The organism is Microbacterium sp., from assembly GCF_051860965.1.
Classification (GTDB): Bacteria; Actinomycetota; Actinomycetes; order Actinomycetales; family Microbacteriaceae; genus Microbacterium.
The window spans coordinates 110,430-165,255 of the sequence record NZ_JBIMKU010000006.1 but is presented as its reverse complement, the minus strand read 5'-3'; the positions used below and the strand labels follow the sequence as shown (position 1 = coordinate 165,255).

Below are 54,826 nucleotides of genomic sequence, written 5' to 3'. Positions count from 1 at the left end.
TGGTGGTCGGTGCCCGAGGGCGTGACCGAGTTCGACACGTGGCGCGAGCTCACGACCGTCTACCACGAGGGCGTTCCGGGGCACCACCTCCAGATCGCACAGGCCGTCTACAACCGCGCGCAGCTCAACTCGTGGCGCCGTCTGCTGGGCGGCACATCGGGCCACGCCGAGGGCTGGGCTCTCTATGCGGAACGCCTCATGGAGCAGCTCGGATACCTCGACGACCCGGCGGATCGCCTCGGCATGCTCGACGGCCAGCGCATGCGTGCCGCCCGTGTCGTGCTCGACATCGGCGTCCACCTTGAGAAGCCCCGCCTCGACGGCGCCGGCACGTGGGACCACGACTACGCGCTGGACTTCATGCGCGGCAACGTCAACATGCCCGACGAGTTCGTGCAGTTCGAGGTCAATCGCTACCTCGGCTGGCCGGGTCAGGCGCCGTCGTACAAGGTGGGCCAGCGCATCTGGGAGCAGCTGCGCGATGACGTCGCCGCCCGCGAGGGCGAGGCGTTCGACATCAAGGCGTTCCACAAGCGCGCGCTCGACATCGGAGGCGTCGGTCTCGACACGCTTCGCGCGGCGCTCGCGAACTGACCGCGGGACGGAATAGGTCGGGGCCGAGCGGAGTTCGTATTCACATGAATGAAATCCAGCTCGGCCTCGACACTTTCGGCGACGTCACGATCGACGACGCGGGCAACCGTCTCACCGACGCCGAGACGATCCGCAACGTCGTCGCGCAGGCGGCTCTCGCCGACGAGGTCGGACTCTCGTTCTTCGGCGTGGGGGAGCATCACCGCCCCGAGTTCGCGATCTCGAGCCCCGAGATCGTGCTCGCGGCCGCGGCATCCGTCACCAAGAGCATCCGCCTCGGCACCGCCGTCACCGTCCTCTCGAGCGACGACCCGGTGCGCGTGTACGAGCGGTTCGCGACTCTCGACGCCGTCTCGAACGGGCGCGCCGAGGTGATCCTCGGGCGCGGATCGTTCATCGAGTCGTTCCCGTTGTTCGGCTACGACCTGCGCGACTACGAAGTGCTCTTCGAGGAGAAGCTCGATCTCTTCTCCCAGCTCATGACCGAGCAGCCCGTCACGTGGCAGGGCACGACACGCGCGAGTCTGACCGACGCGGATGTCTTCCCGAAGACCGCGAACGGACTCAAGGCGTGGATCGGCGTCGGCGGCTCGCCCGAATCCGTCGTCCGCGCCGCCCGGTACGGCTACGGACTCATGCTCGCGATCATCGGAGGACCCGCGCACCGCTTCCGGCCGTTCGTCGACCTCTATCACCGGTCGCTGGACTCGTTCGGTCGCGAGACGCTTCCCGTCGGCATCCATTCGCCGGGCCACATCGCCGACACCGACCAGCAGGCCTGGGATGAGGCGTACGCCGGCTTCGAGGCGATGAACAACACGATCGGGCGCGAGCGCGGGTGGCCGCCGTACAACCGCCTGCGCTTCCAGCACGACATCGGTCCGGAGGGCTCGATCTACGCGGGTTCGCCCGAGACCGTCGCCCGCAAGATCGCCGACACCGTCCGCACCCTCGGCGCCGAACGGTTCGACCTGAAGTTCTCGACCGGCACTCTGTCTCACGACAAGCTCATGCGCTCGATCGAGCTCTACGGCACGAAGGTCACGCCCCTCGTGCGCGAGATGCTCGCGTAAAACTTTGATCCTTGCCGCGGTCGCGGCATCCCTACGATGAAACCCATGACGGATGCCTCGACCGCCGCACGCGCCGTCACGACGTCCGAGCGGCTCGACCGCCTCCCGTTCACGAAGCAGCACCTGCGGGTGCTCACCGGGTCGGGCATCGGGTGGGCGCTGGACGCCATGGACGTCGGACTCATCTCGTTCGTCATCGCAGCCCTCGCCGTCCAGTGGCAGCTGCAGCCCGCGGAGGCCGGCTGGATCGCATCCATCGGCTTCCTCGGCATGGCCGTCGGCGCGACTCTGGGCGGCCTGCTCGCAGACCGGTTCGGGCGACGCCAGATCTTCGCCGTCACGCTCGTGGTCTACGGACTCGCCACCGGAGCGAGCGCCCTCGTCGGAGGACTCGCGCTGCTGCTCGTGCTCCGCTTCTTCGTCGGGCTCGGCCTCGGCGCCGAACTGCCCGTGGCGTCCACGTACGTGAGCGAGTTCGCTCCCGCGCGCATGCGCGGCCGCCTGATCGTCATCCTCGAGGCGTTCTGGGCGATCGGATGGACGGCCGCCGCCCTCATCGGCTTCTTCGTCATCCCGGCGTCGGAGAGCGGGTGGCGCTGGGCCTTCGCGATCGGCGCGATCCCCGCCGTGTACGCCCTCATCGTGCGGTGGGGTCTTCCCGAGTCCGCGCGCTGGCTCGATCGGCGCGGGCGGCACGACGAGGCGGATGCCGTCGTGCGCCGGTTCGAGAAGTCGGCCTCGGTCACGTGGGAGGCCAAGCGGCGCCTCACGACGGGACCGATCGAACTCCCGCCCGCCGCGACGACCGCCCGCGACCGACTCTCGGCGCTGTGGTCGCGCGAGTTCCGCCTGCGCACCGCGAGCCTGTGGATCGTGTGGTTCTGCGTCAACTTCGCCTATTACGGCGCCTTCATCTGGCTGCCGTCGATCCTCGTGCAGCAGGGCTACGACCTCGTGCGCTCCTTCGGCTACACGCTCATCATCACGCTCGCGCAGCTGCCCGGGTACGCCCTCGCCGCGTGGCTCATCGAAGTCTGGGGTCGCCGCCTGACGCTGTCGGTGTTCCTCGCGGGCTCCGCCGCGGCCGCCGTCTTCTTCGGCACAGCCTCGACCGAGGCGACCGTGATCGCGGCGGGGATGGCCCTGTCGTTCTTCAACCTCGGCGCGTGGGGCGCCCTGTATGCCGTGAGCCCCGAGCTCTATCCCACATCGCTCCGCGCGACCGGATCCGGGTGGGCCGCCGGTGTCGGTCGCATCGCTTCGATCGTCGCGCCGCTGGTCGTGGCGTCGCTCCTGGTCACCGAGGGATCGACCGTGATCCTCTTCGTCATGTTCGGGGTGTTCTTCGCCGTTGCCGCCGCCGCGACCTGGGGGCTCGTCGACGCGCGCGGACGGACGCTCGACGAACGCTAGGTAGCCTGGAGGCATGAGCTCCATCCGCTACGCCGCCATCGGCGACTCGTTCACCGAGGGCGTCGGCGATGAGCTGCCCGACGGCCGCGTCCGCGGCTGGGCGGATCTCGTCGCGGAGGGATGGGCGGATGCCGCGGGCGAGAGCATCGAGTACGCGAACTTCGCGATCCGAGGCAAGCTCGCCGGGCCCATCGTCGAGCAGCAGCTGGAGCCCGCTCTGGCGCTCAAGCCCACGCACCTGTCGTTCAACGGCGGCGGCAACGACATGCTGCGACCGCGGACGTCGCTCGCGCACATCGCCGATTTCTTCACGCATGTCCTCGAGCGGTGCGATGCGGAGGGCGTGACGCTCATCGTGCTGTCGGGCGCGAACCCGTCCGGTCAGCTCCCGCTCGGCCCCGTGTTCCAGCGGCGGGGCGACCAGCTCTCGGCAGCCGTGGTGGCGCGGCTCGAAGGACGACCGGATGTCGTGCGCGCTCTCAACTGGCCGGATCGAGAACTCTCCAGCCCGCCCTACTGGTCACCGGACCGGCTCCACATGAATGCGCGCGGCCACCACCGCGTCGCGGCCCGCGTGCTCACCGCCCTCGGCATGGAGCCGCCGGCCGGGTGGTGGTCGCTTCCTCCGCTGCCCGATGCCGTGAATCTGCGCGGCGCCCGCTACTACCGCGAACACGTCGGTCCGTGGGTCAAGCGCCGGCTGACCGGTACGTCGTCCGGCGACAACCGCGAGCCGAAACATCCCGCCTGGGTGACGGTCGACCCCTCACACGCCTGAGGCGAGCGCGTACTCCGAGCCCGACACCGTGCGCTCGAGCAGCTCGTGGTCGACCAGATACCGCCGCAGGACCGCGACATCCCCGCGCGGCGCGAAGGGCTCGAGCCGTTCGTTCACCTCGGCCTCGCTGAGCACCTCGCCCGACGAGAACGCGCGCCCCGCCACCCACGCCAGCAGCTCGCGTCGGTCGCCGTGCTGCACGGGATAGCGGTCGATCCGCCCGTCCTTGTCGAGGAATCTGTCGACGCCGGTCCTTCTCACCGGCGGATTCTCGTTCAGGATGCTGCGCACGAAAGCCTCGTCGAACACCCACGCTCCGTCTGCGCGCTGGCTGACGAGCCCGATGTCAGCGAGTCGGGCGAGCGCTCGCTCGCGGCGGTTGTCGGTGAGATCGGCCTGGGACACCTCTGCCAGTACGGCGCGGAGCTCGGGGTTCAGGAGGGCGGCGACCACAGCGCGCCAACGATCGCTCATGCGTGCTTCACCGTGTAGGTCAGTTCGGCGAACGCGCCGGCCTTGTTCACCGCCGTCAGCTCGAGCATGTCTGCCCCGAGCACGCGGGGGAGAAGCGGCTTGCCCGAGGTCAGTGTGGCGGGGGCGATCGAGACGCGGATCTCGTCCAGCAGGCCGGCATCCGCGAACTGCCCCGCGAGATCGCCGCCGCCGACGACCCAGACATCGAGGTCGCCCGCGGCATCGCGGATGGCCGGCCAGGCATCCGTCACCGAACCCTGGACGAATCTCACGTCCGCCCCCTCGACGCCGGGCAGATCGCGTGTCGTGAAGACGTACGTGGGTCGCGCGCCATAGAAGGCGGGCCACTTCTCGGGATGGTCGATGAGATCCTCGTGCGCGAGCACCCACTGATAGGTCGTCGAGCCCTGGACGAGCACACCGATGCCCGCGAGGAAGCGCTGGAAGTCGTCGTCGCCGCCCTCGCCACCGGGCGCTGCGAACAGCCAATCGAGCGAATCGTGGTCGTCGGCGAGGAACCCGTTCAGCGTGGTCGCGGTGTAGAAGATGACCTTCGGCATGGAGGTCAATGTAGCGGTCGGCCGCGACATCTTGTATTCAACCAAGCGGTACTGTACTGTTCAGTTGAATACGGAAGAGGCGCTCATGTCGACCGACCAGCTCAGCAGGACCTTCTCGGCCCTTGCCGACCCGACCAGGCGGGCGATGCTCGCGCGGCTCGCACAGGGCGAGGCGACGGTCGGCGAGCTCGCAGAGCCCTTCGACATGACCTTCGCCGCCGTCTCGAAGCACCTCCGCGTCCTCGAAGCGGCGGGACTCGTCTCTCGGGGGAGGGACGCCCAGTACCGCCCCGCTCGACTCGAGGCGCGCCCGCTCGCCGCGGCATCGCGGTGGATCGGCGACTACGCCGCCTTCTGGCAGGACAGCGTCGACGCCCTCGACGGGTACCTCAACGCCCTCCAGACCGTTCGCACCATCGACAAGGGAGACCACCATGGCTGACTACTTCACGATCACGCGCGAGCTCGCCGCACCGCGCGAACTCGTCTTCGAGGCGCTCACCCGCCCCGAGCACTTCGCCGTCTGGTTCGGCACCGCCGCCGTCGAGGTGCCGCAGGACAGCCTCACGATGGACGTGCGACCCGGCGGCGCATTCCGTGCCGTCATGGTGCTCCCCGACGGCAACCGCATCGACTGGGCGGGGGAGTACATCGAGGTCGACCCGCCCGCACACCTCGCCATGACGCTGACCGACAACCCCGACGAGTACGCGGGACTCCCGGTGCTGTTCGACCTGGAGGACATCGACGGCGCGACACGCCTCACGATCAGTCAGGATCGCGCCGACTTCGGCGACGAGCAGGTCGCCGCCACGATCGCGGGCTACAACGCCTTCATCGACGACATCGAGCGGATCGTCGTCTCGCGCTGACGCGTCAGAGTGCACCTGCTCGATGCAGCGCCGCGCGGGCCAGCTCGACGCCCGCCCGCGCGGCGCTGACGGCATCCGCTCCCTCGAGCATCGCGATCAGGTACCCGGCGGCGAACGCGTCGCCGGCGCCCGTCGAGTCCACGACGTCCGCGCGGACGACCGGCACCTCGACGGTCGCGCCGTCGATCGTGATGAGGACCGGATCCCCGCCCCGCTTGACGACGTAGACGCCGGGTGCCTCGAGCCCGAGTTCCGACACGAGTGCGGCTTCGTCGGCGTTCGCGAACACGATCCCGGGCGCGAGCGCGTCGAGCAGCTCCGCAAGGACCTCGCCGCCGAGGAGGCCCATCGTCGCGGTGCTCGAGAGGTCGAGCGACAGCGGGATGCCGCGGCCGCGCAGCATCGTCGCGGCGCCGAGCAGCGCTCTGCGCGACCCCTCGTCCGCGAACCCGTACAGCGGGAGGTGCACGTGGCGGGCGCCGTCGAGCCAGGTCGGATCGATGGCCTCCAGCTCCGCCGCGGCACCGCGGTCGGTGATCATCGTGCGCTCGCCCTCGTCGTCCACGAGGATCACGATCGCCCCGGTGCGGCCGGCGCGCTGGACCCGGGCATCCACCCCCGCGCCCTCGAGTTCGGCGACGAGGGTCGAGCCGAGGGTGTCTGCGCCGACGCGGCCGATGAACCGGACGACATGCCCGCCATCCGCTGCTCCCGCGGCCGCGACCGCGACGTTCGCGGCGCTGCCGCCGCGCGTCAGGCGCACTTCGGCGGGGTTGTCCGTGCCGCGGGCGAGGTGCGCACCGCCGAGCACGATCAGGTCGGCGACGAGATCGCCGATCACGACGAGCATCAGCCGGCGTCCGCCATCGCACGAGCGATCTCGGCACCGAGCGCGACGTTGCCGCGGTACACCTCGACGTTCACGTCGAGGCTCCGCCCGCCGGTCTCTCGCTGCATGAAGTCGAGCAGGAAGGGGGTCGTGTCGTGACCCGAGACCCCGGCGTCGTCGGCCTCGGCGAGAGCCCGGGCGAGCACGTCGTCGTGGAGGTCGGGGTCGAGCTGGGCGTCCGAGGCGACGGGATTCGCGACGAGCAGCGTCGAGGCGAGCCCCAGCGCGTCGCGCACCACGGCGATGCGCGCGATCTCGGCGGGGGAGTCCACCGCGTACTCGATGTCGTAGCCCGAGTCCGAGATGTAGAACCCGGGGTAGTCGGTCGTACGGTAGCCGACGACGGCGAGATTGAGCGTCTCGAGCCGTTCGAGGGTCAGCGGGATGTCGAGGATCGACTTGACCCCCGCGCTCACGACGACGAGCGGCAGCGCCGCGAGCGTGCCGAGGTCGGCGGACTCGTCGAAGGTCTCCTGCGCGCGGCGGTGGACGCCTCCGAGACCGCCCGTCGAGAACACGCGCACGCCCGCGAGGTGGGCGAGGTGGGCCGTGGCGGCGACCGTCGTGCCCGCGCTCAGGCCCTTGACGGCGGCGACCGGCAGGTCGCGGAGGCTCGCCTTCACGACGCCGTCGCTCGTCGACAGTCGTGCGATCTCCTCGGCCGACAGACCGACGGTCGGGATGCCGTCCACGACGCCGATCGTCGCGGGCACGACGCCCGCGGCCCGCACCCGTTCCTCGGCTTCGGTCGCCACCTGGAGATTGCGAGGGCGGGGCAGTCCGTGGGTGAAGATCGTCGATTCCAGTGCGAGGACCGGGCGCCCGGCATCCACGGCATCCCGCACCTCGTCCGCCACACGCAACGCTGTCATTCCTCGCCCTTCGTCTACGCGCACACCGCGCGCGCTCTCGAGCCTAGGGGCGGGACCCGCGGGGTGCGCGCGGCGGATCCATTCCGAGATGGATGCGGGTCCTGCGTCGCTCGACGACGATGAACGCGCCGCCGACCAGCCACAGCGGCACCTGTGTCAGGAAGGCGACACGGAACGCGTCGAGCGTGTAGGTCGCGGGTGTGCCCGCTCCCTGCAGGTCGAGAGCGAGACCGATGAGGAAGATCGCGACGAGGGCCGCGAGGAACCCGCCTGCGTTCGTGACGCCCGTGGCGGTGCTGAGCCGGTGCGCCGGGTTGTGCGTGCGCGCATGGTCGAACGCGATCATCGACGCGGGGCCGCCCATCGCGAGCGCGACGGCGAGACCGAACAGCAGCCAGAGCGGCGCCGGCCCGGGGTAGGCGATCACGACGAGCCATGTCGCCATCTGGACCGCGACGGCAGGGAGCACGAGCGCGCGGGAGCGCATGTGCGGGATGCGACGCGAGAGGTCGCCCATGATGGGCCCGAGCGCCATGCCGACGATGATGTAGGTCGAGATGATCGCCGCAGCCTCGGCCTTCGTGCGGCCTTCGGCGGCTGTCAGGAACGGCATTCCCCACAGCAGCACGAACGCCGTGCCCGCGAACGGCGCCGTGAAATGAGACCAGAAGGCCAGCCGGGTGCCGGGGTGGGCCCACGCGGCGCGGATGCCCACGCCCGTGTCGATGGCTGACGTCACGACGCGGATCGCCCCCGTGTCGGTGTCGACCGTGACGTCCGCCTCCCGCTCCGGCGGGTGGTTGCGCACGATGACGAAGACGAGGACCGCGAAGAGGATGCCGAGCCCGGCGACGCTTCCGAACGTGATCGTCCAGGTGGTGGCGTGCAGCAGCGCCGCGAGGGGGATCAGCGCGACCAGTTGGCCGGTCTGGCCGACGATCCCGGTGAACTGCACCATCAGCGGACCGCGCTGCGCGGGGAACCACGTCGCGATGAGGCGGAGCACGCCGGGGAAGACCGCCGCGTCGCCCGCGCCGAGCAGCACGCGCGCGACGATCGCGACGCCCACGCTCGGCGACAGCGCCATCGTGAGCTGACCGATCGCCATGAGGATCATGCCGATCGTCATGATCGGCCGAGAGCCGTAGCGATCGAGCAGGACGCCCACCGGGATCTGCATTCCGCCGTACATCGCGAGCTGCACGACCGCGAAGAGCGAGAGGGTCGCGGCATCCGCCTGGAATCTCTCCGCCGCGTCGACGCCCACGGCGCCGAGCGAAGTGCGGTTCGTGACGGCGAGCACGTAGGCGGCGACACCGACGGTCCAGATGAGCCACGCGCGCCACCCGGGCTCCGCCGCGGGGGAGACGGGGGAGTGACGCACCACTCCACGCTACCCACTCGCACGTCGACCGCGAGCCGCAGGGAAGGCGGCATTCCCCGCGCTAATGCACCTCGCGTTCACCTGTCAATGGGGTGCACGCCGGCGTCCCTTCCGAGAGGGTGGATGCCGCGGGCACGAGCGTGCCCCGGAACGGAGCGAATCGTGAGCATCGGCGCAGGCATCGTCTTGTTCGTCATCGGAGCCATCCTGGCGTTCGCGGTGAACGTGCAGGTCGAGTGGGTCAACCTCGATCTGATCGGCTACATCCTCATGGGTGCGGGCTTCCTCGTATTCCTCCTCGGCATCATCATGCTCGCGCGTCGCCGCCAGACCGAGACCGTCACCCGCACGGCGGTCGACCCGGCCGCCGGCGAGCAGGTCACGCGTCGCAGCACGAGCACGAGCGGCGACATCCAGCCCTGATCCTGCCCGACAGACGTCAGTGACGACATCGTCGCCCGTGCCCACTGCGGACGAACCCTTCGATCCAGCCGCGGCACCCGACGAGAGGCGCACACGGGCTCTCATCGCGGGTGTCGCGGCGACGGTCGGATTCGTCGCGCTGCGTGTGATCGTGGCACTGAACGGCCATGCCCCGCTGCCGATCGACGTCTGGTGGAGCGATCTCATGATCGCCGTGCGTACGGACGTCGGCGTCTTCCTCGCGTGGATCCCCGCCATCGTCGGGGGCACGGTCGGCATGATCGTGATCGGCGCCCTGCTCGTCCTCGCGCTCGTGTGGCGTCGGCGGAGATGGGATGCCGCGACCCTCGCCGTCGCGATGGTGATCGTCGTGGCGATCGGCGCTCCGCTCGCGGCGCTGATCGCGCGGACCCGTCCGTCGGACTCGCTCGCGGAGCGGATGGCCACGTCGTTCCCGTCGGGACACACCGCGGTCGCGACCACGGTCGTCGTGGTGCTGGCGCTCGCCCTGCGCCGCTGGTACGTCTGGGTCGCCGGCGCCGCCTGGGTGATCCTGATGATGTGGAGCCGCACCTACCTGCACGCGCACTGGCTCACCGACGTCACGGCGGGGCTGCTCGAAGGCATCGCCGTCGCCGCGCTCGTGTGGAGCGCCGTCGAGGCCCTGCGCGACCGAAGAGCCCGACGGGCGGCATCCACCGCTGACGAACACCTCACCCCCCAGGAGACAGCACGACCATGACCTCTTCGGCCACCTCCGCCGCCCGCGCGGCCCAGGATTCCACCGCATTCCGCATCTTCGCCCGCGTCGGCTACGCCGTCCTGGGCATCCTCCACATCCTGATCGGTGCGATCGCGATCACGATCGCGCTCGGTGGCGGCGGGGAAGCAGATCAGGGCGGGGCGCTCCAACAGGTGCAGCAGACACCCGGGGGAGTGTTCCTGCTCTGGGTCATCGTCATCGGGCTCGCGGCGCTCGCGATCTGGCAGATCACCGAGGCCGTCGTCGAGCGCGATCCCGACGCGAAGAAGCGCTGGGGCTATCGCGTGAAGTACCTCGGCACGGCCGTGGCGTACATCTCGATCGGCGTCACGGCGCTGGTCTACGCGCTGGGCTGCAGCTCGGACTCGTCCGATGCGCCGCAGTCGCTGAGCGCGCAGCTGCTGGCCACTCCGTGGGGTGTCGCGCTGCTCGTGCTGATCGGCCTCATCGTGGCGGCTCTGGGCGTCGTCTTCATCGTGCGCGGCATCACCCGGGCGTTCGAGAAGAACCTCTCCTCGCCGTCGGGAACCGTCGGCAAGGGCATCATCGCCTTCGGCGTCGCCGGTTACGTCGCGAAGGGCATCGCGATCGGCGTCGCGGGCGTGCTGTTCGTCGTCGCGGCGTTCACACACGATCCCGAGAGCGCCGGGGGACTGGATGCCGCGCTGCACACCCTCGCAACGCTGCCCTTCGGGCCCGTGATCCTGTGGGTCGTCGGCGCGGGGCTCATCCTCTACGGCCTGTTCTGCTTCGCCCGCGCGCGCTACGCCCGCATGTGACGCCTCCGGCGACATGACTTTGGAATGATTGCCAGTTTCGAAGCTTTGTTCTAGTGTGGGAGCATGATTAGTGACGCCCCCGCCATAGACGGTGAACGGTTCATCGCTGCTGAGGACGTCCTCGACCTCGACCCGCCCGACGCGGTGGATCGAGTGGTGGAGGTCGCAGGCTTGATGGCGGTGTTCGCGGCAGAGCGCCTGCTGTCGGTCGCACTGCTGCACGCCGACGCACGCCGACGCGCAGCGGGGATGTCGGCCGAGATTCTGGATCGTTCGGTGCGGTTGGAGCTCGCCAGTGCGCTGCGCGTGACGGAGTACGCGGCGGGGGAGTTGCTGGCGATGGCGGATGCCGTGGTGCACCGCTATCCCATGATCTACGACCTGCTGCACGAGGCGCGGATCACCGAGCAGCACGCGCGAGTCCTGGTCGACTGCGTCGACGCGGTCGAGCCCGAGCACCGCGACACAGTCCTCGCGGGCGGGGTCGAACTCGCCGTCGAGCTGCCGGTCGGCTCGTTCCGCCGCGCCATCCGCGCACGGGTCGAGCGCGTGCGATCGACCACCCTCGCTCAGCGGCATGCCGAGGCGGTCATCGGGCGCAGAGTCGTGGTCGAGCAGGTCGCGGACGGGATGTCGTGGCTGCACGCCCTGATCCCCACAGTCGAAGCGCACGCGATCCACGATCGCCTCACCCGCATCGGTGGCGCGATCAGAGGGCGAGCAGCCGGTCCCGCGGCAGAGGGTGCGGAGCCGGAGGCGCGGACGCTCGATCAGGTTCGTGCGGATGCGCTCTGCGACCTGCTCATCGACGGTGACACCCCCTCGCATCCCGACACCGCCCGCGGCATCCGCGCGAGCGTGGTCGTGACCGTTCCGGTCCTGTCGCTCCTCACCGCCGACACGGCCGCCGAACCGGCGACCATCGACGGCGTCGGCCCGATCTCGATGGACCGCGCGCGTGAGCTGTGCGGGGGAGCGGACGGGTGGATGCGGGTCCTCACGCATCCCGAGACGGGCATGGTCCTCTCCGTCGGTCGCGACAGATACACCCCACCGCCCGCACTGCGGAATCTCGCGAAATGGCGATCCGCACGGTGCATGGCGCCCGGCTGCGGCGTGCCCGCGTCACGCTGCCAAATCGACCACACGGTCGCATGGGAGCACGGGGGAGCGACAGCACTGTCGAACAGCGCCCCACTCTGCCAAGGCCATCACACCATCAAGCACCACGGAGACTGGGCCGTGCGCCAATGCGAAAGGTCGGGTGGAGCGCTCGAATGGACGTCGCCCACCGGCAGACGGTACGTCGTCGCACCCGAGAGACCCGTACCCGTCTTCCGGCCGAGCGAACAATCGCCTCCCTTCTGAGGAAAAGCAGGCGGAGCCTGAGGAGAAGGAGGCGGACGGAGGCGGAGCGGCGCCCTGCACGAAACTCGATGAGACGATGACGATATGTCTGTTCCGCAAGACCCGCCGCTTCTGACCGAGCGCCTGAGGCTGCGCCGGCCCGTGCCGTCGGACGCGACGGTGTATCACCGGATGTGGATGGAGCGCGACCCCCGCGTGCCGGCGCACCGACGCCTCGACAGCGATGGGCGGCCCACCGTCGACGACATCTCCCGCGACCTGATCGCGGGGGAGAGCGCCCTCGAGTCGCGGCACACAGGTCTGCTCAGCATCGAGATCGTCGAGACACGCGAGGTCATCGGCTACTGCGGGCTGGTCGGGGAGCGCGCCGCAGGTCACATGCCCGAGCTGGCGTTCGAGCTGCTCGCGCGGTTCCAGGGTCGCGGCTACGCGACCGAGGCGGCCGAGGCGACGATCGCCTGGGCGCGTGCGTGCGGCATCGCGCGCCTGCAGGCAACGGTCTGGGACTGGAACACCGCGTCGCGGCGCGTCCTCGAGAAGCTCGGTTTCCACGACACGGGACGCGTGGACAAGACGCTCGGCGACGCGTCGAGTCTCGTCACGGAACTCGACCTCGAGTCACAGAGAGAGTGATCCCGCGCGAAACGAGGGAGGAGCGGCCATGCGCCCGGCTCACTGGGGCATTCATCCTAACTGACATAATGTGCATTATCGGCGATAGCGTTCTCACGCCCCGCTAGGACTCCAGATCCCAGAGCGCCCGGTAGTAGCGGATGCGCTCCTCGTCTCTCGCGACCCCGTACGCAGCGAAGAACTCGTCCTGATGACCTTCGCCGAAGTTCCAGTCGAGACTCATGGATGCCACCGCCAAGTCCGCCCAGCGATCACCGACCGCGAGGTCGCCGAAGTCGACGTTCCCGATCCATCGGCCCGCGGTCGAGATGAGCGTGTTGGGTGCGCACGCATCGCCGTGCACGAGCACCGGCTCGTCGATCGCCGGCCGTTCGCCCAGCGACACCGGCTGCCGAACGACCCAGGACTCCCACGCGCGCGCCACGTCGTCGACCGGCACCGCGTGGATCGCCCGCAGACCTCGCGCGATCGCGGCGATCGCCTCGGACCGTCGCGCGCGCCACTCATCGCCCACCGCGTGGTCTCCCGGCATCCCCGCCGTGACGAGCCACTCCGCGTCTTCATCCGCGCCGTACGCGAGCACCCGCGGCGCTGGATGCCGGCCCTCGAGCCACCGGAGTCGATCGCGCTCGCGGGCGAGATCGATCCCCGCGGACCGCGGACTCCATTTGATGAAGCGCTCGCCGACACGGTACGTCAAGCCACCGAGCTCGTTGCGCCACACGAGCACGGGGTCCGAACCGAGCGCGCGCACGGCCGCCGGCACCGGATCGTCGCCCTGGTCGTGGAATCGGGCGAGATCGGCGAACTCGGATGCTTCGGGCATCAGACGTCACCCGCTGCAGCGCGGAGGGATGCGGCATCCCGTTCGTACATCTGCGCGTGACGGACGAACTCCTTGCGACCCGTCTCGGAGGCGCGAACGAGCGTGAACGTTCGAAGGTCGTCGAGACGGTCTGCCGCGGCACTCAGCACCTCGTCTCGCGAGAAGGGGATGCCGTACGCCTCGACGAGCGCGGCGAGCCTCGCATCGCGGTCGAGATCGCCCGGGTCGTGCGCATCCTCGACGAACGGCACGATGCGATACGCGAGATAAGCGAGATCCCACAGCCGCGGGCCGGGCGACGCGAAGTCGAAGTCGATCACACCGACCAGGCGGTCGTCCCGCGCGATGAGGTTGTAGATCGCGAAGTCGTTGTGGCAGACGACCTCGGCCGGTTCGCGCAGCACGGAACGCCACACCAGGGACTCGTCGGCTGCCAGCGGGATGCTCGCATCGTGGATGCGACGCAGCAGTAGTCCCGCCGAGACCAGCACCTCCTCGGACCACAGCGAGGGCGACGCCTCAAGCATCTCTCCCTCGATGTAGCTCAGGATCTCGCGGCCGCTGTCGTCGAATCCGAGCGCGCGCGGAACCTCCGCGATCCCCGCTGCTCCGAGCCGATCCAGGAGCGCATGCACGGCGGGCGTCGACTCCCCTGCGACACGCCGGACCGTCGCGCCCACCCGTACGACGGGCTGCATGTTGCCGCCCGTCAGCTCGACCTCTTCCATGACGGCATCCTTCCACGCCGTCCCGCATCGAGCGGCCCGCCGAATATCCTCGAAGAATGCTGGAATCGCTCACGGGCTTCGTCGTCGTGGGCGTCGCGATCCTCGTGGGCTGGATCATCGGGCGCATCGACCTGCTCGGCGAGCACGGCAGGCCGGTGCTGGCGCGCCTCACCTTCTTCGTGCTGTCCCCTTTCCTGCTGTTCGTCGTGCTCGCGCAGGCCGACGTGCGGACGCTGTTCTCCGCGTATCTGCCCATCGCGGCGATCGCCGCCGTCGCGATGTTCGCGATCTACGTCGTGGTGGCCCGGTTCGCGTGGAAGAGATCCGTCGGCGAGACCGTCATCGGCGCGCTGAGCGCCGGGCAGGTGAACTCGAACAACATCGGCATCCCGCTGTCGCTGTACCTGCTCGGCAGCGCGGCGTACCCCGCGCCCGTCATCCTGCTGCAGCTGCTCGTCTTCACGCCGGTGACGATGGCGATCCTGGATGCCGTCGCCTTCGGCCGCGCGTCGTTCGGCAAGGCCGTCACCCGCACGCTCACCAACCCGATCGTGATCGGCTCCGTGCTCGGCACCCTCGTGTCGGTGAGCGGGATCGAGCTTCCGCCGATCGTGTTCCAGCCGGCCGTCCTCATCGCGAACGCCTGCGTGCCCGTGCTGCTCATCAGCTACGGCATCTCGCTGTACGGCCAGCGCGTGCTCTCGCCGTCGGGACGACGCCGCGACATCATCCTCGCCACGAGCCTCAAGCTCATCGCGATGCCGCTCATCGCGTGGGTCGTGGGCCAGTTCGTGTTCGGCCTCGACCGGCACGACGTGCTGGTCGTCGTCGTGCTCGCGGCGCTGCCGACGGCGCAGAACGTCTTCAACTACTCCCAGCGCTATGACGTCGGCGAGAGGATCTCGCGCGATACGGTCTTCCTCACGACGATCGGCTGCCTGCCGGTGCTCCTGGCCGCGACCTTCCTCCTGGGCTAGCCCCGACGCAGTTCCGAGAGCGCCCCGAAGACCACCCGCATGCCCGCGGGGGTGCGGAGCACCGTCAGCAGCGTGTGCGTGCACGACCGGCAGCGCACGATCGCAGCCGCGTCGTCGAGCTCGACGACCGCCTCCGCGAGGAGCGCCTCCGCGCGGCATCCGCCGCACACCCCCGCGAGCATCGTGGCATCGGCCTCGAACATCTCCGACAGCATGCCGGCGAGCACGTTCCCGTCGACGATCGTCGCGTCCATGTCAGGCCCCTCCGAATCGCTCGGTCTTGATTCTGGCTGCGGGATGCCCGAGCCTCACGAGCGCGTCGGCCACGTGCTCGACGAAACCGGTGGGCCCGCACACGTAGACGATCGGCTCGTCGCCGGGCGGCCACACCGCGGCCCGGATCGCGTCGTCGTCGAGGCGCCCGACATCGCCGTCCCATCCTTCGGGGGCAGCACGGGTATACGCCCACGTCACCGCCACTCCCCCGTCGCCCGCGCGCATCACCGGATCATCGCGATATATCGCGTCCGCAGGGCGGCGCGCGGAGTACAGGAGGCGCACGGATGCCGCGGCGCCGGCATCCGTCGCCGCCCGCGCGATCGCCATGAGCGGCACGATCCCCGAGCCGCCCGCGATGAGCTGCACGCGGCCGTCTCCCCCGGGCCGCCACACGAAGTAGCCGCCGAGGGGACCTTTGACCTCGAGCTCGTCGCCCGGCTGCACGTCGCGCACGAGGTAGGGCGACACCTCGCCGTCGGGCACCTCGTCGACGGCCAGCTCGACGCTCGTCGACGACCCGTACGAGCCGAGCGAGTACGACCGCACGGCCTGATAGCCGTCCTCGGCCGTCAGGCGGATGTCGACATGCTGGCCCGCGTCGTTGCCCGGCCAGTCCGGCACCTCGATCTGCAGCACGCGGGCCGTGGGCGTGGCATCCTGCACCGCGACGACCTTCGCGGGTCGCCAGCCGCCGACGATCACCAGTACCGCTCCTCCGTCCACGGATCGCCGTGCATGTTGTAGCCGTTCTGCTCCCAGAACCCCGCTTCGTCGCTCTCCATGAGGGTCAGTCCGTTGACCCACTTCGCGCTCTTCCAGAAGTACAGGTGCGGCACGAGCAGTCGCGCGGGGCCGCCGTGTTCGGGATCCAGCGGCTCGCCCTCGAATTCGAACGCGACCCAGGCCTTGCCGCCGAGCAGGTCCTCGAGGGGCACGTTGGTCGTGTACCCGCCATACGAGTGGGCCATCGCGAAAGCCGCATCGGAGTCGACCTGTGCGTAGAGCGTGTCCAGCGACACCCCGCGCCAGTGCGTGCCGAGTTTCGACCAGCGCGTGACGCAGTGGATGTCCGTGTGCACGTCCTCGATCGGCAGCGCGAGGAACTCCTCCCACGACCAGGACGTCACGGCGCCGGACTCGGTGCGGATGGCGAAGCGCCACTCCCCCGTGTCGATGCGGGGCGTCGGACCGGCCGACAGGACCGGGAAGTCCTCCGTCAGATACTGACCCGGCGGCAGCGCCGGATCGCTCTCACGACGTCGCGCGCCGAACCCCCTGGAGAAGACGGCCATGGTCGATCCCTTCCTGCCTCGCGGATGGAGCCTGAGGATTGCATGCCCACGGTAGTCCCGCTGGCGAGCGGGGCGCGAGAGTCACCCGCGAAATCACCCGTCTCGATACCCCGCAGACCTCGACCTCGGGTCTAGACTTCAGACGCCCCTTTTCAGGAAACTCCCAGGAAGGACAATCACATGTCCACTGAATCCCCCGCAGCGAAGTCTGCGATCAACGGCGTCCGCACCGCGCTCGGCATCGGCGGACTGCTCGCGGTCATCGCAGGAATCATCATCCTCCTGCAGCCCGCGAGTGCCGCCGCGTTCGTCACGATCATCCTCGCGATCTACCTGATCGCCGCCGGTCTCGTGTACGCGGGCCTCGGCATCTTCTCCAAGACCAAGGGCGGATGGGCGCGCGTCGGCCACATCCTGCTGGGCATCTTCTTCATCATCGTCGGCATCGTCGCGCTGGTGAACCTGCAGCCGACGACCGCGTGGCTGGCCGTCATCGTGGCGATCCTCGTCGGAATCGCCTGGATCGTGGAGGGCATCGTCTCGCTGTCGACGCTGAGCAGCTCGGGGTCGAAGGGCTGGACGATCTTCTTCGCGATCGTCAGCATCATCGCGGGCCTCTACCTCGTCTTCTCCCCGCTTCTCGGGGCACTGGCGCTGTGGCTGATCCTGGGCATCGCGCTCGTGGTCATCGGCATCCTGAACATCGTGCGCGCCTTCACCTTCAAGGGCGACTCGCTGTAGACCGGAACGACGAAACGCCCCGGGCGAGCCCGGGGCGTTTCGCGTGTCAGCCGTCTATCGGGAGCTTCCGCTTCCACCAGTCCAGGATCGCCGCGAAGCGCTCCACGCGGTGGCGAGGGCGTCCCGCACGCGAGAGCTCGTGGTTCTCGCCCGGGAAGATGAGCATCTCGGCCTCGGTGCCCTGTCGCTTGAGCGCGGAGTAGTACCGGGTCGCCTGCTCGAGCGGGCACCGGAAGTCCAGTTCGGAATGGATGACGAAGGTCGGCGTCGTGACGCTTCCGACGACCGCGAGCGGGCTCTGCCGCTCCATGGCCTCGGCATCCACCCCCACGTACTCGTCTCCGAAGAACGAGCCGATGTCGCTCGTACCCTGGAACGAGACGGGATCGAGGAATCCGCGCTCGACGATCGCGCCCGCGAACCGGTGGTCGTGCGCGATGACCCACGCCGTGAGGTAGCCGCCGTACGAGCCGCCCTGCACACCGACCCGCGCGCCGTCGAGCCGCGCATCCGACGCGATCGCGCCCTCGAGGAAGTCGATGACGTCGTGGAAGTCGACCGTGCCCATCTGCTGTCGGATGCTCCGCCCGTGCGCGCGTCCGTAGCCCGCCGACCCGCGGGGGTTGCAGTAAACGACGGCGTACCCGGCGTCGACGAGCACCTGCGTCTCGTCGAAGAGATGGATGCCGTACGAGGCATATGGCCCGCCGTGGATCTGCAGGATGGTCGGGAACGGACCGTCGCCGTCGGGCGTCGCGACCCAGCCGTGCACGGGATAGCCGTCACGACCCTCGACGGTGAGCTCGCGCGGGGCGACGATGCCCCGAGCCGCCGCGCCCGCACCGAATGCGGTGACGATCCGGGACTCGGCGCCCTCGAGGACGAGCAGCTCGCCGAACGATTCCGGAGAGGCGATGGATGCCACGACCCGGCCGCGCGCCGCGTCGTGCCCGTTCACCTCGACGTCTCCGCCGAGCACCTCGGTCAACTCCCCCGCCCGCGTCACACGCACGAGTCGCACGCGGCCGCGAGCACGGTCCTGCACGAGCATGTCGTCGCCGTCGAACGTCACGTGCGTGCCGCCTTCGCCGAGGTCGATCGTCTCGGGGTCCGTCAACGCGCGCGGACCGGCGTCCTCGAGCAGCCACAGCCCCACCCCCGGCGCCACGAAATCGATGCCTCCCGGTCCGGTCTCGTGTGCGAGCAGCACGATCGCGCCGTCGGGCGCGACCTCGATGCCGAACGCCGAGAGGTCGGCATCCGTTCCGAGCACCTCGCGCGAGCCGGATCCGTCGAGCTTCACCGCGACGATCCGTGTACGCAGATCGCGACGATCCGGCTCGATCTCATCGGGACTCGTGAGGATCTCGTCGCCGCGGAAGACGACGCCCGAGTGGGACGCCGTGCCCTCGGTGAGCTGCCGCGCCTCCGCGGCGACGACCCTCTTCTTCGGGGCCTCCGCGCCCTCCGGCCGCACGGCGGGTGCCGGCTCGTAGAAGGGCTCGGCGTCGGTGAGCGGCGCCGCGATGACGAAGAGGTGCGCCGGGCGGTCGCCGATGTAGCCGAGACCGTTGGCGTGCCAGCGGATGCCCGTGATGTGCCGCGGAGCCTCGGCTGCGGCATCCAGCCCCTCCACGCTGCCGTACCGGCCCGGCTCGACGACGGACGCCGTGTAGGCGAGCGAGCCGCCGTCGGGCGACCAGTCGAACTCGATCACGCCCTGCGCGGCATCCGTCGCCTGCACGGGCTCACCGCCTCCTGCGTCGACGACGAAGACCTGCGGCTTGCCCTTCGCATCGCCGCGGACGAACGCGACGCGCGCGCCGTCGGGCGAGAGCCGCGGGCCGCCGTCGGCGACCCCACGGGTGAGGCGACGCGGCGTGCCGCTGGGCAGGTCGATACGCCACAGCTGACCGACGTTGCGGTTGGCGTCGAGATCGGGGCGGGAGGTCGCGAAGATCGCGAACGAGGCGTCCGGCGCGATGACGGGGCGGCCGACCGAGATGAGCGTCGAGATGTCCTCAGCGCGCACGGGTCACTCCGCCTCGAACGAGCTGGTGTCGCCGACGAGTCTCGTGTTGTCGCCGGGAATCGGCTCGACCGCGGCCAGCGCGACCTCGGCGGCGAACTCCGAGACGTTGTACAGGCGCCCGGCCGACTCGCGGCGCGACGAGATCGCACCCGGGTTGGCGCGCTCCAGGAGCGTCGCGGTGATGGTGCCCTCGATCATGTCGCCGGACACGACGACGAAGTCGATGCCGCGCTCGGCGAGGTCGGGGATGCGCTCGCGGAGGGCGTCCTCGCCCGCCCGCTTCGACAGGGCGACCGGCACGTACTCGGGCATCGTGGGGGTCGTGCGGATGAAGTGCGCCTGGTGGCTCGTGACGAACACGACCCGCGAACCGCGACCGAGCAGGGGCAGAGCCGTCTCGAGCACGCGCACCTGCGCATCGCGGTTGAGCTGCAGCGCATAGTCCTCGGCCATGCCGGCCTCCATGCCGCCCGAGGCGTTCAGCACGAGGATGTCGAGGCCGCCGAAGACCCGCTCGACCTCGGCGAACATCGCCTGCACCGAGACGCTGTCGGTGAGATCGGCGCCGACGACGAGCGCCTCGACGCCGAGCTCGCGCAGCTGTGCGCCGAGCTTGTCGGCGCGCGGCGCCTTGTTGCGGTAGTTGATGACGACGTTCGCGCCGGCCTCGGCGAAGTAGCGCACGGTGTCGGCGCCGATGCCCCGTGACGAGCCCGTCACGAGTGCGGTCTTGCCGGCGAGAGAGCCGGGCTGGAGGACGGTGGGTGACTCGGTCACGGGATGCTCCCTGTCGTGGCTGGAGATGCTGCGGGCGCTGCGCGGACGATGCGCGGGCCGCGTTCGAGACTACCGCTCGAGAGCCGCGTGGCCAGGCTGTGAGGGGCCTCCGAGCCGGATCCGGCCCAGTACTCGCGTGATAGGTTCGAGACACAGGAGGCACATCGTGGAGCTCATCCAGACGATCGAACAATGGGCGTGGATCGGATGGATCGTGCTGATCCTCGTGTTCCTCGTCATCGAGATGCTGACGCTCGATTTCACCTTCCTCATGCTCGGTGTCGGCGGCCTGGCCGGGCTGGGTGCCGACCTGCTCGGCGCCCCCCTCTGGCTGCAGGTCGTGATCGCCGCCGCGGTCGCCGCCGTGCTTCTCCTCGCGCTCCGTCCCCCGCTCCTTCGCCGGCTCCGGCGCGGCGAGGATCCGACGAAGTCCAACGTGGATGCCCTGATCGAGCAGTCCGGCCGTGTGCTGTCGACCGTGACCAACCACGGCGGTCAGGTCAAGCTCGTCAACGGCGACACGTGGACGGCGCGCACCGACGTCGGCGTCGACCTCGAGCCCGGAGCATCCATCATCGTCGCGCGCATCGACGGCGCGACCGCCGTCGTGCGTCCCGCCATCAGAACCGAGGAGCCCCTCGCATGAATCCCGAGTCCATCGTCCCCGCCGCGATCGGATGGGTTCTCGCCGCGGCGGTCTTCATCTTCGTCCTCGTCGTCATCATCCGCTCGATCCGCATCATCCCGCAGGCCAACGCCGGGGTCGTCGAGCGCCTCGGGCGGTACCACAAGACCCTCCTGCCCGGACTCAACATCCTCGTGCCGTTCATCGACCGCGTGCGCCCGCTGATCGATCTGCGCGAGCAGGTCGTGTCCTTCCCGCCGCAGCCCGTCATCACCGAGGACAACCTCGTCGTCTCGATCGACACCGTCGTGTACTTCCAGGTGACCGATGCGCGAGCCGCCACGTACGAGATCGCGAACTACCTCGGAGCGGTCGAGCAGCTGACGACGACCACGCTGCGCAACGTCGTGGGCGGACTGAACCTCGAAGAGGCGCTCACGAGCCGCGACAACATCAACAACCAGCTGCGCGCCGTTCTCGACGAGGCGACGGGCAAGTGGGGCATCCGCGTCGGACGCGTCGAGCTCAAGGCGATCGATCCGCCCGTCTCGATCCAGGACTCGATGGAGAAGCAGATGCGCGCAGAGCGCGAGCGTCGCGCGACCATCCTGACCGCCGAGGGCTCGAAGCAGTCGCAGATCCTCGAGGCGGAGGGACGCCGCCAGGCTCAGATCCTCGAGGCCGAGGGCGACAAGACGGCGGCGGTCCTGCGGGCGCAGGGCGAGTCGCAGGCGATCCAGATGGTCTTCGACGCCATCCACGCGGGCGACCCCGACGAGAAGCTCCTCGCCTATCAGTACCTTCAGACGCTGCCGAAGATCGCCGAGAGCCCGTCCAGCAAGCTCTGGATCATCCCGAGCGAGCTCACCGAGGCCCTTAAGGGAATCGGAGACGCCTTCGGCGGGCGCACGGTGCCGAGCGGTCCGTCCGACCGACCCCGAAACTCCGCGGCGAGCAGTTCCGCTGCTGACGAGGCGGTCCAGGCCGCCCGCGACGCCGCGACGGCGGCCGACGGCATCGCCGCCGAGGTGAAGGCCGTCACACCGGCCGAGCGCACACCGACGCCAGATGCCTGAACCCCGGCATCCGCTCTTCTCCACTCCCCCGCCGCGCGTTCTCGCCCACCGCGGACTCGTGACGGAGAGGGATGCCGCGCACGGTGTCGCCGAGAACTCCTTCGCCGCGGTGGCCGCCGCTCACGCCGCCGGCGCGTCCATCGTCGAGTCCGACTGCCACCTCACCCGTGACGGCGTCGTCGTGCTCTTCCACGACGAGGACCTCTCCCGTGTGACGGGCGACCCGCGCAGGGTCGCCGACGTGACCGCTGCCGAGCTCGAGGCCGTCATGGCGCCGTACGGCGGACTCATCACCCTCCAGCAGGCGCTCGACGCGTTCCCGACGGTGGCCTTCAATCTCGATGCGAAAGTCGAAGCGGTGTCCGAGCCGATGGGCCGCGTCATCGGTCCTCACGGGGCGCGCGTGCTCGTGTCGAGCTTCTCGGACGAGCGCCGGCGCGCCACGCTGAGGTCGGCCGCGGCGCACGCCAAAGGAGGTGGGCGACCGGCTACCTCGGCCGGCACGAAGACGATGGTGCGCCTGCTCGTCGGTCTGCGGCTGCACCTCGAGCCGCTCGTGCGATCCGCCCTCGCCGGCGTCGACGCGCTGCAGATCCCGGAGCGGCAGGGGGGTGTCCGAGTGCTCTCGCACCGGCTCATCGCCGCGGCGCATCGCCACGGTGTCGAGGTGCACGTGTGGACGATCAACGACCCCGACGACATGCGCCGGTTGATCGAGATGGGGGTCGACGGGATCGTCACCGACCGCGCCGATCTCGCCCTGCAGACCCTTACCTGACCCCGACGCTCGGAACCGCTGAGCATCGACTGTGAATGCCTTCCACAGGAGGCCGTTCGCATCCAGTACCCAGGTCGCCCCGGTATACCTGAAAGGCGACGAGAGGACCACAAAATGGCAGACCGCAGTCTGCGCGGCATCCGGATCGGCGCCCAGAGCCTACAGAGCGAAGAGGGCGTCGTGTTCCATGAACGCGCACAGCACACCTACTCATGCACGTCCTGCGGACGTGACACCACGATGACCTTCGCGGCCGACGCTGAAGTGCCCGAGGCCTGGGAGTGCCGCACGTGCGGCGCCGAGGCGCTCCTGCGCATCGGCGACGGTCACGCCACGGTCGACCACTCGGGCGACAAGGTCCCGCGCTCGCATTGGGACATGCTGCTCGAGCGCCGCACCCTCCCCGAACTCGAGGAACTCCTCGAAGAGCGTCTCGCCTATCTGCGCGCGCGTCGCGGCACGGCCGAGGACGCCTCGCTCGACAAGATCAGCGCCTGACGCATCACCTCTCCGAAGACGCCGGCTCCGATGGGGCCGGCGTCTTCCTTTGCCGTACGCGCACCACGACCCCGAGCGCCACGAGCACGGCGAGGCTCCCCCAGCCGATCAGTCCCTGGATCCATGGGCCGACGATGGATGCCGGGGTCAGACCCGTGCGCAGCGGCACCTCGGTCAGCATGTGACCCGCCTCGCCCTCCGGCAGCGCGTCGATCGTCGACCCGTCGGGGGCGATCACCTGGCTCGTGCCGACCGTCGAGAGATTGACGACCGACCGCCCCGTCTCGATCGCGCGCATGCGCGCGAAGGCGAGCTGCTGCAGGTTCTCGTCGGTGTCGCGGAAGTCGGCGTTGTTGGTCTGGAACATGTACACCTCGGCGCCGCCGCGCGCGGACTCCCAGATGACGTCGTCGTAGATGACGTCGAAGCAGATCGCGAGTCCGACGCCGACATCGCCGGTCGCGGTGGGCAGGTCGAAGAGCGGCGGATTCGTGCCCGGCGTGTACTCGCGCTGGATGAGGCCGACGAGATCGGGGGCGAGCGGCTCGAAGAACCACCGGTCGGGGACGTACTCGCCCATCGGCACGGGGTGCGTCTTGTCGTGCAGCTGCACGGCACCCTCGCCGCCGATCCACAGCATCGAGGTGTTGAAGGTGTCCGCTCCGCGCTCGGTCGCCGCGTTCACGATGAGCGGAGCATCCACCCGCTCCGACAGCGCGTCGAGCACGGACGCTGTGCCGGGGTTGTTGAGCGGGTCGCTGTCGATCCCGCCTTCGGGCCAGAGCAGCACGTCCATGTCCTCGCCGAAGAGCGGGGCGGATGCCTCGAGCTGCGCGTTCAGCACCGCATTGCGCTCCCGCTCGTCGAAGTAGCCCGACGGACCGTTGCCCTGCACCGAACCGACCCGCAGCTCGCCCGCGGGTGTCGTCGGGAAGGCCGGCACGACCAGGAGGACGACGGCCAGCGCCACCGCGGGGATCGCCGTCCGCAGATCGCGCGGCTGCCGCATCCGGATCCACTCGATCACCGCTGCGGTGAACGCGACCATCAGGAACGTGAGTCCCGTGACGCCGAGCCACGACGACAGGTGCGCGAGCGGGCTCTCGGACTGGCTCATGCCGATGCGCGCCCACGGGAACCCCGTGTAGGGCCAGGAGCCCATGAACAGCTCGCGCGCCGTCCAGACGCCCGCCACGAGGAGCGGGAGCAGGACGAGACGCGCCCAGCGACCCGGCAGCACGCGCGGGAGCCAGCGGTACGCGAGGGCGATGGGGATCGACCCGAGGCCCATGAAGATCGTCTCGAGACCAGCGAGGGCGTACCACGGCACTTCGCCCAGATACCGCGTGATCCAGACGATGTGGATGAGATAGAAGGACGCCCCGAAGACGAGGCCGACCAGCAGAGCGGACCACGCGCGGCGGCCGATCAGGGCGATGAGCGACATGCCGACGCCCACGAAGGCGAGGGGCCACCATCCGACCGACGGATACGCGAGGTCGAGGACCGGGCCCGCCGCGGCGCTGACCAGCAGTGCCGCCCACAGCGGCTGGAGCGGGCGCGGGAGCGCTGGGCGCGGTCGGGGGGCGTCTGGCACGGAACGAGCCTAAGCGACCGATCCTGAGGCTAGACCGAGGAGTACGCGACGATGCCGCGCCGCACGGCGTCGAGCGCCTTGCGCGCCGTGGTCCCGAGGTCGCCGTCCGCCACGATCGAGAGCTGATCGAGGAGATCGATCGTCTGCTTCGACCAGCGCACGAAGTCCCCCGCGGCCATATCGGCCTCGACGAGCACGCGTTCGAGAGGCACTCCGCGCGCCCACGAGTACATCGCCTGCGCGAGACCCGCCGAGACCGGCTCGGAGCCCGGCAGACGGTGCTCCCGCTCGAGGTCGTCGAGCCGCTGCCACAGCGTCCGCGTGTCGCTCAGCGCCTGCCGGAACGGTCCACGCGGCAGGCCGCGCTCGCCCGTGTTCGACTCCTCACGACGCGGCTCGTACACGAGGCAGCAGGCGAGCGTGGCGAGGGATGCGGCATCCAGCCCCTTCCACAGGCCCTGACGCAGGGACTCGGCGACGAGCAGATCGCGCTCGCCGTAGATGCGGCGCATCGTGCGGCCCGCCGCGGTGAGCACCGTTCGCCCGTCGCCCTCCACTCGCACGTAGTCCAGCTCTGCGAGCACGTCGACGACGCGGTCGAAGATGCGCGCGACGGCGCCCGTACGGGCGCTGATCTGCTGACGGGTCTTGTCGATCGTGCGCTTGAGCTTCCAGTACCGCTCGGCCCAGCGCGCGTGATCCTCGCGGTCGGGGCACGAGTGGCAGGAGTGCCGCTGCATGCGCTTGCGGAGGCTCTGGATCTCGCGCTGGCGCTGCTCTCGCGTGCCACGACCGGCCGTCACGTCCTTGCGATTGAGCTTCTCGAGGTCGCTCAGGTCGCGACGGATCGCGGAATAGTCGGTGAAGTCCCCCCGGTCGCACGTCATGGCCTTCCGGTAGCCGGCGAGAGACTCCTCCTGATCGCGCACACTCCGCGCCAGGCCGACGACGGCACGGTCGGCCTGGAACTGCGCGAACGACGATTCGAGGATCTCGCGTGCGCGGCCCCTGCCGAACTGGTCGATGAGATTGACCGCCATGTTGTACGTCGGCCGGAAGCTCGAGTTGAGCGGATACGTGCGACGGGATGCCAGCGCCGCGACGGCCTGGGGATCGAGCCCCTCGGTCCACTGGATGACGGCGTGCCCTTCGACGTCGATGCCGCGCCGACCCGCGCGACCCGTGAGCTGCGTGTACTCCCCCGACGTGATCGCGACTCGGGCCTCGCCGTTGAACTTCTCGAGCTTCTCGAGCACGACGGTGCGTGCGGGCATGTTGATGCCCAGGGCCAGCGTCTCGGTCGCGAAGACGACCTTCACGAGCTTGCGCTGGAAGAGGTCCTCGACGACCTCCTTGAAGGCCGGCAGCAGACCCGCATGATGAGAGGCGACGCCGCGCTCGAGATTGTCGAGCCAGTCCCAGTAGCCGAGCACCGCGAGGTCCTCATCGCGCAGCGTCCGCGTGCGCTCCTCGACGATCGCACGGATCTCGAGCCGCTCCTCGTGCGACGTCAGCCGCACGCCGGAGCGCCGTACCTGCTGGACGGCTGCGTCGCAGCCGACACGGCTGAAGATGAAGAAGATCGCAGGCAGCAGGTTCGCCCGCGCGAGGAGCTCCACGACGTCCGGACGGTCGAGCCGCTCGATGCGCTGCACGTTCGCGGACCGCACGGGCCGCTGCCCGCCCTTGTGCGGGCGGCGACGGGATGCCTCGTATCCCTTCTGGCGTGCGCTGTTCATGTTCTGCACGCGACGGTTGTTCTCGAAGTTCGGCCCCTTGAACGAACGGATGCGCATGAGCTCCTGATTGACCTGCGCCGTCGCGATGCCGGCACGATCGTCGAAGAGCGGGAGCAGGTCGCCGCGCACGAGGACGTGCTGCTCGAGCGGCACGGGCCGGATCTCGGAGACGATGACCTCGGTGTCGCCGCGCACCGTGTCGAGCCAGTCGCCGAACTCCTCGGCGTTCGAGACCGTCGCAGACAGCGAGACGAGCCTGACGGCGGGCGGGAGATGGATGATGATCTCCTCCCACACCGCACCGCGGAAGCGATCGGCGAGGTAGTGCACCTCGTCCATCACGACGTAGCGCAGCCCACGCAGCGCGGCCGAGTCGGCGTAGAGCATGTTGCGGAGCACCTCGGTCGTCATCACGACGATGCGGGCGTTGCCGTTGATGTTCGTGTCGCCGGTGAGCAGGCCCACCTGATCGGCGCCGTAGACGTCCTGCAGTTCGCGGAACTTCTGGTTCGACAGCGCCTTGATGGGTGTCGTGTAGAACGCCTTGTCACCCGGCTCCTGCATCGCGAGGTGGATCGCGAACTCTCCCACGATGGTCTTGCCGGCACCGGTGGGGGCGGCGACCAGCACGCTGCGACCGGCTTCGAGGCCGCGGCATCCCGCGATCTGGAACGGATCGAGCTCGAAGCGCTGGGATGCCGCGAAGGCGGCGGTGAGCGGGTAGTCGCGGCCGAGAGCGGCGCTCTCGCGCGCACGCGCGTAGCGGTCGGCCGGGCCGGGATCGCTCACGCGATGTCGCCGGAGGCCAGGAGCTGATCCTCGCGCTTGGCCTTGCGGCGGTCGAAGATCATCGACAGACCGGCGGCGGCGAAGAAGAGGACGACGAGGATGCCGGCCAGCAGCAGCATGCTCACGACATCCGCCGCGGGCGTCGCGAGAGCCGCGAAGATCACGGCGACGAGCACCGCGACGCGCCAGGACTTGAGGATCGCCTTGCCCGACATGACGCCCGCGAAGTTCAGGGCGACGAGGAAGACCGGCAGCACGAAGGCGACCCCGACCACGATGAGCAGCTTGAAGACGAAGTCGTAGTAGTAGCCCGCGTCGTAGAAGGACGCCCCGCCGTCGGGCACGAAGGTGTTCATGATCTCGACGATGTGCGGCATCGTCAGCAGACCCACATACGCGCCCGCGAAGAAGAGCGGGATCGCCGCTGCGAGGAAGCCCACCGTGTAGCGGACCTCCTTCTTCGTGAGGCCCGGCATGATGAACGCCCAGATCTGCCACAGCCAGATCGGCGCTGAGATCAGCAGGCCGATCGCGAACGACATGCGCAGGCGCAGATCGAAGCCCGACGTGATCGTCGAGAACATCAGCTCGACCTTGGCCTGATCGCCGTCCTGCTCGGCGATGACGCGGATCGGCTCGGTGATGAGCCAGATCACCCAGTCGGTGATGAAGAAGGCGACGACCATGCCCACGACGAGAGCCGCCGCCGCGATCATCAGCCTCTTGCGCAGCTCGACCAGGTGCTGGCCGAGCGACATGCGCTTCTCACGCCGACGAGCCTCGGATTCCGGTGCTCGCGGCGTCTTCGCCGTCGTCACGCCGGGTCAGGATTTTGGTGCGGACGTGCCGCCGACGTCGGGTGTCTGCGACGTAACGGGGGTCGGGGCTGCGGGCGCCTCGACGGAGGCCGCCGTGCCGGCGTCGGTGGCCGCAGGAACGTTCTCGTCCTTCATGGCCTTCATCTCGCCCTTGAAGACGCGAGCCGACTGACCCATGCTCTTCGCGAGCGCGGGAAGCTTGGCTGCGCCGAAGAGGAGCAGGATGACGGCGAGGACGATCAGAAGGTGCCATCCGGTGAGATTGCCCATGTCGAAGTCCTTTCGGCGGGTTCCTTCAGTGTAACCCGCGATGTCCCCGCTGGCGCTCAGGCGGCCACGTCTCGGGCCTGCGGCGGCCGGTCAGGCGTGCCGCGGCGTGGCAGACGCTCAGCCGCTCGCGCGCGGTGCGGTGTCGCTCAGGCGTACTGCGCGAGCGCGGCATCCGCCCACGCCGCGGCCGCGCGGCGGGCCGACGGCGGGCCGATGACCTCGACGAGACCTCCTCGCCGCGTGACGAGCCGACGCAGGATCACCTCGTCGGCGACGCGCATCGTGGCGACCGTCACGCCGTCGGCCGTTTCGAGCGTCGCGCGGTCGAGGTAGTCGCCCAGCAGCGGTGCGACGCCCTCGGCGAAGCGCAGACGGACGACGATGTCGCCGCCGCTGTCTTCGAACCAGTCCGGCAGCCGATCCTGACCGTGCGTGATCGGGATGCCCGTGAGTTCGGGATCGCTCACACGGTCGAGGTGGAACGTGCGGATCGACTGCCGCAGGTGGCACCAGCCCTGCAGGTACCACTGGCCGCTCGCGATGTGCACCTTGACGGGGTCGACGGTGCGGGTGGTGGGCGCGGCGTCCGGAGCCTTGTAGGTGAACGACACCGCGACGCCGCGCTGCAGCGCCGTCGCGACGGTGTCGCGCACCGCATCGACGGGACCGGGCGCGACGATGACGTCGACGGGAGTGCCCGACGCGCCGCGCGCCAGCTTGCCGAGCAGTCCGTTGAACAGATCGGTGTCCCCCACGCCCGGGATCGCCCGAGCGAGCTGGAGTCCGGCCAGCAGCGCGGCTGCTTCGCGGGCGGTGAGCTTGGGAGCGCGCTCGAGCCCGACGGCGTTCGTGATCACGACGACGTCCTGCGCGTCGAGGAGGTCCCAGTCGATGTCGAACAGCTCGTTCGCCATCTGCCAGTAGCCGCTGTCGCCGGGGAGCCCGATGACGGTGAGCTTCTCGACCATCGCGCGCATCTGGGCGGGGGTGACGTCGAACTCGTCGGCGGCCTCGGCGATCGACACCTCGCCCTTGCCGATCAGGTACGGCACGAGCTGGAGGATGAGGGCGGCGCGATCGGTCGCGACGAGCGGCTTGCGGCGACTCATGCGGCTCCCCCGTTGAGGTCGCGCGCGGCACGCAGGCGAGCGATCACCTGGTCGCGCAGATCGGCCGGCTCGACGACGCGGACCTCCGGCCCGTACGACGCGAGCTCGTCGGCGAAGACGTGCACGTCGACGTAGGGGACGTGGATGCCCTGATCGGCCGGCGTCGCGCGACGACTCAAGCGCAGCGACGCCTCGGTCCCGGGATTCACCTCGAGCAGCGCGATGCTGCGCGCGGCGAGTTCTTCGAGCCCGGCGAGACCCCGCTCGCCCGCTCCCTCGCGCAGCGCCGGATCGAACGACTCGCGTGTCGTCTCGACGTCGCCGACGATGCGCGAGAGGAGGAACGTGCGATCGGCCTGCATGTCGAGGTCGAAGCCGAAGACGTGCCAGCGGGCTTCGTACTCGACGAGCGCGAGAGGACGGATGCGACGCACCCGCGCGCCCGATTCGCCGGGCTTGAGGTAGGTGAACCGCACCACACGCGACTTCTCGATCGCCTGCTGAAGGGCGGGGAATGCGGGGTCGGTCACGCTGATCCGCGGCGAGAAGCCGATGATGGGCTCGTCGACGGCGATGCCGAGGGCTCGGATCTTGCGCAGCCCCGTGCGTGCGTCTTCGGACAGCGAGCTCTCGCTCCACACTCCGCCGGCGAGATTCAGCAGGGCGAGCTCAGCGGGGGTGAACGTGATGTCGTCGGGAAGCTCGTACTCCGCCGTCGGCACGCGATAGCGGGCTTCGCGCAGGTCGTCGGGATCGGCCCAGTCGCCGATGGTCTCGATCGGGACGCCGAGACCGCGCAGGCTCTCCTTGTCGCGCTCGAACATCTTCTCGAGGGCGTCCTTCGACGCTCCGGCCTCGGCCTGCTCGCGGTAGCCCGAGACGTTGCCGAGGATCGTGTCCTTCGTGAGCCCCTGCTCGGTCGCCATGAGCGCCACGACGAGGTTGACGAGACGCTCCTCGGGCGGATTCTTCACGGACGGGGTCGCAGGCACCGTCTCATCCTAGGCTCGCCGAAGGGCTTCGCCGCGGCTTTCGGTACTACTGCGCGGCAGTGGCGTCGGTGCCCAGGATGTCGACGACGTAGATGAGGGTCTCGTCGTCACCGGGCACGATGACCATGACCTGCGAGCCGACCGTCTGCCCCGTGAGGGACTCGGCGAACGGCGGAGCGTCGTCCCCGAACGTGATCGCGGGAGGCGCGGCATCCCACGTCGTCTGCGCCTGCGTCTTGCTCTTCCACCCGACGCTCGTGTAGTTCACGCGCACCGGCGTCTCGCCCGTCACGACCTCGCCGTCACCGCGGATGATCGTCTCGACGACGACGTCGGTCGGGGGCGCGGAGTCGGGCACCACGACGCCCGGACGCCCGTCGACGGCGCGGACGACGCTGGGCAGGCCGAGGCCGGAATTGAAGACGTCGGTGCCTTGAGCGCGGGCGAGGTAGACCTGCCGCAGGTCGACCACGGCCACCGCCGCGTCGCCCTCGCGGATGCCGACGGCCTGCGCCGTCTCGGCGCCGATGCTGTCGGCCGGGAGCGCGACCACGACGCGCGAGCCCTCGGTCGCGCAGCGGAGGCCGTCGGACAGGCCCGGGAGGACCTTCGTGAGCTCGGAGAGCTGCACCGGGCGCGTCGAGCCGAAGAACGGCTCGGCGTCACCGTCCTCACCGCTCACGACGGTGAGGTCGACGGCGACGAGCTGCGCGTCGGTCGTGATGGCGTTGCCCTCGCCGACGATGACGTCGTCGGATGCCGTCGTCTTCGGCGTCAGGGGGCGGTAGACGTCGACCGTCGCCTCGGAGCCGAAGTCGCCGGACACCGTCACGACGTCGGAGAGACCGGGGTCGGCGACGGGCCGCTCGCAGGCGCCCGCGCTCGTGGACGAGCAGCCGGTCAGGACGGCGACGGTGAGGCCGAGCACCGCGAGAGCGGCCGTGGTGAGGGGGATCTTGCGCACCGTGACAGCCTAGCTTCTACGCTTCTTCGTCCGTGCCCGGGTCGGCGTCGGCGCCCGATGCCTGGCGCGCGCCCGCGGCGTGCTTCTGCGCCTCGCGCACGCGCTTGCGCAGCTGCTTGTCGGTGATCTGGCGATCGCCGACCGCTCCAGGGGTCCACGCCTCGACGTCGGCGTCGCCGTAGGACGGCGTCTTGGCGGCGCGCTTCTTGACGTCGGGCGGCACCGCCCCGGGCGCGAGCCGCCGCGCCGTGATCAGGAAGCCCGTGTGCGCGACCATGCGGTGGTCAGGACGCACGGCGAGTCCCTCGACGTGCCACCCGCGCACCATCGTCTCGCTCGCCTCGGGCTCGGTGAACAGTCCCGTGCCGCGGATGTACTCCGCGACGCGGCTGAGCTGTGTCGCGGTCGCGACGTAGCAGAGCACGACACCGCCCGGAGTCAGCACGTCGGCGACGGCGTCGATGCACTCCCACGGCGCGAGCATGTCGAGGACGACCCGATCGACGGATGCCGGGGCGGCGGCATCCGGCAGCGCCTCGACGAGATCGCCCACGACGACGTCCCAGTTGACGGGCGCGTCACCCGTGAACGTCTCGACGTTGGCCTTGGCGACCTCGGCGAAGTCCTCGCGTCGCTCGAACGATATGAGACGGCCCTCGGATCCGATCGCGCGCAGGAGCCAGAGCGACAGGGCGCCCGAGCCCACGCCCGCCTCGACGACGACCGCGCCCGGGAAGATGTCGGCCTGCGCGAGGATCTGCGCCGCATCCTTCGGGTAGACGATCGCCGCCCCGCGCGGCATCGACATCACGAAGTCGCGCAGGAGCGGACGCAGCGCGAGGTACTCGTGACCGCCGCTGTTCGACACGACCGAGCCGTCGGGCTGACCGACGAGATCCGCGTGCTTGAGGACGCCGTGGTGCGTGTGCAGCTCGCCGCCCTCGCGCAGGGTCGTCGTGCTCATGCGGCCCTTCGGCCCCGTCAGCTGCACGCGGTCGCCGATGCGGAAAGGCCCGCTCGGCCGCTCGGCACCGGTCATCGTGTTCCTCCTCGTGCGCGGTGGGCGGCATGGAATACGGCGAGATCCGCCGTCGCGCGCCCCTCGAGCGTCGGCCAGACGGCATGCGCTCCGGCCCCTGTGATCGACACCATGAGGGGCACTCCGATGACGGAGGCTCCGGATGCCACGGCCGACCGCAGTCCGTTGGGGGAATCCTCGATCGCGACGACCTCCTCGGGGGACACCCCCAGCGCTTCGCACGCCTGGAGGTACGGATCGGGGAAGGGCTTCGGGCGGGTCGACTCGTCGCCCGCGATGATGACGTCGAAGGCGTCGAAGTCGATCAGGTCGACGACCGTGTCGGCCATTCGGCGCAGGGACATCGTGACAAGACCCGTCTTGACGCCGGCCGCGCGCAGATCCGCGAGCAGCTCTCGTGCACCCGGCCGGAACGGCACGCCGTCGTCGCGCAGGCGGTTCATGACGGCATCCGTCAGATGCGAGACGATCGCCTGCTCGCTCATCCGCACGCCCGCAGCCTGAAGGATGCGGGCGGAGTCCTCGAGTCCCATGCCGACGAGCTGCAGTGCCTGCTCGTGCGACCAGGTGCCGCCGTAGCTCTCGATGAGGCTCGTCTCGGCGCCCATCCAGTACGGCTCGGTATCGACGAGAGTGCCGTCCATGTCCCAGAGGACCGCGGCGAGAGAAGGCGAAGTCACCGGTCAAGCCTACCGAGGGCGATCCTCCGCCCCGGCTCCGGGCAAGCGGCCTATCCTGGTTTGATCCCGCATCCGGCGGGCGAAGGGAGTCAGGTGGACGGACTGGGCAGCAAGGTCATCGTCGCGGCGTTCGACGGATGGAACGACGCCGGCGAGGCCGCGTCATCCGCCGTCGCTCATCTCCGCGAGAACGGCGACTACGAGCCCGTCTTCTCCGTCGACCCCGAGCTGTACTTCGACTACCAGTACACGCGGCCTCAGGTCGAGGCCGACAGCGAGGGGCGCAGGTCGCTCCGCTGGCCCGAAGCGACGCTGCTGCGTCCGACAGGCCCCGTCGACGGCACCGAGCTCTGGCTGCTCACGGGTGTCGAGCCGGCGCGGGCGTGGCAGGCGTTCGCCGCCGAGTTCATCGACCTCGCCCTGCGCGAGGACGTCACGGGCCTCGTCTCCCTCGGCTCGATGATGTCGGACGTGCCGCACACCCGACCGATCTCGATCTTCGCCGGCAGCGACAGCGATGCCCTGCGCTCGCAGCTCGGGCTCGAGCGCAGCACGTACGAGGGCCCCGTCGGCATCCTGAGCGTGCTGGGCGTCGCGGCCGAAGCAGGCGGCATCGCCTCGGCGAGCCTGTGGGCGAGCGTGCCCCACTACGTCGCCGGACACACACCGTCCCCGAAGGCGACGCTGGCGCTGCTGGAGCGCCTGCAGGTGATCACGGGCGCTGTCATCCCCCAGGGCGATCTCTCGTCGCAGGCCGCCGCGTGGGAGGCGTCCATCGACGCCGCCGCGGCGGACGACGAGGAGATGACGGAGTACATCCACCAGCTCGAGCGGACGCGCGACACGTGGGACTCGCCCGAGGCGTCGGGCGACGCGATCGCCGAGGAGTTCGAGCGGTTCCTCCGTCGCGGCGGCGACGGTCCGAGCAAGCCGGGGCGCGACGAACCCCGCCGCTAGGCCAGCTTCTGCGCGAGCATCACGAGGATGCCGCTGGGTCCGCGCAGGTACGTGAGCTTGTAGACGTCCTGATAGTTCGCGACGCCGCGGAGCGGGAAGCAGCCGTGCCGCGCCGCGATCTCGAGCGAGGCGTCGATGTCGTCGACCGAGAACGCGACACGGTGCATGCCGATCTCGTTGGGGAGCGTGGGCGCGGTCTCGATGGCATCGGGATGGATGTACTCGAAGAGCTCGAGCTGACCCTGGCCGTCGGGCGTCTGCAGCACCGCGATCTTCGCGTGGTTGCCGTCGAGACCGACGGCGGTCGACGCCCACTCACCGCTCACCTCGTCGGTGCCGACGACCGTGAGCCCCAGGTCGGTGAAGAAGGCGATGGTCTCGTCGAGATCGCGCACGGCGATCCCGACGTTCTCGAGATGGATGGACATGAGGGGATGCTACGGCTGCAGCACTCCCGTGGACAGCAGCACCAGCACGAGCGAGCCGAGGGCGACCCGGTAGACCACGAACGGCAGGAAGCTGTGCTTGGAGATCCAGTTCATGAAGAACGCGATGACGCCGAGGGCGACGAGGAACGCGACGCCGGTCGCCGCCGCGGTCTCGCCGAGGGTGAACACGCCGGGCTCGTCCCAGTTCTTGAAGAGCTGGTAGAAGCCGCTGCCGAACACCGCCGGGATCGCGAGGAGGAACGCGTAGCGCGCCGCCGCCGCCCGCTCGAAGCCCATGAACAGACCCGCGGTGATCGTTCCGCCCGATCGCGAGACGCCGGGGATGAGCGCGAGCGCCTGCGCGCCGCCGAAGATGCTCGCGCGGCCGATCGTGAGGTCGTTCAGCTTGCGCTTCTTGGCCCCCACGTGATCGGCGATGCCGAGCAGGACGCCGAAGAAGATGAGCATTCCCGCCACGAGCCAGAGCGAGCGGAAGGTCGTCTCGATCTGGTCCTGGAAGAGCAGGCCCAGCACCACGATCGGGATGCTCCCGAGGATGATGAACCAGCCCATCTTCGCGTCGGGGTCGTTGCGCGGGATCCGGCCGAACAGCGCCTTGAACCAGTTGCCGATGATCCGCACGATGTCGCGCCAGAAGAACACGACGACGGCCGCCTCGGTGCCGATCTGCGTGATCGCCGTGAAGGCGGCGCCCGGGTCTTCCGCGGAGGGCAGGAACGCGCCGACGATGCGCAGGTGCGCGCTCGACGAGATGGGCAGGAACTCCGTGAGCCCCTGGACGAAGCCGAGGAAGATCGCCTCGAGGAAGTGCATGCGGGATCCTTCAGTACGTGCGGAGGAGATCGGCGAGCACGTGCTCGCCGAAGACGAGGGCATCCAGCGGCACGCGCTCGTCGACGCCGTGGAACATGCCGGTGAAATCGAGGTCGGCCGGCAGCCGCAGCGGAGCGAAGCCGTACCCCGCGATCCCGAGCGACGCGAGGGCCTTGTTGTCGGTGCCGCCGCCGAGCAGATAGGGGATGACCGGGGCTCCCGGGTCGTGGCGGCCCAGCGCTGCGACCATGGCGTCGACGAGATCGCCGGAGAAGGGCACCTCGAGACCGATGTCCTCGTGCACGATCTCGACCTCGACGTCGTCGCCGACGATACGGCGGATGTCGGCGAGGGCCGCCTCTTCGGTTCCCGGGAGCACGCGCACGTCGATGAGCGCCTCGGCACGGTCGGGGATGACGTTGTGCTTGTACCCCGCGGCGAGGCCTGTCGGGTTCGTCGTCGTGCGCAGCGAGGATCGCAGGAATCCGGATGCCGCGCCCGCCGACGACGCCAGGGCGTCGGGATCGGAGGCATCCCTCCCAGTGATGGACGCGAGTCCGTCGACGGTGGCCTGCGTCGTCGCGGTGAGGCGAAGGGGCCACTGCGTCCGGCCCAGGGCCGCGACCGCCTCGGAGAGCCGCGTGACGGCGTTGTCGTGGTGGAAGCTCGACCCGTGCGCGGCCCGGCCGCGCGCGACGAGGCGGATCCACAGGAGCGCCTTCTCCCCCACCTGCAGCAGGTACGCCCGCCGATCGCCGACCGCGACGGAGTAGCCGCCGACCTCGCTGATCGCCTCGGTCGCACCCGCGAACCACTCGGGGCGGTCCTTCACGACGAGTGCGGATCCCTCGACCCCGCCGTTCTCCTCATCGGCGAAGAAGGTGAGGATGAGGTCGCGCTCGGGCTGATCACCGGATCGGAGGATGCCGGCGACGGACGTGAGGATCATGGCATCCATGTTCTTCATGTCGACCGCACCCCGGCCCCACAGCATGCCGTCCTTGATCTCACCCGCGAAGGGGTCGACGCTCCAGTCGTCGGCGATGGCGGGGACGACGTCGAGGTGACCGTGGACCACGAGGGCCGGCTTCGAGCGATCCCGCCCCTCGACGCGCGCCATGACGTTCGTGCGCTCCTCGATCGGCTCGTAGAACTCGGGCGTCAGACCGAGATCCGAGAGGTACGCGCCGACGTACTCGGCCGCTGCCCGCTCGCCGTTCGACCGCCCGCCGCCGTAGTTCGTGGTGTCGAAGCGGATGAGATCCTGCGCGACCCGGACGACCTCGGGCAGTTCGGAATCGGTCGTAGGCATGCCGACTAACCTACCCGCCCGCACGCGACCCCGGCGACGTCCGCGTCGCCGCGTAACGGACAAAGCAAAAAGCCCCCTGACGGGGGCTTTTCACTCTGTGCGCGAGGGGGGACTTGAACCCCCACGCCCGTTAAAGGGCACTAGCACCTCAAGCTAGCGCGTCTACCTATTCCGCCACCCGCGCAAGGTGGTTTCGGTTTTGCAACCGAGGAATGACATTACCAGACTCGTGGGCCATCGAAGAATCGGCGGTGCTAGCCGACCGAGACGCCGAACAGCAGGCCGAGCGCGTAGGTGATCGCGGCGGCGCCGAAGCCGATCGCGAGCTGACGCAGCGCGCGCTTGAGCGGCGGACCGCCCGAGAGCAGGCCGACGGCCGCACCGGTGGACATGAGAGCCACCCCCACCAGCAGCAGCGCGAGCAGCACGGCCGGCAGCCCCGACAACCCGAACAGCCACGGCAGCACGGGGATGATCGCACCCGATGCGAAGAAGAGGAAGCTCGACAGCGCCGCGCCCCACGCGCCGCCCACGACCTCATGGTCGTCGGCCGCCTCGACCTCGCGTCGATAGGGCACGCTGCGGTCGGCCTTCTGCGCGTGCGAGACGATCGAACGCGCGCGCTCGAGGGCATCCGTCGCCGACATCCCGCGCGTGCGGTAGACGAGCGCCAGCTCGTTCGCGTCGAGGTCGAGGTCGGGGAGGACGTGATCGGCGAAGTTGCTGGGCTCCGTGGCATCCAGCAGCTCCCGCTGAGACCGCACCGAGACGAACTCCCCCGCCCCCATCGAGAGGGCGCCCGCCAGCAGACCCGCGAGGCCGCTGAACAGCACGAACGGCCCGCCGACGCCCGTCGCACCGATGCCGAGCACCAGCGCGAGGTTCGACACCAGTCCGTCGTTCGCACCGAAGACCGCCGCGCGGAACGTCCCCGAGAGCCGCCGTCGACCGCGCGCGGCCAGGCCGCGGACCACCTCGTGGTGGATCTTCTCGTCGGCGGCCATCGTCGGCGTCGCGAACGGATCGGTCTCGTACGGCGACCGTGCTTCGGCGTTCTGCGCCAGAGCGAGCACGAAGATCGACCCGAATCGCCTGGCCATCCACCCGAGCACGACCGTGCCGGCATCCGCTCGCGGGAGGCGGGCCGGCTCGCCCCCGAGGAGCCCGAGCCAATGCGCCTCGTGGCGTCCCTCGGCGTCCGCGAGCTCGAGCAGGATCTCGCGCTCCTCGCCGTCGCGTCGCGACGCGAGAGACCGGTAGACCTCTGCCTCGGCGCGCTCGTTGACGAGGTACTGCGCCCAGCGCTTGCGGTCGCGGGCGGTGGGTTCTGCGGGCGCGCTCAATCGATGCCTCCGACGGCCGGTGAAAGGGGACACTCCACGCTAGCCAGGCGTTCTGCTCGAACCTCCGCGGATCCGCGGATTGACAGCATTTCGGGGATCCGAAGCGTCAGTCCTCGAGTGCTCGGGAGAGCCCCCGCTCCCCCGCCCGCATCACGGCGGCGTGCGCCCGCTCGAATAGGGGCCGCAGAGCGAACGCTGTGGCGTTCATCCATCGTCTCTCGGTCTCGACGTCCCAGTGGAAGACGATGGATGCGGCATCCGCACGCTCGACGACGATCGCGACCTCTCCGGTCCCGACGAGGTCACCGGCGCTGCGCGCCGCGACGCGCACGCCCGGCACGACCTCGACGAGCGTGAGCCGCACGCGCAGGCGGTACCCGAGTGGGCTGCGCACGGCGAGCGTCATCCGCTCGCCCGCTCGCAGCGCTGCGGGCGCCTCGACGAGCTCGACGTTCCGCCACCACGACGTACCGCCTCCGGGCCGCAGCATGCGCTCGATCTCGCTCCAGCAGCGCTCGGCGCTCGCGGGGACCTTCCAGCGCGAGACGAACGAGTAGGCGGCGGCCATGACCGCGAGTCTACGAACGATCCCGGCGCGTGCTGCCGCTCAGGAGCGCACGCGATTGCGCAGCACGTCGATGCGGGACTGCAGCTGGGCGACGGTGGCCTGAGCGACGGCGGGACCGCCGCAGACGCGGCGCAGCTCCGCGTGCACGGCGCCGTGCGGCTCGCCCGACTGGCGCGCGTAGAGCCCGACGAGGCTGTTGAGAAGCTGCCGCTGCTCCTTGAGGTTGCGGTGCAGAGCCTGCGGAAGCGCGGCGGGCGCGGCATCCGTCGACGCGCCGTCGGCCGCTTCGCGTGCCTCGCGCGCCTTGCGGTGCCGGCCCTGGCGCGACTGGCGCTGCATGAGCAGCTCGTGCACGTGCTCGGGCTCGAGCAGTCCGGGAAGACCCAGGAACTCCTCCTCTTCGGGCGTGCCGGGCACCGCGAGCTGACCGAACTCCTTGCCGTCGAAGAGCACGCGGTCGAAGTGCGCGAGCGAGCCGAGCGCCTGGTAGGTGAACTCGTACGCCAGGTCGTCGGAGGTCGTATCGCCCTGCTCGGCCTGCGCGAGCAGGTCGTCGTCGAGCGCCCATTCGTCGTCGCCGTCGCTGTCGCGATCGAGGGCGTGATCGCGCTCGACCTCCATGGCGTTCGCCAGCGCGAGGAGCTGCGGCACGTTCGGCAGGAAGACGCTCGCCGTCTCGCCGCGGCGTCGGGCACGCACGAAGCGGCCGATCGCCTGCGCGAAGAAGAGCGGCGTCGAGGCGCTCGTCGCATAGACCCCCACGGCGAGCCGCGGAACGTCGACGCCCTCCGACACCATGCGGACGGCGACCATCCACCGCGAGGTCGAGGCCGCGAACTGCTCGATGCGCGCGGACGCGCCCTCTTCGTCCGACAGCACGACCGTGGTCTGCTCGCCCGTGATGCGTGTGAGGATCTCGGCGTAGGCCCGGGCGGCGGTCTGATCCGTCGCGATCACGAGGCCGCCGGCATCCGGAACCTGCTCCCGGACCTCGGCGAGTCGGCGGTCCGCCGACCGAAGGACGGCCGGGATCCACTCCCCCTCGGGGTCGAGGGCCGTGCGCCAGGCCTGGGCCGTGATGTCCTTCGTGTTGTCCTGACCGAGCTGGGCCTCCATCTCGTCGCCGGTCTTCGTGCGCCAGCGCATCTGGCCGGCGTAGACGAGGAAGATGACGGGCCGCACGACGCCGTCCTCGAGCGCCCGACGGTAGCCGTAGTTGTAGTCGGTGCGGGAGACGCGGATGCCGTGCCGATCGGGGTGGTACTCGACGAACGGGATGGGTGCCGTGTCGCTGCGGAACGGCGTGCCGCTCAGCAGCAGGCGCCGGGTCGCACGTGCGTAGGCCTCGCGCAGCGCATCGCCCCAGCTCAGGGCGTCGCCGCCGTGATGCACTTCGTCGAGGATCACGAGCGTCCGGCGATCGTGGATGAGGCGCTCATGGACGGACGCCTTCACCGCGACCTGCGCGTAGGTCACCGCGACGCCGTGGAACTGCCGCGACGGCAGGCCGTGGCGATTGCTGAAACCCGGATCGAGGCGGATGGAGACCTTCGCCGCCGCATCCGCCCACTGCGTCTTGAGGTGCTCGGTGGGCGCGACCACGACGATGCGCTCGACGATGCCGCGGCGCATCAGCTCGCTCGCGAGACGCAGCGCGAACGTGGTCTTGCCGGCGCCGGGCGTCGCCGCCGCGAGGAAGTCGCGTGGTCCGCCGCCGGGGCCGTCGGGACCGTCGAGTCCGAAGTAGAGGTCGAGTGCCTCGGCCTGCCACGCGCGCAGGCGCTGAGCCGTGCCCCACGGCGCACGCTGCGGATACGAAGGAGACAGATGCTCGGCCGCGAAACTGCCGATATGCGCGTCGGCGTGGCCGGACGTGTCGTCGGCGACGCCGGAGAGGGCGGTCGTCGATTCGTCCACGCGTTCCCCTCCCGGCACAGCGAGTCTCCACACTAAGCGATGCCGGGGACGTCCTCGCGACAGCGGGCGGCTCGGCGATACCCTCGAAGCTGGTCACGAACCGAGGAAGAACCATGCCCCCCACTGACGCGAATCGCACACCCCTCGCAGACAACGCCGGCCCGCACCCGTGGCGGCGCTACGTCGCGATCGGCGACTCGTTCACCGAGGGCATCGGAGATCCCGTTCCGGGCACGGCCGACCACCGCGGATGGGCCGATCGCGTCGCCGAGGTGCTCAGCGGGCAGGTCGACGACTTCTCCTATGCGAACCTCGCCGTGCGGGGGAAGCTGATCGGCCAGATCGTGGCCGACCAGATCGAGCCCGCTCTCGCCCTCAAGCCCGACCTGGTCACGTTCTCGGCCGGCGGCAACGACGTCATCCGCCCGGGAAGCGATCCCGACGCCGTGGCCGAGATCTTCGAGGACGCCGTCGTGCGCCTCTCGAGCGGCGGCGCGACCGTCGTGGTCTTCACGGGCATCGACACGAACTTCACGCCCGTGTTCCGCGGCATCCGCGGCAAGGTGGCGATCTACAACGAGAACATCCGCGCGATCGCGGAGAAGTACGACTGCATCGTCGCCGATCAGTGGGCGCTCAAAGAGGTGCAGGACATGCGCTTCTTCGACGACGACCGCCTGCACTACAACGCCCTGGGCCACCACGAGGTCGCCCGGATGGTGCTGCGGACCCTCAACGTGCCGAACGATCTTCAGCCCATGCAGCCCGATCCGATCCCGGCGCGCACATGGCGCGAGGCGCGCGCCGTCGACCTGGTGTGGGCGCGCGAGTACCTCGTGCCCTGGGTGCTGCGGCGCGTGCGCCACCAGTCCTCGGGCGACCGCATCACGGCGAAGCGGCCCGAGGCGCTGCCGATCGTGACGCTCGCGCCCGGCCCGCAGCACGGCAGGGTCCCCGGAAAGGGGCCGGATGCCTCGATCCCGCCGGGCGAGAAGGTCTAGCTACCTCCGGCGCAGCTCCCAGAGCGCGACGGCGGAGGCCGCGGCCACGTTGAGCGAGTCCACGCCCCCGGCCATCGGGATCGTCACGACCGTGTCGGCGGCAGCGAGAGCGCGCCGACTGAGTCCGTCGCCCTCGGCGCCGAGGAGCAGTGCCACGCGATCCGGACGCGACGACGCGAAGGCGTCCAGCGCCACGGCGTCGTCGGCGAGGGCGAGTGCGGCGAGATGGAAGCCGAGCGCGTGCAGCTGCGGGCCGGCGACGCGCCAGTCGGGGATGCGGGTCCACGGCACCTGGAAGACCGTGCCCATCGAGACGCGGACGCTCCGGCGGTAGAGCGGATCCGCGCAGCGCGGAGAAACGAGCACGGCGTCGGCACCGAGTCCCGCGGCGGCGCGGAAGATCGCTCCGACGTTCGTGTGGTCGACGAGGTCCTCCAGCACGACGACCAGCCGCGCGTCGCGCACCACATCGGCGAGCGGCCGATCCGCGGGCCGGTGCATCGCCGCCAGCGCGCCGCGGTGCACGGCGTAGCCGGTCAGCCCCTCGGCGACCTCGGCGGACACGACGTACAGCGGGACGTCGGGGTGTCCCGACAGCAGATGCGCGGCATCCGGAACCCACTTCTCCTGCACGAGAACCGAGCGCGGACGATGCCCCGCCTCGATCGCACGTGCGATGACCTTCGACGACTCGGCGATGTACAGGCCGCCCTCGGGTTCGAGCACGCGCCGCAGGGCGACGTCCGTGAGATCACGGTAATCGGCGAGCCGATCGTCGTCCGCCGATTCGATGCGCTCGGGGATCACTCCCCCACTATCGCACGCGCAACACGCACGAAATCCGACGACCCTAGACTCGGGAGACGGAGGGGGTGGATGCCGTTGACCATGATCGTTCAGGATGCCGTGGCCGCCGCCGTGGACGCCCTCGCAGGTCGTCGCATCGCCGTCCTCACCGGGGCGGGCGTGTCGACCGACTCCGGCATCCCGGATTATCGCGGCAAAGGCGCGCCGGTGCGCACGCCCATGACCGTCGAGCAGTACCTCGCGAGCCCCGCCGCCCGCCGCCGCTACTGGGTGGGCAGTCACCTCGGCTGGAAGGTGTTCGCCGCCGCCGAACCCAACCGCGGCCACCTCGCGCTCGCCCGGCTCGAGGAGCGCGGGCTTTCGACCGGCATCGTGACGCAGAACGTCGACGGTCTGCACGTGCGGGCAGGCTCCCGACGCGTCGTCGAACTGCACGGCACGATGCGGAGGGTCTTCTGCACCCACTGCGGCCAGGTGTTCGACCGCCGCGATCTCGCGATCCGCGTCGAAGCCGACAATCCGTGGATCACCGTGCCCGAGAACGTCCCCCTCGGTCCCGACGGAGACGTCCTGCCCGAGAGCACCGACGGCTTCGTCGTGCCCGACTGCAGCGTGTGCGGCGGCATGCTCAAGCCCGACGTCGTGTTCTTCGGCGAGTTCATCCCCGCCGAGAAGTTCCGCGAAGCCGAGCAGCTCGTGCGCACGAGCGAGGCCCTCGTGATCGCCGGGTCGTCGCTCGTCGTCAACAGCGGCATCCGGCTGCTCGAACGGGCCCGGCGGCGTAGGCTGCCGATCGTCATCGTCAACCGGGGCGCGACGCGCGCGGATGCACGGGCGACGGTCAAGATCGACGCGGGCACGAGCGAGGTTCTCGAGGCGCTGGCGTCCACCCTCCCGCAGATCTGACAGGCTGGAAGGGTGACGACCCTCTTCCTCGTGCGCCACGGCGAGACCGACTGGAACCGCGACCGCCGCATCCAGGGGTCCACCGACATCCCGCTGAACGACACGGGCCGGCAGCAGGCGCGGGATGCCGCGGCGTCCCTCCGCGCCGACCTGGGGGACGCGGACCCGGTCGTCGTCTCGAGCGATCTCGCCCGTGCGCGGGAGACCGCGCGGATCATCGCCGAAACGTGGGGAGTGCCGCTCGGCGCGGCATACTCCGACCTGCGGGAGCGGGCGTACGGCGATGCCGAGGGTCTCGGCACGACTGAGTTCATCGAGCGCTGGGGCGACTGGTACACCGCCGAAGTGCCCAACGCCGAGTCGTGGGCGGATCTGCGAACGCGGGCGATCCGCGGCATGCGGATGATCGCGCGCGACGTGCGACGCAGCGCGACACCCACGGCCCCGGTCGTCATCGTCACGCACGGCGCCCTCATCCGCGAGGTGATCCGCCATGCGACGGCCGGCGAGCTCCCGCCGGCCGGCGAGAGGCTGGCCAACGGCGCGAGCTTCGGATTCCTGCTGGAGCGCGAGCGGCTCAGCATGCACACGTACGCGGGGAGCGTCCTAGTCTGAGGGCATGGCAGCCCCCGAGACGATCGACGAGTACATCGCGGCGCAGCCGCCCGAGGTCGCCGAGCGCCTGCGGCGCATCCGCACCGTCGTCGAGGCCGAGGTCCCCGACCACGAGGAGCGGATCCGCTACGGGATGCCCGCCGTCATGCTCGGCGGTCGCTACGCCCTGCATTTCGCGGGCTGGAAGAAGCACATCGGCCTCTACCCCGTGCCGACGCTCGACGAGCCGCTCGAAGCCGAGGTGGCGCCGTACCGTTCCGAGAAGGACTCGGTGGTCTTCCCGCACGCGCGGCCGGTCCCGTACGACCTGATCGGTCGGATCACGGCGGCGATCGTCGCGAAACGAGGCGGCGCCTAGACCCGGCGTAGCAGAGCGCGGGCGTGACGCAGCACCGGCTCGTCGACCATGCGTCCGTCGTAGGCGAAGACACCGCGCTCCGCCTCGGCGGCGGCGAGCACGCCGCGCGCCCACGCGATGTCGAGAGCACCGGGACGATAGGCGTCCCGGATGATCGCGACCTGGTTCGGGTGGATGCAGGCGGTCGCGGCGAATCCGGACGCCGCGGCGTCCGCGGCCTCGATGGCGAGCCGCTTCGTGTCGGCGATGTCGAGATGCACGGCGTCGATCGCGGCCTTGCCGCGGGCACCGGCGGCGAGCAGAACGCGGGAGCGGGCGTAGCGCGCGATGTCGCGATAGCGCCCGTTCGGCTTGCGGCTCGACGTGCCGCCGAGCGAGGCGACGAGGTCCTCGGCACCCCACATGAGCGCGACGACGTTGTCGAGTGCGGCGATCTTGTCGGCCTGCGCGATGCCCTTCGCCGTCTCGCACAGGGCGACGATCTCGAACCGCGCATCGATCTTCGCCAGGCGCTTCGGAGACGCGGCCTTCGCGACCATGATGCGGCGATAGTCGGTCTGGGACAGGGTCGCGAGATCCGAGACGAACGCGTCGGTCTCGGGAGGATTGATCCGCACGATCACGCGCTCGGGATCGAGCTCCGATTCGATGAGCGCGCCGCGCGCCGCGGCCTTGGCGTCGGCCGAGACGGCGTCCTCGAGGTCGAGGATGACGGCATCCGCCCGTTCCGCCGCCTTCTCGTACCGCTCGGGGCGGTCGGCGGGGCAGAAGAGCAGGGCGGGACCGAGGTCGAAGCGGGTCATGACTCTCCTCGGGTCGGACGGCACCACATGAGGGCGACTCGGGTCGCGGTCGCGACCACCTCTCCCCGCTGATTGCGCCCCGTGTGCGTCATGGTCACGATCCCCTGACCCGGGCGCGAGTCCGAGAGCCGCTTGTCGATGAACTCGGTCTCGACGTACAGCGTGTCGCCGTGGAACAGCGGCGCGGGGAACGCGACGTCGCTCAGGCCGAGCTGTGCGACGAGTGTGCCCTGCGTGACCTGCGAGACGGATGCCCCGACCATCGTCGAGAGCGTCCACATCGAGTTCATGAGACGCTCCCCGAACGGCTGCTGCTCTGCGAACGCCGCATCCAGATGCAGCGCCTGCGTGTTCATCGTGAGCGACGAGAACAGCACGTTGTCGGCCTCTGTCGCCGTCCGTCCCGGGCGGTGCAGATACCTGGCGCCGATCTCGCACTCCTCGAAGTAGAGCCCGCGCTGCACGATGTCCGCCACGGTTCTACGCTACTCCGAGCGCCCGGGCGATCACGAGGAGCTGCACTTCGCTCGTGCCCTCGCCGATCTCGAGGATCTTCGAGTCGCGATAGTGGCGCGCGACGGGGTACTCGTTCATGAATCCGTTGCCCCCGAAGATCTGCGTCGCGTCGCGCGCGTTGTCCATCGCCGCGTCGCTCGCCGTGAGCTTGGCGATGGCCGCCTCGGTCTTGAACGGCTTGCCCGCGTCGCGCAGCCGCGCGGCATGGTGCCACGCGAGACGGGCGTTGTGCACGCGCAGCTGCATGCGCGCGATCATGAACTGGATGCTCTGACGGGTCGCGAGCGGATCACCGAACACCGTGCGCTTCTTGGAGTAGTCGATGGCGGCTTCGAGGCATCCCTCCGCCGCTCCGGTCGACAGGGCCGCGATCGCGATCCGACCCTCATCGAGGATGTGCAGGAAGTTGGCGAACCCGCGACCGCGCTCGCCGAGGAGGTTCGCTTCGGGCACGCGTGCATCCACGAACGTGAGCGGGTGCGTGTCGGACGCGTGCCAGCCGACCTTGTCGTATGCGGGCTCGACGGTGAAGCCCGGCGTGCCGTGGGGCACCACGATCGTCGAGATCTCCTTGCGGCCGTTCGCCTCGCCCGTCACCGCCGTCACCGTCACGAACCGGGTGATGGGCGTGCCCGAGTTTGTGATGAACTGCTTCGCGCCGTTGACGACCCACTCGCCGCCGTCGAGCTTCGCCGTCGTGCGGGTCGCGCCGGCATCAGAGCCCGCCTCCGGCTCCGTGAGGCCGAAGCCCGCGAGCGCACGACCGGCCAGCAGATCGGGCAGGAGCTCCTCCTTCTGCGCGTCGGTCCCGAAGCGGAACACGGGCATCGCGCCGAGCGACACGCCCGCCTCGAGGGTGATCGCGACCGACTGGTCGACGCGGCCGAGCGCCTCGATCGCGAGGCAGAGCGCGAAGTAGTCGCCGCCCTGTCCGCCGTACTCCTCGGGGAACGGCAGACCGAACAGGCCGAGCTCCCCCATCTGCGCGACCACGCTCATCGAGAGCGTCTTCGTGCGATCGGCTTCGTACGCCTGCGGCGCGACGACCTCGTCGGCGAAGTCGCGCACCATCCGGGCGAGCTCGCGCTCGTCGTCGGTGAGATTCGCGTGGTCCATGGGGTTCTCCTCGGGTTCAGTCCGCCTCGTGGGCGGTCACGTGTGCCAGCACCTGATCGCGACGCACCTGGTCGCCCACGGCGACGTCCAGACGCACCACGCCGTCGTGGGGCGCGGTCACGGGGTGCTCCATCTTCATCGCCTCGATCGTGACGATGCGGGATCCTGCGGCGACGGTCGCGCCGTCGGGGACATGCACGGCCACCACGGCGCCCGGCATGGGGGCGCGCAGCTCCGGGGCGGCGGCGATGGATGCGGCATCCCGCGCCGCCAGGCGACGCTCCATCGCCTCACGGCGCGACATCGGCCTGAGCCGCACGTTCGCGCCGTCCGCGTGAACCCAGAGCCAGCCGTCCGCGTCGGACTCGACCGATGCATCGCCGACCTCCGCTCCGCCTGCGACGGCCGAGTGGATCGTTCCCTCGGCGTCCTGGATCAGCGCCCTCCGGAGCACGGGCTCCCCGCCCGCACGCCACCCCGACCCGTCAGACCACAGCCGTCCCGCTCTCCGGGAGGGAGAATCCGTCCCGATCGCGACACTCGCCGCAGGCGGCTTGTTCGCGACGCCCAGAGCGACTCGCGCGGCAGCGATCGCGAGTGCGGCAGGCGACGGTGCCGCGGCGACGAACGGGGGAAGGCGATCGATCAGACCTGTGTCCAAGTCGCCCGCGGCGACGGACGGCTCGGCGATCAGGGCGCGCAGGAACGCGATGTTCGACTCGACTCCCAGGAGGACCGTGTCGGCGAGGGCGGCGTCCAGCTTCGCGAGCGCCTCCGCACGATCAGCGCCGTACGCGATGACCTTCGCGATCATCGGGTCGTAGTCGGCAGTCACGACCGAACCGGTCTCGACCGCCGCATCCGTCCGGGCCTCCTGCGACGGCGCCCAGGCGAGCACCTCTCCGGTGGCGGGCAGGAATCCGCGCTCGGGGCTCTCGGCGTAGACCCGCGCCTCGATCGCGTGGCCGTCGAGCCGCACGTCGTCCTGGACGATCTCGAGCGGGAGCCCGGCGGCGACCCGGAGCTGCTGCTCGACGAGGTCGATCCCCGTCACGAGCTCGGTCACGGGGTGCTCGACCTGCAGGCGGGTGTTCATCTCGATGAAGAAGAACTCGTCCGGCCGGTCGCCGGCGACGAGGAATTCGACGGTTCCGGCGCCGCGATAGTCGACGGATGCCGCGGCCGCGCACGCGGCGGCGCCCAGTCGTGCGCGGGTCGTGGCATCCACCACGGGTGACGGCGCCTCTTCGACGACCTTCTGGTGCCGGCGCTGCAGCGTGCATTCGCGCTCGCCGAGATGGACGACGTTCCCGTGCGCATCGGCGAGGACCTGCACCTCGATGTGGCGCGGACGCTCGATGAGCCGCTCCAGCAGCAGGGTGTCGTCGCCGAACGCGCTCGCCGCGACACGCCGTGCGGTCGCGAGCGCGTCGGGCAGCTCGGCGGCATCGCGCACGACCTGCATGCCCTTGCCGCCCCCGCCCGCGGAGGGCTTGATGAGAAGCGGGAAGCCCGCGGCATCCGCAGCGTCGGCGATCTCGGCATCCGTCATCCCGGCCGCACTGAAGCCGGGCACCGTCGGCACCCCGTGCGCCTCGACGTGGACCTTCGAGCGGATCTTGTCGCCCATGACCTCGAGCGCGCGCTCCCCCGGGCCGATGAAGACGATCCCCGCCGCCTCGCAGGCGCGGGCGAAGGCGACGTTCTCGGAGAGGAAGCCGTACCCCGGGTGGACGGCCTGCGCGCCCGCCGCGACGGCCGCTGCGATCACCGCGTCGATGTCGAGGTACGAGGCGGATGCCGCGGCCGGTCCGATCCGCACGGCGACATCGGCTTCGCGCACGTGAGGGGCGTCGACATCGGCGTCGCTGTAGACGGCGACGGAGCGGATGCCGAGAGCGCGCAGGGTGCGGATGACGCGCCGTGCGATCTCGCCGCGGTTGGCCACGAGCACCGTGTCGAAGAGCTGGTCGGTCATGGGGTCACATCCGGAAGAGGCCGAAGCGCGTGTCGGGAAGGGGCGCGCGCGAGACGACGTCGAGCGCAAGGCCCAGGAGGTCCCGCGTGTCGGCGGGGTCGATCACGCCGTCGTCCCACAGGCGGGCGGTCGCGTAGTACGGGTTGCCCTGCTCCTCGTACTGCGCGCGGATCGGTGCTTCGAATGCGGTCTGGTCATCGCCGGACCACTCCTCGCCGCGCGCTTCGAGCTGATCGCGCTTGACGGTGGACAGGACCGATGCGGCCTGCGGACCGCCCATCACCGAGATCCGCGATCCGGGCCAGGTCCACAGGAACCGGGGCGAGTACGCACGACCGCACATCGCGTAGTTGCCGGCGCCGAACGAGCCGCCGATCACGACCGTGAGCTTCGGAACGCGCGTCGTCGCGACGGCGGTCACCATCTTGGCGCCGTCCTTCGCGATGCCGCCGGCCTCGGCATCCTTCCCGACTATGAAACCCGCGATGTTCTGCAGGAACAGGAGCGGGATCCCGCGCTGATCGCACAGCTCGATGAAGTGGGCGCCCTTCTGCGCCCCCTCGCTGAACAGGACGCCGTTGTTCGCCACGATGCCGATCGGGTGCCCGTGCAGCCGCGCGAACCCGGTGACGAGCGAGTCGCCGTACTCGCGCTTGAACTCGTGGAACTCGCTCGCATCGACGAGCCGCGCGATGACCTCTCGCACGTCGTACGGCTGGTTGACGTCGACCGGGACGACTCCGTAGAGATCGTCGGCGGCGACCGCGGGAGGACGCGATGCCACGACCTCCCACGCCGGCGCGAGAGGCGCCGGGAGCGTCGCGACGATGTCGCGCACGATCTCCAGCGCATGCTCGTCGTCCTCGGCGAGGTGATCGACGACGCCCGAGCGCTGCGCATGCAGCTCGCCGCCCCCCAGCTCCTCGGCGCTGACGACCTCGCCGATGGCGGCCTTCACGAGCGGCGGTCCGCCGAGGAAGATCGTGCCCTGGCCCCGGACGATCACGGTCTCGTCGCTCATGGCCGGGACGTACGCACCCCCCGCCGTGCACGAGCCGAGAACCGCGGCGATCTGCGGGATGCGCTCGGACGAGAGTCGCGCCTGGTTGAAGAAGATGCGACCGAAGTGATCGCGGTCGGGGAACACCTCGTCCTGCTTCGGCAGGAACGCGCCGCCCGAGTCGACGAGGTAGACGCACGGCAGCCGGTTCTCGAGGGCGATCTCCTGCGCGCGAAGGTGCTTCTTGACCGTCATCGGGAAGTACGTGCCGCCCTTGACCGTCGCGTCGTTGCAGACGACCATGACCTGGCGTCCGTGCACGAGGCCGATGCCCGCGATGACGCCGGCTGCGGGTGCCTCTCCGCCGTAGAGGCCGTTCGCCGCGAGCGGTGCGATCTCGACGAAGGGACTCCCCTCGTCCAGGAGACGCGTCACGCGGTCGCGCGGCAGCAGCTTCCCGCGGGCGACATGCCGATCGCGGGATGCCTCGGGTCCGCCGAGCGATGCCACGGCCAACCGCGACCGCAGGTCGTCGGCGAGATCCGCCTGGGCCGTCCGCGTGCGCTCGAACGCGTCGTCGTGGACGACCGCGGTCGTCAGTGCGCTCATGTCATCTCCGTCGACGTCACGATCGGGTCACACGCCTTGTCGGCGCGACCTCCGGATGGTTAGTGTTCACTAACTGAGTCACCAGGTTAGCGAGGATTAACTGAGATGACAACCCGTCTGACGCACCGTGGCCGTGCGAAGGCCGATCGCCACGCCGCGCTCCTCCACGAGGCCGCACGCCTGTTCGCCGAGCGCGGTTTCGCGAGCGTCAGTCTCGAAGAGCTGGGCGCGGCCGTCGGTGTGACCGGGCCGGCGGTGTACCGCCACTTCGCGAACAAGCAGGCGATGCTCGGGGCGATCCTCGTCGGCGTCAGCGAGCGGCTGCTGTCGGGCGGGCGGGCCGTGGTCGCGGAGCACGTCGACGCCGAAGGCCGCCTCGACGGTCTCGTCCGGTTCCATGTCGATTTCGCCCTCGCCGACGCCGATGTCATCCGCGTGCAGGACCGCGACCTCGAGAGCATGTCCGACGACGACCGGCACGCCGTGCGGCGCCTGCAGCGGGAGTACGTCGAGGTGTGGGTCGGGGTGCTGCAGGACCTCCGGCCCGACAGCGCACCCGCCGACCTGCGCGTGCGCGCGCACGCGTGCTTCGGCCTCATCAACTCGACCCCGCACAGCCTGCGCGTGCTCCGCGACGCACCGAGCGCCTCCTCCGGTGCGAGCCGGTCCAAAGAGCGCGACGCGCCGAGCGGGAGCGCGGTGCGCGCCATCCTGGAATCGATGGCGCGCTCCGCCCTGCTCTCCTAGCGATCAGCGCAGCAGCATCGCCCGTCCGGGTTCGCGCAGCACGTCGGCGACCTCGACCATGAACTTCGCGCCCTGCTCGCCGTCGACGAGCCGGTGATCGAACGACAGCGCGAGCGTCATGACATCGCGCAGCGCGATCTCGCCGCGATGCTCCCACGGCTGACGGCGCACGGCGCCGAGCGCGAGGATGCCCGCCTCACCAGGATTGAGGATCGGGGTGCCGGCATCCACTCCGAACACACCCACGTTCGTGATCGAGAAGGTTCCGCCCATCATGTCGCCGGGCGCCGTCTTTCCGGCACGAGCGGTCTCTGCGAGCGCGCGGATCGCGTCCGAGAGCTCGACGAGCGTGAGGTCCTGCGCATCGCGGATGTTCGGCACGACGAGCCCGCGGCCGGTCGCGGCCGCGATTCCGAGGTTGACGTAGTGGTGCTCGACGATCTCTCCGGCCTCGTCGTCCCATGTCGAGTTGAGACTCGGGTGGCGTCCGAGGGCCAGGCACACCGCTTTCGCCGCGACGGCCATGATGCCGATGCGGTGGTCCGACAGTGCGCGGTCGGCCTTCAGAGACCCGACGAGCTCCATCGTCGGCGTGACGTCGATCGTGAGGAAGGTCGTGACGTGAGGCGCCGTGAAGGCACTGCGCACCATCGCAGCGGCCGTGTGCTTGCGGACGCCGCGGATGCGCGTGCGCGTCGTGCGCTCCCCCTCCTCGCGTCGCACGGCGGGGGCCGCCGGAGCGGGCTCCGAGACACCGACGCGCTCGGCATACGCCTCGACGTCGGCGCGCGTGATGACACCGGAGGCACCGGATGCCTCGACCAGCACCAGATCCACGCCGAGCTGCTTCGCGAGCGCGCGCACGGGCGGTGTCGAGCGCGGGCGCTCGAGCGGACGCTCGAGCACCTCGGGAGTCGGCGACGCATCGTGCGGGGCCGCCTGCATCACCTCGGAGTCGAGGACGGCCGTGTCCGACGCGGCGGCTCCGCCGCCGGCGGCGCGCACGCGGCGCGCAGGACGCTTGCTCGACGCGGGCGCGGCACCGTAGCCCACCAGGTTCGGCTGGGCCTTCTCCTCCTCGACGGGTGCCGGGGCCGGAGCATCCTGTCCCGCGAGCTCGTACGAGATCAGCACGGAGCCGACCTCGACGACGTCGCCGGCGGCAGCGTGCAGCGTGCGGATGACGCCCGCGTGCGGAGACGGGAGCTCGACGACCGCCTTGGCCGTCTCGACCTCGGCGATCGTCTGGTTGAGCGTCACGGTGTCGCCCTCGGCGACGAGCCACTGCACCAGTTCGGCCTCGGGCAGGCCCTCGCCGAGGTCGGGGAGGCGGAAGTCCTCGATCACAGCTGCACCCCCGACATCGAGTTGGGGCGATCCAGCACACGATCGACGGCATCGAGGATGCGGTCGAGATCGGGCACGTGGTGCTTCTCGAGCTTCGCCGGCGGATACGGGATGTCATGCCCCGTGACCCGCGCGGGAGCGGACTCGAGATAGTTGAAGCAGCGCTCCGTGACGCTCGCGATGAGCTCGGCGCCGACACCCGCCTCTCGGGCGGCCTCGTGCGTCACGACGACGCGACCGGTCTTGCGGACCGACGCGGTGACGGTGCGGTAGTCCACGGGCGAGATCGAGCGCAGGTCGATGACCTCGATCGAGACCCCGTCGTCCTCCGCGGCGGTCGCGGCATCCATCGCCACCGGCACCTGCGCGCCGTACGTCAGGATCGTGACGTCGCTGCCCTCCCGGGCCACCCGCGCGACGCCCATCGGCGGCGCATCGGCGAGGTCGGCGTCGAGGTCGACCTCGCCCTTGGAGTGGTACAGGCGCTTCGGCTCGAAGTAGACGACCGGGTCGTCCGAGGCGATCGCCTGGCGGAGCATGACGTAGGCGTCCTGCGGGTTCGACACCGCGACGACCCGGAGACCCGACGTGTGCACGAAGTACGCCTCGGGCGACTCGGAGTGGTGTTCGGCGGCGCCGACGCCACCGGCCCACGGGATGCGGATCGTGATGGGCATCTTGACGTTGCCGCGCGTGCGGTAGTGGAGCTTCGCCACCTGGCAGACGATCTGGTCGAACGCGGGATAGACGAAGCCGTCGAACTGGATCTCGACGACGGGCCGGTAGCCCCGGAAGGCGAGCCCGACGGCGGTGCCCATGATCCCCGACTCCGCGAGAGGCGTGTCGACGACGCGCTGCGAGCCGAACTCGGTCTGCAGACCGTCGGTGATGCGGAAGACACCGCCGAGCTTGCCGATGTCCTCCCCCATGATGAGCACCTTGGGGTCGTCGGCCATCGCGCGGCGGAGGCCCTCGTTGATGGACTTGGCCATCGTGAGTTGCGTCATCGTCACGCCGCCGTCTCGTCCGAGAAGCCATCGAGGTACGAGCCGAACCAGGCGCGCTGCTCGTCGAGTCCCGTGTGCGGCTCGGCGTACACGTCGTCGAACACCTCGATCGCGGGTCGGGTCACAGCGCCCAGCGCCGCCGCCCGGACGTCCGCGCCGAGTGCGTCGGCGTCGGCCGCGACCTGCGCCGAGAACGCGTCGTCGAAGGCATCCGACTTCCGAAGCAGAGCCTCGACGCGCGCGATCGGGTCGCGCAGACGCCAGCGCTCGACCTCTTCCTTGTCGCGGTAGCGCGTCGGGTCGTCGGAGGTCGTGTGCGGGCCCATCCGGTAGGTCACGGCCTCGATGAAGGCAGGGCCACCACCGCGGCGGGCGATGTCGGTCGCCCAGCGCATCGCCGCGAGACACGCGAGCACGTCGTTCCCGTCGACGCGCATGCTCGGGATGCCGAACCCCGGCGCGCGGCCGGCGATCGGGAACTTGGCCTGCACCTTGACGGGCTCCGAGATCGCCCACTGGTTGTTCGTGCAGACGAAGATCACGGGTGCGCGGAACGAGGATGCGAAGACCATCGCCTCGTTGACGTCGCCCTGGCTCGTCGCGCCGTCGCCGAAGTAGGCGGCCGCGACCTGATCGGTCCCGTCGCGCTGGATGCCCATCGCGTAGCCGACGGCGTGGAGCGTCTGTGCGCCGATGATGATCTGCGGCGTCGCCGTGTTGATGTCGTAGGGGTTGTACGTCGAATGCGATTCGCCGCGCCACGCGAGCACGAAGTCCGCGGGCTTCGCGCCTCGCACGTGCTGGACCCCGATCTCGCGGTAGCTCGGGAAGACGAAGTCGTCGGCGCGGAACCCGCGGGCGGTGCCGACCTGCGTGGCCTCCTGGCCCTGGCACGGCGCCCACAGCCCGAGCTGGCCCTGACGCTGCAGCGCGACGCCCTCGGTGTCGACACGGCGCACGAGCACCATGTCGCGGTACAGGCTCTGCAGCATCGCGGTGTCGACGTCGGCGACCCAGCGTTCGAGGTCGGGATCGGCGATGCGCTCGCCATCGGGGGCCACCAGTCGGGCGACATCGTCGATGTCGGTCTGCGGCTCGGCCGTCGCGGTAAAGGTGTGCATCGTCGCATTCCCTCCTACAGGGCCACCCTCGTGAG

At 70.0% G+C, this 54,826-nt stretch carries 59 protein-coding genes and 1 tRNA gene (1 of these 60 running past the window's edge); 23 read left to right on the top strand and 37 right to left on the bottom strand.

Translation table 11 applies throughout. The annotated features are described in order from the left end of the window. The 4 genes in view from ACTIFV_RS13215 to ACTIFV_RS13200 are tightly spaced (at most 45 nt apart) and all read left to right on the top strand, a layout consistent with a single transcriptional unit that may run on beyond the window. Positions 1–594, top strand: partial view of a DUF885 domain-containing protein gene (locus ACTIFV_RS13215; protein ID WP_439593253.1) — the end only. It extends 1,080 nt beyond the left edge of the window; 594 of the gene's 1,674 nt are visible here — the last part of the coding sequence; its start codon lies beyond the left edge, outside the window; its stop codon occupies positions 592–594. A gap of 44 nt (positions 595–638) precedes the next feature. Further along, a complete protein-coding gene (locus ACTIFV_RS13210) occupies positions 639–1,667 on the top strand; it encodes an LLM class flavin-dependent oxidoreductase (RefSeq protein WP_439593252.1) in 1,029 nt (342 codons plus the stop codon). Positions 1,668–1,712: 45 nt separating this feature from the next. Continuing rightward, positions 1,713–3,080 (top strand): MFS transporter, encoded by a 1,368-nt coding sequence (locus ACTIFV_RS13205; RefSeq protein WP_439593251.1) that lies wholly within the window; start codon positions 1,713–1,715, stop codon positions 3,078–3,080. A 13-nt stretch (positions 3,081–3,093) separates the two neighbouring features. Then, positions 3,094–3,858: an SGNH/GDSL hydrolase family protein gene (locus tag ACTIFV_RS13200; protein ID WP_439593250.1), complete on the top strand. Its 765-nt coding sequence runs from the start codon at positions 3,094–3,096 to the stop codon at positions 3,856–3,858. Here the strand turns inward: ACTIFV_RS13200 and ACTIFV_RS13195 are convergent. Beyond that, the gene (locus ACTIFV_RS13195; protein ID WP_439593249.1) at positions 3,847–4,332 is read right to left on the bottom strand and encodes a DUF2087 domain-containing protein; all 486 of its coding nucleotides are present in this window, start codon (positions 4,330–4,332) and stop codon (positions 3,847–3,849) included. The genes ACTIFV_RS13200 and ACTIFV_RS13195 overlap by 12 nt on opposite strands. Continuing rightward, complete coding sequence (locus ACTIFV_RS13190; RefSeq protein ID WP_439593248.1) at positions 4,329–4,892, bottom strand: dihydrofolate reductase family protein; 564 nt, start codon at positions 4,890–4,892, stop codon at positions 4,329–4,331. Before ACTIFV_RS13190 ends, ACTIFV_RS13195 begins: the two co-directional genes overlap by 4 nt. 85 nt (positions 4,893–4,977) lie before the next feature. Between ACTIFV_RS13190 and ACTIFV_RS13185 the strand changes: the two genes are divergently transcribed. Both ACTIFV_RS13185 and ACTIFV_RS13180 read left to right on the top strand, forming a co-directional pair. Continuing rightward, the gene (locus ACTIFV_RS13185) at positions 4,978–5,334 is read left to right on the top strand and encodes an ArsR/SmtB family transcription factor (protein WP_439593247.1); all 357 of its coding nucleotides are present in this window, start codon (positions 4,978–4,980) and stop codon (positions 5,332–5,334) included. Next, positions 5,327–5,764, top strand: coding sequence for an SRPBCC family protein (locus ACTIFV_RS13180; RefSeq protein WP_439593246.1), 438 nt, complete (start codon positions 5,327–5,329; stop codon positions 5,762–5,764). Before ACTIFV_RS13185 ends, ACTIFV_RS13180 begins: the two co-directional genes overlap by 8 nt. 4 nt (positions 5,765–5,768) lie before the next feature. Here ACTIFV_RS13180 and ACTIFV_RS13175 read toward each other — a convergent pair whose 3' ends face one another. Genes ACTIFV_RS13175 through ACTIFV_RS13165 form a run of 3 tightly spaced genes read right to left on the bottom strand, consistent with a single transcriptional unit; the run spans position 5,769 to position 8,909 of the window. Further along, positions 5,769–6,614, bottom strand: a complete 846-nt coding sequence (locus ACTIFV_RS13175) for a carbohydrate kinase family protein (protein ID WP_439593245.1) — start codon at positions 6,612–6,614, stop codon at positions 5,769–5,771. Then, complete coding sequence (locus ACTIFV_RS13170; RefSeq protein ID WP_439593244.1) at positions 6,614–7,525, bottom strand: pseudouridine-5'-phosphate glycosidase; 912 nt, start codon at positions 7,523–7,525, stop codon at positions 6,614–6,616. Before ACTIFV_RS13170 ends, ACTIFV_RS13175 begins: the two co-directional genes overlap by 1 nt. Before the next feature lie 43 nt (positions 7,526–7,568). Further along, the gene (locus tag ACTIFV_RS13165; protein WP_439593243.1) at positions 7,569–8,909 is read right to left on the bottom strand and encodes an MFS transporter; all 1,341 of its coding nucleotides are present in this window, start codon (positions 8,907–8,909) and stop codon (positions 7,569–7,571) included. Positions 8,910–9,071: 162 nt separating this feature from the next. Here ACTIFV_RS13165 and ACTIFV_RS13160 point away from each other — a divergent pair, with 162 nt between their 5' ends. From ACTIFV_RS13160 to ACTIFV_RS13140, 5 genes are all read left to right on the top strand, one after another. Further along, positions 9,072–9,332 carry a DUF6458 family protein gene (locus ACTIFV_RS13160; RefSeq protein ID WP_439593242.1) on the top strand — a complete coding sequence of 87 codons (261 nt, stop codon included), beginning with the start codon at positions 9,072–9,074 and terminating at the stop codon, positions 9,330–9,332. Positions 9,333–9,369: 37 nt separating this feature from the next. Further along, positions 9,370–10,074, top strand: a complete 705-nt coding sequence (locus ACTIFV_RS13155) for a phosphatase PAP2 family protein (protein WP_439593241.1) — start codon at positions 9,370–9,372, stop codon at positions 10,072–10,074. Then, on the top strand, positions 10,071–10,874 hold the full coding sequence (locus tag ACTIFV_RS13150) for a DUF1206 domain-containing protein (RefSeq protein WP_439593240.1): 804 nt from the start codon (positions 10,071–10,073) through the stop codon (positions 10,872–10,874). Before ACTIFV_RS13155 ends, ACTIFV_RS13150 begins: the two co-directional genes overlap by 4 nt. Positions 10,875–10,937: 63 nt before the next feature. Beyond that, a complete protein-coding gene (locus ACTIFV_RS13145) occupies positions 10,938–12,242 on the top strand; it encodes a DUF222 domain-containing protein (RefSeq protein ID WP_439593239.1) in 1,305 nt (434 codons plus the stop codon). Positions 12,243–12,326: 84 nt separating this feature from the next. Then, positions 12,327–12,875: a GNAT family N-acetyltransferase gene (locus tag ACTIFV_RS13140; protein WP_439593238.1), complete on the top strand. Its 549-nt coding sequence runs from the start codon at positions 12,327–12,329 to the stop codon at positions 12,873–12,875. Positions 12,876–12,978: 103 nt separating this feature from the next. On the opposite strand, the gene ACTIFV_RS13135 is transcribed toward ACTIFV_RS13140, so the two are convergent. Both ACTIFV_RS13135 and ACTIFV_RS13130 read right to left on the bottom strand, forming a co-directional pair. Then, the gene (locus ACTIFV_RS13135) at positions 12,979–13,701 is read right to left on the bottom strand and encodes a phosphotransferase (protein ID WP_439593237.1); all 723 of its coding nucleotides are present in this window, start codon (positions 13,699–13,701) and stop codon (positions 12,979–12,981) included. After that, positions 13,701–14,429, bottom strand: coding sequence for a phosphotransferase enzyme family protein (locus tag ACTIFV_RS13130; RefSeq protein ID WP_439593236.1), 729 nt, complete (start codon positions 14,427–14,429; stop codon positions 13,701–13,703). Before ACTIFV_RS13130 ends, ACTIFV_RS13135 begins: the two co-directional genes overlap by 1 nt. A 56-nt stretch (positions 14,430–14,485) precedes the next feature. Between ACTIFV_RS13130 and ACTIFV_RS13125 the strand changes: the two genes are divergently transcribed. After that, a complete protein-coding gene (locus ACTIFV_RS13125; RefSeq protein ID WP_439593235.1) occupies positions 14,486–15,406 on the top strand; it encodes an AEC family transporter in 921 nt (306 codons plus the stop codon). Here ACTIFV_RS13125 and ACTIFV_RS13120 read toward each other — a convergent pair. The 3 genes from ACTIFV_RS13120 to ACTIFV_RS13110 are packed head-to-tail and all read right to left on the bottom strand — an operon-like array spanning position 15,403 to position 16,977. Continuing rightward, positions 15,403–15,660, bottom strand: a complete 258-nt coding sequence (locus ACTIFV_RS13120) for a DUF6510 family protein (RefSeq protein ID WP_439593234.1) — start codon at positions 15,658–15,660, stop codon at positions 15,403–15,405. The genes ACTIFV_RS13125 and ACTIFV_RS13120 overlap by 4 nt on opposite strands. A 1-nt stretch (position 15,661) precedes the next feature. Next, positions 15,662–16,387, bottom strand: coding sequence for an FAD-binding oxidoreductase (locus ACTIFV_RS13115; RefSeq protein WP_439593233.1), 726 nt, complete (start codon positions 16,385–16,387; stop codon positions 15,662–15,664). Continuing rightward, the gene (locus ACTIFV_RS13110) at positions 16,384–16,977 is read right to left on the bottom strand and encodes a sulfite oxidase-like oxidoreductase (RefSeq protein WP_439593232.1); all 594 of its coding nucleotides are present in this window, start codon (positions 16,975–16,977) and stop codon (positions 16,384–16,386) included. Before ACTIFV_RS13110 ends, ACTIFV_RS13115 begins: the two co-directional genes overlap by 4 nt. A 180-nt stretch (positions 16,978–17,157) precedes the next feature. Here ACTIFV_RS13110 and ACTIFV_RS13105 point away from each other — a divergent pair, with 180 nt between their 5' ends. After that, on the top strand, positions 17,158–17,718 hold the full coding sequence (locus ACTIFV_RS13105) for an HdeD family acid-resistance protein (RefSeq protein WP_439593231.1): 561 nt from the start codon (positions 17,158–17,160) through the stop codon (positions 17,716–17,718). Between the two features lie 46 nt (positions 17,719–17,764). On the opposite strand, the gene ACTIFV_RS13100 is transcribed toward ACTIFV_RS13105, so the two are convergent. Together ACTIFV_RS13100 and ACTIFV_RS13095 are read right to left on the bottom strand one after the other, a co-directional pair. Continuing rightward, complete coding sequence (locus ACTIFV_RS13100) at positions 17,765–19,750, bottom strand: S9 family peptidase (RefSeq protein ID WP_439593230.1); 1,986 nt, start codon at positions 19,748–19,750, stop codon at positions 17,765–17,767. A 3-nt stretch (positions 19,751–19,753) separates the two neighbouring features. Further along, positions 19,754–20,527 carry an SDR family oxidoreductase gene (locus ACTIFV_RS13095; RefSeq protein WP_439593229.1) on the bottom strand — a complete coding sequence of 258 codons (774 nt, stop codon included), beginning with the start codon at positions 20,525–20,527 and terminating at the stop codon, positions 19,754–19,756. Between the two features lie 166 nt (positions 20,528–20,693). On the opposite strand from ACTIFV_RS13095, the gene ACTIFV_RS13090 reads away from it, so the two are divergent. The 4 genes from ACTIFV_RS13090 to ACTIFV_RS13075 all read left to right on the top strand — a co-directional run bounded on the left by ACTIFV_RS13090 (position 20,694) and on the right by ACTIFV_RS13075 (position 23,504). Then, complete coding sequence (locus tag ACTIFV_RS13090) at positions 20,694–21,173, top strand: NfeD family protein (protein ID WP_439593228.1); 480 nt, start codon at positions 20,694–20,696, stop codon at positions 21,171–21,173. Further along, positions 21,170–22,228 carry an SPFH domain-containing protein gene (locus ACTIFV_RS13085; RefSeq protein WP_439593227.1) on the top strand — a complete coding sequence of 353 codons (1,059 nt, stop codon included), beginning with the start codon at positions 21,170–21,172 and terminating at the stop codon, positions 22,226–22,228. The genes ACTIFV_RS13090 and ACTIFV_RS13085 overlap by 4 nt, the downstream gene beginning before the upstream one ends. Next, on the top strand, positions 22,221–23,006 hold the full coding sequence (locus ACTIFV_RS13080) for a glycerophosphodiester phosphodiesterase family protein (protein ID WP_439593226.1): 786 nt from the start codon (positions 22,221–22,223) through the stop codon (positions 23,004–23,006). The genes ACTIFV_RS13085 and ACTIFV_RS13080 overlap by 8 nt, the downstream gene beginning before the upstream one ends. Before the next feature lie 114 nt (positions 23,007–23,120). Beyond that, entirely contained in the window at positions 23,121–23,504 is a 384-nt protein-coding gene (locus ACTIFV_RS13075; protein WP_439593225.1) for an RNA polymerase-binding protein RbpA, read from the top strand. A 4-nt stretch (positions 23,505–23,508) separates the two neighbouring features. Here ACTIFV_RS13075 and lnt read toward each other — a convergent pair whose 3' ends face one another. The 9 genes from lnt to ACTIFV_RS13030 form a co-directional block, all read right to left on the bottom strand. After that, positions 23,509–25,101: an apolipoprotein N-acyltransferase gene (gene lnt / locus ACTIFV_RS13070; protein ID WP_439593224.1), complete on the bottom strand. Its 1,593-nt coding sequence runs from the start codon at positions 25,099–25,101 to the stop codon at positions 23,509–23,511. 29 nt (positions 25,102–25,130) lie between these two features. Next, the gene (locus ACTIFV_RS13065) at positions 25,131–27,629 is read right to left on the bottom strand and encodes a DEAD/DEAH box helicase (protein WP_439593223.1); all 2,499 of its coding nucleotides are present in this window, start codon (positions 27,627–27,629) and stop codon (positions 25,131–25,133) included. After that, the gene (gene tatC, locus ACTIFV_RS13060) at positions 27,626–28,387 is read right to left on the bottom strand and encodes a twin-arginine translocase subunit TatC (RefSeq protein ID WP_439593364.1); all 762 of its coding nucleotides are present in this window, start codon (positions 28,385–28,387) and stop codon (positions 27,626–27,628) included. Before tatC ends, ACTIFV_RS13065 begins: the two co-directional genes overlap by 4 nt. Positions 28,388–28,453: 66 nt before the next feature. Continuing rightward, positions 28,454–28,717 (bottom strand): Sec-independent protein translocase subunit TatA, encoded by a 264-nt coding sequence (gene tatA / locus ACTIFV_RS13055; RefSeq protein ID WP_439593222.1) that lies wholly within the window; start codon positions 28,715–28,717, stop codon positions 28,454–28,456. Positions 28,718–28,863: 146 nt separating this feature from the next. After that, on the bottom strand, positions 28,864–29,826 hold the full coding sequence (locus ACTIFV_RS13050) for a helix-turn-helix transcriptional regulator (protein ID WP_439593221.1): 963 nt from the start codon (positions 29,824–29,826) through the stop codon (positions 28,864–28,866). After that, a complete protein-coding gene (locus ACTIFV_RS13045) occupies positions 29,823–30,818 on the bottom strand; it encodes a helix-turn-helix transcriptional regulator (RefSeq protein ID WP_439593220.1) in 996 nt (331 codons plus the stop codon). Before ACTIFV_RS13045 ends, ACTIFV_RS13050 begins: the two co-directional genes overlap by 4 nt. Positions 30,819–30,864: 46 nt before the next feature. Next, the gene (locus ACTIFV_RS13040; RefSeq protein WP_439593219.1) at positions 30,865–31,782 is read right to left on the bottom strand and encodes an FKBP-type peptidyl-prolyl cis-trans isomerase; all 918 of its coding nucleotides are present in this window, start codon (positions 31,780–31,782) and stop codon (positions 30,865–30,867) included. Positions 31,783–31,798: 16 nt separating this feature from the next. Further along, complete coding sequence (locus ACTIFV_RS13035; protein WP_439593218.1) at positions 31,799–32,821, bottom strand: tRNA (adenine-N1)-methyltransferase; 1,023 nt, start codon at positions 32,819–32,821, stop codon at positions 31,799–31,801. Then, entirely contained in the window at positions 32,818–33,501 is a 684-nt protein-coding gene (locus ACTIFV_RS13030; RefSeq protein WP_439593217.1) for an HAD family hydrolase, read from the bottom strand. The genes ACTIFV_RS13035 and ACTIFV_RS13030 overlap by 4 nt, the downstream gene beginning before the upstream one ends. Positions 33,502–33,594: 93 nt before the next feature. On the opposite strand from ACTIFV_RS13030, the gene ACTIFV_RS13025 reads away from it, so the two are divergent. Further along, positions 33,595–34,458: a PAC2 family protein gene (locus tag ACTIFV_RS13025; protein ID WP_439593216.1), complete on the top strand. Its 864-nt coding sequence runs from the start codon at positions 33,595–33,597 to the stop codon at positions 34,456–34,458. Here the strand turns inward: ACTIFV_RS13025 and ACTIFV_RS13020 are convergent. The 7 genes from ACTIFV_RS13020 to ACTIFV_RS12990 all read right to left on the bottom strand — a co-directional run bounded on the left by ACTIFV_RS13020 (position 34,455) and on the right by ACTIFV_RS12990 (position 40,794). Further along, positions 34,455–34,886: a VOC family protein gene (locus tag ACTIFV_RS13020; RefSeq protein WP_439593215.1), complete on the bottom strand. Its 432-nt coding sequence runs from the start codon at positions 34,884–34,886 to the stop codon at positions 34,455–34,457. The genes ACTIFV_RS13025 and ACTIFV_RS13020 overlap by 4 nt on opposite strands. A gap of 9 nt (positions 34,887–34,895) precedes the next feature. Next, positions 34,896–35,720, bottom strand: coding sequence for an undecaprenyl-diphosphate phosphatase (locus ACTIFV_RS13015; protein ID WP_439593214.1), 825 nt, complete (start codon positions 35,718–35,720; stop codon positions 34,896–34,898). Between the two features lie 10 nt (positions 35,721–35,730). Next, positions 35,731–37,032, bottom strand: coding sequence for a M20/M25/M40 family metallo-hydrolase (locus ACTIFV_RS13010; protein ID WP_439593213.1), 1,302 nt, complete (start codon positions 37,030–37,032; stop codon positions 35,731–35,733). A 98-nt stretch (positions 37,033–37,130) separates the two neighbouring features. Then, positions 37,131–37,216: transfer RNA gene (locus ACTIFV_RS13005), tRNA-Leu, on the bottom strand. A gap of 70 nt (positions 37,217–37,286) precedes the next feature. Further along, complete coding sequence (locus tag ACTIFV_RS13000; protein ID WP_439593212.1) at positions 37,287–38,375, bottom strand: VIT1/CCC1 transporter family protein; 1,089 nt, start codon at positions 38,373–38,375, stop codon at positions 37,287–37,289. 106 nt (positions 38,376–38,481) lie between these two features. Further along, complete coding sequence (locus ACTIFV_RS12995; protein ID WP_439593211.1) at positions 38,482–38,943, bottom strand: hypothetical protein; 462 nt, start codon at positions 38,941–38,943, stop codon at positions 38,482–38,484. Positions 38,944–38,982: 39 nt separating this feature from the next. Next, a complete protein-coding gene (locus ACTIFV_RS12990; RefSeq protein ID WP_439593363.1) occupies positions 38,983–40,794 on the bottom strand; it encodes a DEAD/DEAH box helicase in 1,812 nt (603 codons plus the stop codon). A 179-nt stretch (positions 40,795–40,973) separates the two neighbouring features. Between ACTIFV_RS12990 and ACTIFV_RS12985 the strand changes: the two genes are divergently transcribed. Then, on the top strand, positions 40,974–41,861 hold the full coding sequence (locus ACTIFV_RS12985) for an SGNH/GDSL hydrolase family protein (protein WP_439593210.1): 888 nt from the start codon (positions 40,974–40,976) through the stop codon (positions 41,859–41,861). Here the strand turns inward: ACTIFV_RS12985 and ACTIFV_RS12980 are convergent, their stop codons facing one another. Further along, entirely contained in the window at positions 41,862–42,668 is an 807-nt protein-coding gene (locus tag ACTIFV_RS12980) for a TrmH family RNA methyltransferase (RefSeq protein ID WP_439593209.1), read from the bottom strand. A 69-nt stretch (positions 42,669–42,737) separates the two neighbouring features. Between ACTIFV_RS12980 and ACTIFV_RS12975 the strand changes: the two genes are divergently transcribed. From ACTIFV_RS12975 to ACTIFV_RS12965, 3 genes are read left to right on the top strand one after another with little or no spacing between them, the layout of a single operon-like run. Beyond that, positions 42,738–43,574, top strand: a complete 837-nt coding sequence (locus ACTIFV_RS12975) for a Sir2 family NAD-dependent protein deacetylase (protein ID WP_439593208.1) — start codon at positions 42,738–42,740, stop codon at positions 43,572–43,574. Positions 43,575–43,586: 12 nt separating this feature from the next. Next, positions 43,587–44,189, top strand: a complete 603-nt coding sequence (locus tag ACTIFV_RS12970; protein WP_439593207.1) for a histidine phosphatase family protein — start codon at positions 43,587–43,589, stop codon at positions 44,187–44,189. Between the two features lie 4 nt (positions 44,190–44,193). After that, entirely contained in the window at positions 44,194–44,547 is a 354-nt protein-coding gene (locus tag ACTIFV_RS12965; protein ID WP_439593206.1) for an iron chaperone, read from the top strand. On the opposite strand, the gene ACTIFV_RS12960 is transcribed toward ACTIFV_RS12965, so the two are convergent. Genes ACTIFV_RS12960 through ACTIFV_RS12940 form a run of 5 tightly spaced genes read right to left on the bottom strand, consistent with a single transcriptional unit; the run spans position 44,544 to position 50,569 of the window. Then, a complete protein-coding gene (locus tag ACTIFV_RS12960) occupies positions 44,544–45,350 on the bottom strand; it encodes an HpcH/HpaI aldolase/citrate lyase family protein (protein WP_439593205.1) in 807 nt (268 codons plus the stop codon). The two genes, ACTIFV_RS12965 and ACTIFV_RS12960, sit on opposite strands and share 4 nt — an antisense overlap. Then, positions 45,347–45,826: a MaoC family dehydratase gene (locus tag ACTIFV_RS12955; RefSeq protein ID WP_439593204.1), complete on the bottom strand. Its 480-nt coding sequence runs from the start codon at positions 45,824–45,826 to the stop codon at positions 45,347–45,349. Before ACTIFV_RS12955 ends, ACTIFV_RS12960 begins: the two co-directional genes overlap by 4 nt. Before the next feature lie 4 nt (positions 45,827–45,830). Further along, a complete protein-coding gene (locus tag ACTIFV_RS12950; RefSeq protein ID WP_439593203.1) occupies positions 45,831–46,982 on the bottom strand; it encodes an acyl-CoA dehydrogenase family protein in 1,152 nt (383 codons plus the stop codon). A gap of 16 nt (positions 46,983–46,998) precedes the next feature. Then, positions 46,999–48,960 carry an acetyl/propionyl/methylcrotonyl-CoA carboxylase subunit alpha gene (locus ACTIFV_RS12945; RefSeq protein ID WP_439593202.1) on the bottom strand — a complete coding sequence of 654 codons (1,962 nt, stop codon included), beginning with the start codon at positions 48,958–48,960 and terminating at the stop codon, positions 46,999–47,001. A gap of 4 nt (positions 48,961–48,964) precedes the next feature. Then, positions 48,965–50,569 (bottom strand): carboxyl transferase domain-containing protein, encoded by a 1,605-nt coding sequence (locus tag ACTIFV_RS12940; RefSeq protein ID WP_439593201.1) that lies wholly within the window; start codon positions 50,567–50,569, stop codon positions 48,965–48,967. Between the two features lie 105 nt (positions 50,570–50,674). Between ACTIFV_RS12940 and ACTIFV_RS12935 the strand changes: the two genes are divergently transcribed. Next, positions 50,675–51,316, top strand: coding sequence for a TetR/AcrR family transcriptional regulator (locus ACTIFV_RS12935; RefSeq protein ID WP_439593200.1), 642 nt, complete (start codon positions 50,675–50,677; stop codon positions 51,314–51,316). A 3-nt stretch (positions 51,317–51,319) separates the two neighbouring features. On the opposite strand, the gene ACTIFV_RS12930 is transcribed toward ACTIFV_RS12935, so the two are convergent. Genes ACTIFV_RS12930 through pdhA form a run of 3 tightly spaced genes read right to left on the bottom strand, consistent with a single transcriptional unit; the run spans position 51,320 to position 54,791 of the window. After that, positions 51,320–52,663 (bottom strand): dihydrolipoamide acetyltransferase family protein, encoded by a 1,344-nt coding sequence (locus tag ACTIFV_RS12930; RefSeq protein ID WP_439593199.1) that lies wholly within the window; start codon positions 52,661–52,663, stop codon positions 51,320–51,322. Next, positions 52,660–53,670: an alpha-ketoacid dehydrogenase subunit beta gene (locus ACTIFV_RS12925; protein WP_439593362.1), complete on the bottom strand. Its 1,011-nt coding sequence runs from the start codon at positions 53,668–53,670 to the stop codon at positions 52,660–52,662. Before ACTIFV_RS12925 ends, ACTIFV_RS12930 begins: the two co-directional genes overlap by 4 nt. Positions 53,671–53,672: 2 nt before the next feature. After that, the gene (pdhA, locus tag ACTIFV_RS12920) at positions 53,673–54,791 is read right to left on the bottom strand and encodes a pyruvate dehydrogenase (acetyl-transferring) E1 component subunit alpha (RefSeq protein WP_439593198.1); all 1,119 of its coding nucleotides are present in this window, start codon (positions 54,789–54,791) and stop codon (positions 53,673–53,675) included. Positions 54,792–54,826: the final 35 nt, after the last annotated feature.

Coding starts and splice junctions, on each gene's coding strand:
- ACTIFV_RS13210 (WP_439593252.1), top strand. CDS start 639: ATGAATGAAATCCAGCTCGGCCTCGACACTTTCGGCGACGTCACGATC.
- ACTIFV_RS13205 (WP_439593251.1), top strand. CDS start 1,713: ATGACGGATGCCTCGACCGCCGCACGCGCCGTCACGACGTCCGAGCGG.
- ACTIFV_RS13200 (WP_439593250.1), top strand. CDS start 3,094: ATGAGCTCCATCCGCTACGCCGCCATCGGCGACTCGTTCACCGAGGGC.
- ACTIFV_RS13195 (WP_439593249.1), bottom strand. CDS start 4,332: ATGAGCGATCGTTGGCGCGCTGTGGTCGCCGCCCTCCTGAACCCCGAG.
- ACTIFV_RS13190 (WP_439593248.1), bottom strand. CDS start 4,892: ATGCCGAAGGTCATCTTCTACACCGCGACCACGCTGAACGGGTTCCTC.
- ACTIFV_RS13185 (WP_439593247.1), top strand. CDS start 4,978: ATGTCGACCGACCAGCTCAGCAGGACCTTCTCGGCCCTTGCCGACCCG.
- ACTIFV_RS13180 (WP_439593246.1), top strand. CDS start 5,327: ATGGCTGACTACTTCACGATCACGCGCGAGCTCGCCGCACCGCGCGAA.
- ACTIFV_RS13175 (WP_439593245.1), bottom strand. CDS start 6,614: ATGCTCGTCGTGATCGGCGATCTCGTCGCCGACCTGATCGTGCTCGGC.
- ACTIFV_RS13170 (WP_439593244.1), bottom strand. CDS start 7,525: ATGACAGCGTTGCGTGTGGCGGACGAGGTGCGGGATGCCGTGGATGCC.
- ACTIFV_RS13150 (WP_439593240.1), top strand. CDS start 10,071: ATGACCTCTTCGGCCACCTCCGCCGCCCGCGCGGCCCAGGATTCCACC.
- ACTIFV_RS13145 (WP_439593239.1), top strand. CDS start 10,938: ATGATTAGTGACGCCCCCGCCATAGACGGTGAACGGTTCATCGCTGCT.
- ACTIFV_RS13140 (WP_439593238.1), top strand. CDS start 12,327: ATGTCTGTTCCGCAAGACCCGCCGCTTCTGACCGAGCGCCTGAGGCTG.
- ACTIFV_RS13135 (WP_439593237.1), bottom strand. CDS start 13,701: ATGCCCGAAGCATCCGAGTTCGCCGATCTCGCCCGATTCCACGACCAG.
- ACTIFV_RS13130 (WP_439593236.1), bottom strand. CDS start 14,429: ATGGAAGAGGTCGAGCTGACGGGCGGCAACATGCAGCCCGTCGTACGG.
- ACTIFV_RS13125 (WP_439593235.1), top strand. CDS start 14,486: ATGCTGGAATCGCTCACGGGCTTCGTCGTCGTGGGCGTCGCGATCCTC.
- ACTIFV_RS13120 (WP_439593234.1), bottom strand. CDS start 15,660: ATGGACGCGACGATCGTCGACGGGAACGTGCTCGCCGGCATGCTGTCG.
- ACTIFV_RS13110 (WP_439593232.1), bottom strand. CDS start 16,977: ATGGCCGTCTTCTCCAGGGGGTTCGGCGCGCGACGTCGTGAGAGCGAT.
- ACTIFV_RS13105 (WP_439593231.1), top strand. CDS start 17,158: ATGTCCACTGAATCCCCCGCAGCGAAGTCTGCGATCAACGGCGTCCGC.
- ACTIFV_RS13085 (WP_439593227.1), top strand. CDS start 21,170: ATGAATCCCGAGTCCATCGTCCCCGCCGCGATCGGATGGGTTCTCGCC.
- ACTIFV_RS13080 (WP_439593226.1), top strand. CDS start 22,221: ATGCCTGAACCCCGGCATCCGCTCTTCTCCACTCCCCCGCCGCGCGTT.
- ACTIFV_RS13075 (WP_439593225.1), top strand. CDS start 23,121: ATGGCAGACCGCAGTCTGCGCGGCATCCGGATCGGCGCCCAGAGCCTA.
- tatC (WP_439593364.1), bottom strand. CDS start 28,387: ATGTCGCTCGGCCAGCACCTGGTCGAGCTGCGCAAGAGGCTGATGATC.
- tatA (WP_439593222.1), bottom strand. CDS start 28,717: ATGGGCAATCTCACCGGATGGCACCTTCTGATCGTCCTCGCCGTCATC.
- ACTIFV_RS13050 (WP_439593221.1), bottom strand. CDS start 29,826: ATGAGTCGCCGCAAGCCGCTCGTCGCGACCGATCGCGCCGCCCTCATC.
- ACTIFV_RS13035 (WP_439593218.1), bottom strand. CDS start 32,821: ATGACCGGTGCCGAGCGGCCGAGCGGGCCTTTCCGCATCGGCGACCGC.
- ACTIFV_RS13020 (WP_439593215.1), bottom strand. CDS start 34,886: ATGTCCATCCATCTCGAGAACGTCGGGATCGCCGTGCGCGATCTCGAC.
- ACTIFV_RS13015 (WP_439593214.1), bottom strand. CDS start 35,720: ATGCACTTCCTCGAGGCGATCTTCCTCGGCTTCGTCCAGGGGCTCACG.
- ACTIFV_RS13010 (WP_439593213.1), bottom strand. CDS start 37,032: ATGCCTACGACCGATTCCGAACTGCCCGAGGTCGTCCGGGTCGCGCAG.
- ACTIFV_RS12995 (WP_439593211.1), bottom strand. CDS start 38,943: ATGGCCGCCGCCTACTCGTTCGTCTCGCGCTGGAAGGTCCCCGCGAGC.
- ACTIFV_RS12985 (WP_439593210.1), top strand. CDS start 40,974: ATGCCCCCCACTGACGCGAATCGCACACCCCTCGCAGACAACGCCGGC.
- ACTIFV_RS12975 (WP_439593208.1), top strand. CDS start 42,738: ATGCCGTTGACCATGATCGTTCAGGATGCCGTGGCCGCCGCCGTGGAC.
- ACTIFV_RS12965 (WP_439593206.1), top strand. CDS start 44,194: ATGGCAGCCCCCGAGACGATCGACGAGTACATCGCGGCGCAGCCGCCC.
- ACTIFV_RS12960 (WP_439593205.1), bottom strand. CDS start 45,350: ATGACCCGCTTCGACCTCGGTCCCGCCCTGCTCTTCTGCCCCGCCGAC.
- ACTIFV_RS12950 (WP_439593203.1), bottom strand. CDS start 46,982: ATGGACCACGCGAATCTCACCGACGACGAGCGCGAGCTCGCCCGGATG.
- ACTIFV_RS12945 (WP_439593202.1), bottom strand. CDS start 48,960: ATGACCGACCAGCTCTTCGACACGGTGCTCGTGGCCAACCGCGGCGAG.
- ACTIFV_RS12940 (WP_439593201.1), bottom strand. CDS start 50,569: ATGAGCGCACTGACGACCGCGGTCGTCCACGACGACGCGTTCGAGCGC.
- ACTIFV_RS12935 (WP_439593200.1), top strand. CDS start 50,675: ATGACAACCCGTCTGACGCACCGTGGCCGTGCGAAGGCCGATCGCCAC.
- ACTIFV_RS12925 (WP_439593362.1), bottom strand. CDS start 53,670: ATGACGCAACTCACGATGGCCAAGTCCATCAACGAGGGCCTCCGCCGC.
- pdhA (WP_439593198.1), bottom strand. CDS start 54,791: ATGCACACCTTTACCGCGACGGCCGAGCCGCAGACCGACATCGACGAT.